Origin of the sequence: Cohnella luojiensis (assembly GCF_004564235.1) — a bacterium.
Classification (GTDB): Bacteria; Bacillota; Bacilli; order Paenibacillales; family Paenibacillaceae; genus Cohnella; species Cohnella luojiensis.
Genome location: NZ_SOMN01000006.1, coordinates 1 through 57,671, shown reverse-complemented (window position 1 = coordinate 57,671; position 57,671 = coordinate 1). Strand labels below are relative to the sequence as shown.

General features: G+C 51.1%; 49 protein-coding genes (1 of these 49 running past the window's edge). 35 read left to right on the top strand and 14 right to left on the bottom strand.

Going from position 1 to position 57,671, the window contains the following annotated elements; translation table 11 throughout:
• Window positions 1-432 carry the end of a sugar kinase gene (locus tag E2980_RS07065; RefSeq protein ID WP_135151445.1) on the top strand. The gene continues 555 nt to the left of window position 1, outside the view, so the window shows 432 of its 987 coding nt (coding positions 556-987); its start codon lies beyond the left edge, outside the window; it ends in the stop codon at window positions 430-432.
• Between the two features lie 451 nt (window positions 433-883).
• Here E2980_RS07065 and E2980_RS07060 read toward each other — a convergent pair whose 3' ends face one another.
• Both E2980_RS07060 and add read right to left on the bottom strand, forming a co-directional pair.
• The gene (locus tag E2980_RS07060) at window positions 884-2,116 is read right to left on the bottom strand and encodes an aminopeptidase (protein ID WP_135151566.1); all 1,233 of its coding nucleotides are present in this window, start codon (window positions 2,114-2,116) and stop codon (window positions 884-886) included.
• 114 nt (window positions 2,117-2,230) lie between these two features.
• Window positions 2,231-3,280, bottom strand: coding sequence for an adenosine deaminase (add, locus tag E2980_RS07055; protein ID WP_135151444.1), 1,050 nt, complete (start codon window positions 3,278-3,280; stop codon window positions 2,231-2,233).
• Window positions 3,281-3,479: 199 nt separating this feature from the next.
• On the opposite strand from add, the gene E2980_RS07050 reads away from it, so the two are divergent.
• Window positions 3,480-4,379, top strand: coding sequence for an AraC family transcriptional regulator (locus tag E2980_RS07050; protein WP_135151443.1), 900 nt, complete (start codon window positions 3,480-3,482; stop codon window positions 4,377-4,379).
• 118 nt (window positions 4,380-4,497) lie between these two features.
• Entirely contained in the window at window positions 4,498-6,006 is a 1,509-nt protein-coding gene (melA, locus tag E2980_RS07045; RefSeq protein ID WP_135151442.1) for an alpha-glucosidase/alpha-galactosidase, read from the top strand.
• Here the strand turns inward: melA and E2980_RS07040 are convergent.
• Entirely contained in the window at window positions 6,003-6,284 is a 282-nt protein-coding gene (locus E2980_RS07040; protein WP_167747019.1) for a hypothetical protein, read from the bottom strand. The genes melA and E2980_RS07040 overlap by 4 nt on opposite strands.
• Before the next feature lie 134 nt (window positions 6,285-6,418).
• On the opposite strand from E2980_RS07040, the gene fsa reads away from it, so the two are divergent.
• From fsa to E2980_RS07005, 7 genes are all read left to right on the top strand, one after another.
• Window positions 6,419-7,063, top strand: coding sequence for a fructose-6-phosphate aldolase (gene fsa, locus E2980_RS07035; RefSeq protein ID WP_135151440.1), 645 nt, complete (start codon window positions 6,419-6,421; stop codon window positions 7,061-7,063).
• Between the two features lie 31 nt (window positions 7,064-7,094).
• Window positions 7,095-7,742 carry a helix-turn-helix transcriptional regulator gene (locus tag E2980_RS07030; RefSeq protein ID WP_135151439.1) on the top strand — a complete coding sequence of 216 codons (648 nt, stop codon included), beginning with the start codon at window positions 7,095-7,097 and terminating at the stop codon, window positions 7,740-7,742.
• Window positions 7,743-7,753: 11 nt separating this feature from the next.
• Window positions 7,754-8,563 (top strand): pyruvate, water dikinase regulatory protein, encoded by an 810-nt coding sequence (locus E2980_RS07025; RefSeq protein ID WP_135151438.1) that lies wholly within the window; start codon window positions 7,754-7,756, stop codon window positions 8,561-8,563.
• 154 nt (window positions 8,564-8,717) lie between these two features.
• The gene (locus tag E2980_RS07020; protein ID WP_135151437.1) at window positions 8,718-9,725 is read left to right on the top strand and encodes a LacI family DNA-binding transcriptional regulator; all 1,008 of its coding nucleotides are present in this window, start codon (window positions 8,718-8,720) and stop codon (window positions 9,723-9,725) included.
• 210 nt (window positions 9,726-9,935) lie between these two features.
• Window positions 9,936-11,360, top strand: a complete 1,425-nt coding sequence (locus E2980_RS07015) for an ABC transporter substrate-binding protein (protein WP_135151565.1) — start codon at window positions 9,936-9,938, stop codon at window positions 11,358-11,360.
• Between the two features lie 95 nt (window positions 11,361-11,455).
• Window positions 11,456-12,562: a carbohydrate ABC transporter permease gene (locus E2980_RS07010; RefSeq protein WP_135151436.1), complete on the top strand. Its 1,107-nt coding sequence runs from the start codon at window positions 11,456-11,458 to the stop codon at window positions 12,560-12,562.
• Complete coding sequence (locus E2980_RS07005) at window positions 12,562-13,656, top strand: carbohydrate ABC transporter permease (RefSeq protein WP_135151435.1); 1,095 nt, start codon at window positions 12,562-12,564, stop codon at window positions 13,654-13,656. The genes E2980_RS07010 and E2980_RS07005 overlap by 1 nt, the downstream gene beginning before the upstream one ends.
• Window positions 13,657-13,758: 102 nt before the next feature.
• On the opposite strand, the gene E2980_RS07000 is transcribed toward E2980_RS07005, so the two are convergent.
• Together E2980_RS07000 and arfA are read right to left on the bottom strand one after the other, a co-directional pair.
• The gene (locus tag E2980_RS07000; RefSeq protein ID WP_135151434.1) at window positions 13,759-14,079 is read right to left on the bottom strand and encodes a hypothetical protein; all 321 of its coding nucleotides are present in this window, start codon (window positions 14,077-14,079) and stop codon (window positions 13,759-13,761) included.
• Between the two features lie 156 nt (window positions 14,080-14,235).
• A complete protein-coding gene (gene arfA / locus E2980_RS06995; protein ID WP_135151433.1) occupies window positions 14,236-15,744 on the bottom strand; it encodes an arabinosylfuranosidase ArfA in 1,509 nt (502 codons plus the stop codon).
• Window positions 15,745-15,928: 184 nt separating this feature from the next.
• On the opposite strand from arfA, the gene E2980_RS06990 reads away from it, so the two are divergent.
• From E2980_RS06990 to E2980_RS06975, 4 genes are all read left to right on the top strand, one after another.
• Window positions 15,929-16,846, top strand: coding sequence for a helix-turn-helix domain-containing protein (locus tag E2980_RS06990; protein WP_135151432.1), 918 nt, complete (start codon window positions 15,929-15,931; stop codon window positions 16,844-16,846).
• A 6-nt stretch (window positions 16,847-16,852) separates the two neighbouring features.
• On the top strand, window positions 16,853-17,809 hold the full coding sequence (locus E2980_RS06985) for an RluA family pseudouridine synthase (protein WP_135151431.1): 957 nt from the start codon (window positions 16,853-16,855) through the stop codon (window positions 17,807-17,809).
• Window positions 17,810-17,823: 14 nt separating this feature from the next.
• Complete coding sequence (locus E2980_RS06980; protein WP_240702917.1) at window positions 17,824-18,504, top strand: DNA alkylation repair protein; 681 nt, start codon at window positions 17,824-17,826, stop codon at window positions 18,502-18,504.
• 79 nt (window positions 18,505-18,583) lie between these two features.
• Window positions 18,584-18,865 (top strand): DUF3817 domain-containing protein, encoded by a 282-nt coding sequence (locus tag E2980_RS06975; protein ID WP_135151430.1) that lies wholly within the window; start codon window positions 18,584-18,586, stop codon window positions 18,863-18,865.
• Window positions 18,866-18,931: 66 nt separating this feature from the next.
• Here the strand turns inward: E2980_RS06975 and E2980_RS06970 are convergent, their stop codons facing one another.
• Both E2980_RS06970 and E2980_RS06965 read right to left on the bottom strand, forming a co-directional pair.
• A complete protein-coding gene (locus E2980_RS06970) occupies window positions 18,932-19,162 on the bottom strand; it encodes a hypothetical protein (protein WP_135151429.1) in 231 nt (76 codons plus the stop codon).
• A 116-nt stretch (window positions 19,163-19,278) separates the two neighbouring features.
• The gene (locus E2980_RS06965; RefSeq protein WP_135151428.1) at window positions 19,279-20,196 is read right to left on the bottom strand and encodes a helix-turn-helix transcriptional regulator; all 918 of its coding nucleotides are present in this window, start codon (window positions 20,194-20,196) and stop codon (window positions 19,279-19,281) included.
• Window positions 20,197-20,365: 169 nt separating this feature from the next.
• On the opposite strand from E2980_RS06965, the gene E2980_RS06960 reads away from it, so the two are divergent.
• Both E2980_RS06960 and E2980_RS06955 read left to right on the top strand, forming a co-directional pair.
• Window positions 20,366-21,007 (top strand): nitroreductase family protein, encoded by a 642-nt coding sequence (locus E2980_RS06960; protein WP_338080639.1) that lies wholly within the window; start codon window positions 20,366-20,368, stop codon window positions 21,005-21,007.
• A 122-nt stretch (window positions 21,008-21,129) separates the two neighbouring features.
• Window positions 21,130-22,608 (top strand): amidase family protein, encoded by a 1,479-nt coding sequence (locus E2980_RS06955; protein ID WP_135151427.1) that lies wholly within the window; start codon window positions 21,130-21,132, stop codon window positions 22,606-22,608.
• Window positions 22,609-23,338: 730 nt separating this feature from the next.
• Here the strand turns inward: E2980_RS06955 and E2980_RS06945 are convergent.
• Window positions 23,339-24,364: a LacI family DNA-binding transcriptional regulator gene (locus E2980_RS06945; protein ID WP_135151425.1), complete on the bottom strand. Its 1,026-nt coding sequence runs from the start codon at window positions 24,362-24,364 to the stop codon at window positions 23,339-23,341.
• Window positions 24,365-24,488: 124 nt separating this feature from the next.
• Here E2980_RS06945 and E2980_RS06940 point away from each other — a divergent pair, with 124 nt between their 5' ends.
• The 5 genes from E2980_RS06940 to E2980_RS06920 all read left to right on the top strand — a co-directional run bounded on the left by E2980_RS06940 (window position 24,489) and on the right by E2980_RS06920 (window position 29,551).
• The gene (locus E2980_RS06940; RefSeq protein ID WP_135151424.1) at window positions 24,489-26,279 is read left to right on the top strand and encodes an L-fucose isomerase; all 1,791 of its coding nucleotides are present in this window, start codon (window positions 24,489-24,491) and stop codon (window positions 26,277-26,279) included.
• A gap of 77 nt (window positions 26,280-26,356) precedes the next feature.
• Entirely contained in the window at window positions 26,357-27,013 is a 657-nt protein-coding gene (locus E2980_RS06935) for a class II aldolase/adducin family protein (RefSeq protein WP_135151423.1), read from the top strand.
• A gap of 38 nt (window positions 27,014-27,051) precedes the next feature.
• Window positions 27,052-28,545 (top strand): rhamnulokinase, encoded by a 1,494-nt coding sequence (locus E2980_RS06930; RefSeq protein WP_135151422.1) that lies wholly within the window; start codon window positions 27,052-27,054, stop codon window positions 28,543-28,545.
• Window positions 28,546-28,575: 30 nt separating this feature from the next.
• On the top strand, window positions 28,576-29,007 hold the full coding sequence (gene fucU / locus E2980_RS06925; RefSeq protein ID WP_135151421.1) for an L-fucose mutarotase: 432 nt from the start codon (window positions 28,576-28,578) through the stop codon (window positions 29,005-29,007).
• Window positions 29,008-29,143: 136 nt separating this feature from the next.
• Complete coding sequence (locus E2980_RS06920) at window positions 29,144-29,551, top strand: DUF6232 family protein (RefSeq protein WP_135151420.1); 408 nt, start codon at window positions 29,144-29,146, stop codon at window positions 29,549-29,551.
• Window positions 29,552-29,635: 84 nt separating this feature from the next.
• Here E2980_RS06920 and E2980_RS06915 read toward each other — a convergent pair whose 3' ends face one another.
• The 4 genes from E2980_RS06915 to E2980_RS06900 form a co-directional block, all read right to left on the bottom strand.
• Complete coding sequence (locus tag E2980_RS06915) at window positions 29,636-31,018, bottom strand: hypothetical protein (protein WP_135151419.1); 1,383 nt, start codon at window positions 31,016-31,018, stop codon at window positions 29,636-29,638.
• A 131-nt stretch (window positions 31,019-31,149) separates the two neighbouring features.
• Entirely contained in the window at window positions 31,150-32,169 is a 1,020-nt protein-coding gene (locus E2980_RS06910; protein ID WP_135151418.1) for an LLM class flavin-dependent oxidoreductase, read from the bottom strand.
• Window positions 32,170-32,282: 113 nt separating this feature from the next.
• Window positions 32,283-32,723 carry a MarR family winged helix-turn-helix transcriptional regulator gene (locus tag E2980_RS06905; protein ID WP_167747018.1) on the bottom strand — a complete coding sequence of 147 codons (441 nt, stop codon included), beginning with the start codon at window positions 32,721-32,723 and terminating at the stop codon, window positions 32,283-32,285.
• A gap of 66 nt (window positions 32,724-32,789) precedes the next feature.
• Window positions 32,790-33,608, bottom strand: a complete 819-nt coding sequence (locus E2980_RS06900; RefSeq protein WP_135151416.1) for an AraC family transcriptional regulator — start codon at window positions 33,606-33,608, stop codon at window positions 32,790-32,792.
• Window positions 33,609-33,726: 118 nt separating this feature from the next.
• On the opposite strand from E2980_RS06900, the gene lacZ reads away from it, so the two are divergent.
• The 4 genes from lacZ to araA all read left to right on the top strand — a co-directional run bounded on the left by lacZ (window position 33,727) and on the right by araA (window position 41,137).
• A complete protein-coding gene (gene lacZ, locus E2980_RS06895; protein ID WP_240702916.1) occupies window positions 33,727-36,849 on the top strand; it encodes a beta-galactosidase, LacZ type in 3,123 nt (1,040 codons plus the stop codon).
• A gap of 61 nt (window positions 36,850-36,910) precedes the next feature.
• Window positions 36,911-39,100 carry an alpha-galactosidase gene (locus tag E2980_RS06890; RefSeq protein ID WP_135151415.1) on the top strand — a complete coding sequence of 730 codons (2,190 nt, stop codon included), beginning with the start codon at window positions 36,911-36,913 and terminating at the stop codon, window positions 39,098-39,100.
• 102 nt (window positions 39,101-39,202) lie between these two features.
• Window positions 39,203-39,442, top strand: a complete 240-nt coding sequence (locus tag E2980_RS06885; RefSeq protein ID WP_135151414.1) for a DUF3892 domain-containing protein — start codon at window positions 39,203-39,205, stop codon at window positions 39,440-39,442.
• 210 nt (window positions 39,443-39,652) lie between these two features.
• Window positions 39,653-41,137 (top strand): L-arabinose isomerase, encoded by a 1,485-nt coding sequence (gene araA / locus E2980_RS06880; RefSeq protein WP_135151413.1) that lies wholly within the window; start codon window positions 39,653-39,655, stop codon window positions 41,135-41,137.
• Between the two features lie 124 nt (window positions 41,138-41,261).
• Here the strand turns inward: araA and E2980_RS06875 are convergent, their stop codons facing one another.
• Window positions 41,262-42,377, bottom strand: a complete 1,116-nt coding sequence (locus E2980_RS06875; protein ID WP_135151412.1) for an AI-2E family transporter — start codon at window positions 42,375-42,377, stop codon at window positions 41,262-41,264.
• A 325-nt stretch (window positions 42,378-42,702) separates the two neighbouring features.
• Here E2980_RS06875 and glgB point away from each other — a divergent pair, with 325 nt between their 5' ends.
• The 6 genes from glgB to E2980_RS06845 all read left to right on the top strand — a co-directional run bounded on the left by glgB (window position 42,703) and on the right by E2980_RS06845 (window position 51,306).
• The gene (gene glgB, locus E2980_RS06870; RefSeq protein WP_135151411.1) at window positions 42,703-44,607 is read left to right on the top strand and encodes a 1,4-alpha-glucan branching protein GlgB; all 1,905 of its coding nucleotides are present in this window, start codon (window positions 42,703-42,705) and stop codon (window positions 44,605-44,607) included.
• Window positions 44,608-44,676: 69 nt separating this feature from the next.
• Window positions 44,677-45,843 carry a glucose-1-phosphate adenylyltransferase gene (locus tag E2980_RS06865; protein ID WP_135151410.1) on the top strand — a complete coding sequence of 389 codons (1,167 nt, stop codon included), beginning with the start codon at window positions 44,677-44,679 and terminating at the stop codon, window positions 45,841-45,843.
• Window positions 45,840-46,952 (top strand): glucose-1-phosphate adenylyltransferase subunit GlgD, encoded by a 1,113-nt coding sequence (gene glgD / locus E2980_RS06860; protein WP_205699939.1) that lies wholly within the window; start codon window positions 45,840-45,842, stop codon window positions 46,950-46,952. Before E2980_RS06865 ends, glgD begins: the two co-directional genes overlap by 4 nt.
• Before the next feature lie 17 nt (window positions 46,953-46,969).
• Window positions 46,970-48,397, top strand: coding sequence for a glycogen synthase GlgA (gene glgA / locus E2980_RS06855; protein WP_135151409.1), 1,428 nt, complete (start codon window positions 46,970-46,972; stop codon window positions 48,395-48,397).
• Window positions 48,398-48,413: 16 nt separating this feature from the next.
• Window positions 48,414-50,417 (top strand): glycoside hydrolase family 15 protein, encoded by a 2,004-nt coding sequence (locus tag E2980_RS06850; protein WP_135151408.1) that lies wholly within the window; start codon window positions 48,414-48,416, stop codon window positions 50,415-50,417.
• A gap of 184 nt (window positions 50,418-50,601) precedes the next feature.
• On the top strand, window positions 50,602-51,306 hold the full coding sequence (locus E2980_RS06845) for a DUF1361 domain-containing protein (protein WP_135151407.1): 705 nt from the start codon (window positions 50,602-50,604) through the stop codon (window positions 51,304-51,306).
• Here the strand turns inward: E2980_RS06845 and E2980_RS06840 are convergent.
• Window positions 51,303-52,130 (bottom strand): AraC family transcriptional regulator, encoded by an 828-nt coding sequence (locus tag E2980_RS06840; protein ID WP_135151406.1) that lies wholly within the window; start codon window positions 52,128-52,130, stop codon window positions 51,303-51,305. The two genes, E2980_RS06845 and E2980_RS06840, sit on opposite strands and share 4 nt — an antisense overlap.
• Before the next feature lie 120 nt (window positions 52,131-52,250).
• On the opposite strand from E2980_RS06840, the gene E2980_RS06835 reads away from it, so the two are divergent.
• From E2980_RS06835 to E2980_RS06820, 4 genes are all read left to right on the top strand, one after another.
• The gene (locus tag E2980_RS06835; RefSeq protein WP_135151405.1) at window positions 52,251-54,296 is read left to right on the top strand and encodes a beta-galactosidase; all 2,046 of its coding nucleotides are present in this window, start codon (window positions 52,251-52,253) and stop codon (window positions 54,294-54,296) included.
• 585 nt (window positions 54,297-54,881) lie between these two features.
• A complete protein-coding gene (locus tag E2980_RS06830; RefSeq protein ID WP_167747017.1) occupies window positions 54,882-55,460 on the top strand; it encodes a zinc-ribbon domain-containing protein in 579 nt (192 codons plus the stop codon).
• Between the two features lie 319 nt (window positions 55,461-55,779).
• The gene (locus tag E2980_RS06825) at window positions 55,780-56,103 is read left to right on the top strand and encodes a transposase (RefSeq protein WP_135151403.1); all 324 of its coding nucleotides are present in this window, start codon (window positions 55,780-55,782) and stop codon (window positions 56,101-56,103) included.
• A gap of 32 nt (window positions 56,104-56,135) precedes the next feature.
• The gene (locus tag E2980_RS06820; protein ID WP_167747016.1) at window positions 56,136-57,032 is read left to right on the top strand and encodes an IS3 family transposase; all 897 of its coding nucleotides are present in this window, start codon (window positions 56,136-56,138) and stop codon (window positions 57,030-57,032) included.
• Window positions 57,033-57,671: the final 639 nt, after the last annotated feature.

Below are 57,671 nucleotides of genomic sequence, written 5' to 3'. Positions count from 1 at the left end.
CTGCTCTCCTTGATTCCGCTCTGCGATATATTCCTGCCCGGCATAGAAGAGGCCGAGTTCCTGATCGGGGAGAAAACCGAAGAAGAATACGGCGCTCGCTTCCTCGGGTTAGGGGCAAAAACCGTCGTTCTCAAGCTGGGCGAACGCGGTTCCATCGGGTTTGCCGAAGGCTCGTCGCCCGTAAAGGCCGATCCGTTCCCGGTGACGAGAATCGTGGATACTGTCGGTGCGGGAGATGCTTTCGCTGCCGGATTCCTGTCCGGTTTCTTGGAGGGTGGGAATCTAACGAACGAAGACAATCTTCGGACAGCGCTGAAGAGAGCCAACTTTATGGGCTCGCTGGCGACGCAATACAAAGGCGATTGGGAAGGCCTTCCCAAACGGGACGAGCTGTTGAGGCTTCTGTCCGGCGGGAAAGAGATTACTCGCTAATTGAGAGCTTAAAAAACCGAGCAAGGGTTATCCCTTCGCTCGGTTTTTTATAAACTCCGCCCGACGCCGCCGAATCGCACCGAGATAGTAACAAAACTTTACTATCTCCGCCCGACGCCGCCGAATCGCACCGAGATAGTAACAAAACTTTACTATCTCCGCCCGACGCGGCCGAATCGCACCGAGATAGTAACAAAACTTTACTACCTCCGCCCGACGCGGCCGAATCGCACCGAGATAGTAACAAAACTTTACTATCTCCGCTCTCCGCGGTCCAATCGCACGGAGATAACGAAGAAAGTTAGGTAACTCCGCCCTCCACGGCCAAATCGCTGGGAAATAACGAAGAAAGTTGGTTAACTCCACCCACCGCCGCCAAATCGCGCGGAGATAACGATGAAAATTAGTTAACTCTATCCGCCATTCCAGAATCGAACCATCTCGGCTTCACTCAGATCGCCCAGTTCCCGTTCCGGAAAATAGCTACAACATTCCCGTCATCCGTAACGCCGTCGATATCCAGGTCCGAGCGACCGATCATGAAGTCGACATGGGTTAGGCTATCGTTGAGACCCTTGTCTTTCAATTGCTCCTTGCTCATCGCCAACCCGCCCTCTAAGCAGAAAGGGAAGGCAAAGCCGATCGCCAAGTGGCATGCCGCATTTTCATCGAACAAAGTATTGTAAAAGATCAGATCGGTGTTCGAGATCGGGGAATGATGCGGAACGAGCGCGATTTCGCCTAAGTAGTGGGAACCGTCATCCGTCTCGACAAGCTCTCTCAGAGTTTCGTAAGCTTTCTCGGCTTGGAAGTCCACGATTCGGCCATCCTTGAACGTCAGCGAGAAGTTCTCTATTAAATTACCGTTGTAGTTCAGCGGCTTGCTGCTGGACACTGTACCGTTTACTTTCTCTCTGTGAGGTGAAGTGAACACTTCTTCCGTCGGCATGTTCGGGATAAACAGATTGCCTTCCGAATTATGTTTTCCGGCGCTTGCCCATAGATTTCCCTCAGGCAGACCGATCGTAAGATCCGTCCCCGGAGCCCGATAACGAAGTTCTTTGAACTTCCTTTCGGTCAACCATTGGGCCTTATCGCGAAGGGTGTTTGCATGCTCTTTCCACGTCTCGACCGGATTAGGGGCATCTACTCGCGTAGCCGCGAATATCGCTTCCCACAAGGCGTCGATGCGCTCCTGTTCTTCCAAATCCGGGAATACTTTGTTTGCCCATTCGGCTGATGGATAGGCGACAATGGACCAAGCGACTTTATTGTTCAAAGTGAAGTGCCGGAACGGTTGGAGAGCGGTTTGCTGGGCTTTGGACGTGAGCGCAATCCTGCTAGCGTCAATTCCTTTCAGTAGATCGGGATTCTCCGCTACTACCCATAGGAATGCCGCTCCTTCTTTGGCCATATCGACTCTCCCTTGCGCATGCCAGGCCGGATAGTAGGAAAGCCCTTCCTCAGATGCCAGCTCCGAACGCGTGCGGATGATATTCTCGTCGCTCCAATCGACGTGGACGTATTTGGCGCCGATTTTATAAGCTTGCTTTGCCACTTCGCGAACAAGCGGCGCGGCGCCGATCGTTGATATGATGCATAACGTTTGGCCGGGCTGCACATTCACGCCGACCTCTACAGCCAAAGCTGCATATTGCTCTAATCGTTGCTGGAAATTGACCATTTTATCCATCCTCTCCTTCAAGGTCAATTATAGTCATTTCCAATAGGCGGATGCAAAAGGGTACCGCCTCCTCGAGTTGAGGCGGTACCCTTGGGGTGGTTGATCCGACCGGTGTCAGTGCTTCTTCAAATCATAAACGCCCAATTTCTCCAATATCTCCTCGAAATCGCGTTTCAAGTCGGCTTTCTCGTTAGATTCCAGGAAGGAGGCTTCTACTCCGTTCAGGATTAGCGTCGTAATCTCGACTAACGTAAATCCGAATTTCTCGGCGATGACCCGGTATTCCTTCGTGATATCCGTTCCGGATACGCCGGGATTATCCGTATTAACGGTAAACAGGATTCCTTGATCGTAATATTCCCTGATGGGGTAAGCGTCCCATCCGTTCACCGCTTTGGTCTGAATATTGCTCGTCGGGCATAGCTCGAGCGGAATCCGCAGCTCCCTAATCATGCTCATCACGCTCGCGCTTTCCTTTAATCGCACGCCATGACCGATTCGGCTAGCTCCAAGATGAAGCACCGCTTCTTCGATGTTTTCCGGGCCTGCGGCTTCGCCTGCATGGATGGTAACCGGAATTCCCAGCGTTCGCGCCAGCGCGAACACCTCCCGGAATAACGAAGCGGGGTAAGTCGTTTCATCACCCGCAAGATCCACGGCGACTAGACCGTGTCCGAGATAATGGGAGGCGGCTTCTATGACCTCCATATTCGCGGCGACGCTATGGTTCCTCATACAGATGGCAATTACGCGCGCCTTTACTCCGAAGCGGGCTTCACCCCGTTTCAAGCCTTCGATGACATGGTGTATGCTGTCACCGGCGGACAACCCGTCTTTTCTGTGCAATTGCGGGGCGAAACGGACTTCGATATATCTGATCCGATGCTCGGCTGCTTGTTCCACCACTTCGAATGCAACCTGTTCCAGCGCTTCGCCTGTTTGAAGGAACGGGAGCACAAAATCGAATTTAGTCAAGTATTCCGTCAGGTTCGTGCAATCTTCGCCAACTTGAACGTAAGGAAGCAAGTCAGACTCGACGTTGGAAGGTAAGGCAATGCCTCGTTGATCGGCCAGCCTCATTAGAGTAGCGGGTTTGACGCAGCCATCGAGATGTATGTGCAGATCTACTTTCGGCATTTCCGATAATAGGCGTAACATATCCATCTTAAGAACACTCCTCCCGAAAATTAATGTTATATAATATAACACATAATTCGAGTATTTTGAATGGCGATGATTGATGTGTTAGATTCGCGTCATATAATTATCGGTATTTTCCCGAAATTGACTCTGAATTCATTATTGTCCATATTGAAGAGAGAAGATTACTCCTATCGCCGATGCGAATGGTAAGGAGGTTACGATGGGTAAAGGAAGCATATTCGACGCGGATTTATTGGAAGCCGATTTTTCCCCTCAAGTATTCGCGTATTACTTTAAGCAATGGGAAGGGTTTCATATGAACTTTCACCAGCATGACTCTACCGAGATCATGTATGTCATCCAAGGCGATTGTTTGGTGGAATGGAGCGGGGGAGCGGGTAAGCAACGGGCGGTTAAGCTCACTAAAGGAGAATTTATTCTTCTGGATGCGAATGTACCTCATCGGCTTATCGTAGAGAATACGTGCCGAATGCTCAATGTGGAGTTCGGATTTAAAATGCAATCGGATGGATTTCCATCTATTAAGCAAATAGCCGAAGAAGAAGAAACGCTCCGCGCGATGGTGTCCTCTCCCGCAACATACTTGATGCTGCAGGATCCCGACGAAGTCTATCATGCGCTTAAGAGCTTGGTTTTGGAGCTGGATAATCGATTGAACGACGGCGGCATGCTCGATCGCATGTTAATGTCGCAACTGTTGATTCGAATAAGCAGACTAAGACGCGACGCGGAGAAGAACGGCTGGCAGCAAGCGGATCAATACGTGAAGCAAAGCATTGAATTTCTTCATCAGAATTACGATCGAAATATTCTGGTAAAAGAGATAGCCGCTTTCGTCAATTTACACCCCGGTTACCTGCAGAGGATCTTCAGAGCGCAAACCGGTCAAACTTTGATGGAATATTTAACGGCGGTAAGAATGGAGAAGGCGAAAATGCTTCTCTTGCATACCGGCATTCCGGTTTCGGATATTTCCGATTACGTGGGTGCGGGCAGCCGGCAGTATTTTCACGCCTTATTTAAGAAGCATACCGGTATGACTCCGATTGAATTTCGCAACTCGATGGATACGCACCGATACTTAGAAATGAAGAAGTGAGGATTTTTGACACCTTGTTCTCGATAAGGTAATAATTCCGATAACGCTTCCTTTAACAGGCTTGTTACAATTGAACAAACGGGAACATTCAATTGATAACGACTTGGAGGGCGATTGTATGGCATTTAAGATTGCGTTTATCGGAGCAGGAAGTATCGGGTTCACCCGAGGGCTGCTTCGGGATATGCTAAGCGTACCGGAGTTTAAGGATATCGAGGTTGCTTTTACAGACATTAACGCACATAACTTGGAGATGGTTACTAAACTTTGCCAAAGGGATATATCGGAGAACGGGCTTTCGATAAATATCCAGGCTACTACGGATCGGCGCAAGGCTCTGGAGGGAGCTAAGTACGTTTTTTGCACCATTCGGGTCGGAGGTCTGGAGGCTTTCGCTACGGATGTCGACATTCCGCTGAAATACGGCGTAGATCAATGCGTCGGAGATACGTTGTCCGCAGGCGGCATCATGTACGGTCAACGCGGAATCGCGGAAATGATGAATATTTGCCAGGATATCCGCGAGGTTGCTTCCGAAGACGTGCTGTTGCTGAATTATGCGAATCCGATGGCAATGCTAACTTGGGCGTGCAATCAGTATGGCGGAGTCCGGACGATCGGGCTTTGCCACGGCGTACAGGGCGGACATTGGCAGATCGCGGAAGCATTCGGACTGAACAAGAAAGAAGTCGACATCATCTGCGCGGGCATAAACCACCAAACGTGGTACATTCAGATCCGTCATAACGGCGAGGATCTGACAGGCAAGCTGTTGGAAGCATTCGAGAAGCATCCGGATTTCAGCCGTACGGAGAAAGTTCGTATCGACATGCTCCGCAGATTCGGCTATTACAGCACGGAATCGAACGGCCATCTAAGCGAATACGTACCCTGGTACCGGAAACGTCCGGACGAGATCGAGCAGTGGATCGACCTGGGAAGCTGGATCAACGGCGAGACGGGCGGCTACTTGCGCGTTTGCACCGAAGGGCGCAACTGGTTCGAGACCGATTTTCCGAACTGGATGAAAGAGCCCGCGATGAAGTATGCGGCGGAAGAGCGCGGAGAAGAGCATGGCTCGTATATTATCGAAGGATTAGAAACCGGGCGGGTTTACCGCGGTCATTTCAACGTCAGGAATAACGACGTGATCGCGAATTTGCCTGAGGACGCGATTATCGAAGCGCCGGGGTACGTGGATCGCAACGGGATCTCGATGCCGCTCGTCGGCAAATTGCCGCTTGGACCCGCCGCGGTTTGCAACGCGAGTATTTCCGTGCAACGATTGGCGGTAGAAGCGGCTATCCATGGCGATGACAAGCTTCTGCGCCAAGCGTTCATGATGGATCCGCTAGTCGGAGCGGTGTGCAACCCAAAGGAAATCTGGCAGATGGTCGATGAAATGCTCGTCGCTCACGAGAAGTGGCTGCCGCAATACGGGGAGGCGATCTCCGATGCGAAGCAGCGACTAGCCTCCGGCAACCTTATTCCGACCAACGAAGGTTATCGCGGCGCTGCGCGATTGCATGTCAAATCCGTGGAAGAGATGCAGCTTGACCGCGAAGCCGCCAACAAGAATGCCGGCGAATCCGACAAAGGCAAAGAGCGTGCTGCCGCAGGGCATTAGCCCGCGAGAGGGCGATCGGCCCCAATAGCGGAACGAGGTTCCGCTATATCGCCCGCGAGAGCGCGAACGGCCCCAATAGCGGAACGAGGTTCCGCTATATCGCCCGCGAGAGCGCGATCGGCCCCAATAGCGGAACGAGGTTCCGCTATATCGCCCGCGAGAGCGCGAACGGCTCCAATAGCGGAACGAGGTTCCGCTATATCGCCCGCGAGAGCACGATCGGCCCCAACAGCCCCCACCGTATCAGAGTGGGGGCTGTTTATGTTGATCTTCATCATCGATTATTTAGCATAATTCGGGTCATTATGACAACATACAACGGATTTACTCTCAATGTTGTGTCATAAATAAGTTTGTGGTATACCATAAATAGGAACAATAACGGCTTGGACACAAGGAGGAGATAAAGAAAATGAAATTCTACTTGGATACGGGTAACGTGGAAGAGATCAAAAGGATCGTTAAATTGGGCTTGGTGGACGGGATTACGACGAATCCGAGCTTGATCGCCAAGGAGGGTCGTATTTTCAAGGACGTAATCAAAGAAATATGCGCTATCGTGGACGGTCCGGTCAGCGCTGAAGTCATAAGCCTCGATGTTGAAGGCATGCTTAAGGAAGCTCATGAAATCGCGCAATGGGCACCTAACGTCGTCATTAAGCTGCCGATGACGGAAGCCGGTCTTGAAGCGACGCACCAATTGGCCAAGGAAGGCATCAAGACTAACGTTACGTTGATTTTCAGCGTAGCGCAAGGATTGTTAGCCGCCAAAGCCGGAGCCACTTTCATAAGCCCGTTCGTTGGCCGGCTGGATGATATCGGCGTTGATGGCATGGCTCTCGTCAGAAATCTGCGCCAAGTGCTGGATCAATATGGACTGGCTTCCGAGATTATCGCGGCAAGCATCCGCCATATCGGGCATTTCGAGCAAGCGGCTCTTGCAGGCGCGCATATTGCAACGATTCCCGGATCGCTCCTGCCGGTACTTTGGAAGCACCCTCTAACGGATAACGGCATTGACCGATTCCTGAAAGACTGGGAGAAAGTTCCGAAGTAACAAGGTTAAACGAATAGAGGAGTGAGAGGCTATCGAACTCACGGTAAGGCAGTTAACCATCATTGAGCTCGTTAAAAAACACGCACCCATCACCGGCGAGCAAATCGCCGAGTGTTTGGGAATCAGCCGTCCGACCATCAGGTCGGACTTATCCGTGTTAGTGATGCTGGGATATATAGACGCTAAGCCCAAGGTAGGTTATTTTCTCGGTAAAGTCATGACCACGGAGGGCCGGCAGAGCGAGAAGTTCATGAACCTGAAAGTCAAGGATGTCATGAATCGGCCTGTGGTCATCGCGGAGAGCGCAACGGTGAACGATGCGGTAATCTCCTTGTTCGTGGAGAACACCGGATTCCTTACGGTAACGGACGAGAAGGGTGCCCTTACGGGGATGGTCTCCTTAAAGGATCTATTAAAGGTTACGTTAGGAAATCCGAACGCGGCAGCGATTCCTATCAGCATGGTGATGACAAGAGTTCCGCGCCTCGCTTTCGTCTCTCCCGAGGATTCCGTGCTTGAAGCCGCCAAAAAGATGCTGGACCATCAAGTCGGGGGAATGCCCGTCGTACAAGCGCATTCTCAAGGCGAACGGAATCGCCTGGAAGTCGTCGGCCGAATTACCAAAACTAATATGACGCAATCATTGGTGGATTTAACCTCGGGATTTATCGCTGAGTAGGGGGAGAAGGGATGTCGGAGCAACGGCAGAAGGTAATTTTCGTCTGTTCGGATGCCGTAGGGGAAACCGCGGAAGCCGTAGCGAGAGCGACGGCTCGGCAATTCGCGACCGAGCAGGTCAAGATAAGAAGGTACGGCAACATCAAGCACGAGGAAGAAATCAAGTCCATCATTCAAGAGGCGTTACAAGTCGGAGGGTTTATCGCCTATACCCTCGTTCAGCCAGAGCTTCGCGAGACGATGAGAGAAGAGACGATTCGGCTTGGCGTTCGCGCGGTGGATGTAATGGGTCCGATGATGCAAGCCTTTATCGATACGTTTAACGATTCTCCGAAATACAAACCCGGCCTCCTGCACGAGATGGACGAGAGTTACTACCGAAAGATCGAAGCGATCGAGTTCGCGGTCAAATACGACGATGGCAAAGACGCGCGCGGTCTCCTTCAGGCGCAAGTGGTGCTTGTCGGGGTTTCCCGGACATCGAAAACGCCGCTCAGCATCTATCTGGCCCATAAAGGGATCAAGACGGCTAACTATCCTTTGACCATAGAAGTCAAACCTCCTCAAGAGTTGTTTGCGGCATCTAACCGTCTTGTCGTAGGGCTGACGATGCAGACCGAACGATTGCTCAAAATTCGAACGGAGCGCTTGAAGGCACTGGGATTGCCTAGCCAAGCCAACTATGCGTCGATGGATCGCATCGAGAAAGAGCTGCGATTTGCCTCGGATATTATGGAGCGGTTGAAATGTCCGATCATCGACGTTTCCGAGAAGGCGATCGAAGAGACGGCAGGACTTATTATGGAATGGTTAGTTCCTTAAGTTGAGCAGTCCCCAAGCCAAGCGCGATCTACACCCGGGGGCTGCTTTTTCCATGCGCAGCAAAGAAAAAAATGCAGTTGACAGCTATTTATGTAAGCGTTAACATGAGGGTAGAACTTTTTGAAAAGCTTTTCAAGAGAAGGACTGAATAACGATGACTAAGCCAACGATCAAAGACGTAGCGAAGATAGCCAACGTTTCCATCAGCACCGTTTCTCGCGTGATGAATGCTCCGGAGTCAGTCATTGAGAGTAAAAGAAGCAAGGTCCTCGATGCAATCGAGAAGCTGAAATACAAACCGAATGCTTTAGCTAGAGGACTCATATATAAAAAAACAAACACCCTGGCGGTCGTCATCCCGGACATACGGAATCCTTACTACGCGGATATTATTCGCGGCATGGAGGACGCATCCAAGAAATTGGGTTATAACCTCATCATCTGCAACACCGATAGGGATAAGAAACGATTGTTTTCTTACTTGAACAATTTCTACGAACGGCAAGTAGACGGGATTCTGTACACGAGCGATCCGGTTTTTCCGGATTACTATAATGAGATCAAGCGGCTGCGCATCCCGGTCATGCTAGTATCCACTCATTCCATGGAGTATGAGCTTCCTTCCGTCAAAATCGACGATGAACAAGCCGCCTTTGACGCCGTGAAGTTTCTGATCGATTCCGGTCACCGGAAAATCGGTATGATCGGCTTCGATTTAAGCGACAGCATCGCCGGTCAGACGAGATACCATGGATTCATTCGTGCCCTTCGGGAAAATGATCTCGACGAGTGCAAGGAAAACATCGTTTACGTGAATGGATGGTCTTATGAAACGCCTGACGCCGCAGCCCAAATGTTAGCCAAATGCCCGGATGTGACCGCAATATTTACCGCTTCGGATGAGCTCGCCATCGGACTTCTTTGTTATCTTGACGAACGAGGGATATCGGTGCCCGACCAAATTTCCGTCATCGGCTTTGACAATATCCGCTTATCCAGGATAACGATCCCCAAGCTGACCACGGTTTCTCAGCCTACTTACGAAATCGGCTATCGGTCGGTAGAGAAGCTGGACGCGATTATCGAGGAAAAGGAGGATCCGGTATTGCGAGAGTATTTGCCTCATGAAATTGTGGTGAGAGCATCGACGAGAAGATTATAATCCTCTTTTTTGTCGAATTATGAAAAGCTTTTCAAAGTTGCGACGCATGACAATGGAACACCTAAAACTTATGACAACAACGTTGTGCACTCTTTTAGGGAGGTGAACTAAAAGTTAGAATGTACGATTAGATTTGAAAGCGAATTCATTATCAACGGTTACAAACATGGAATGACCAAATTTCCAAAGGGGCTGATTCGATTGAAAAAAATGAACAAAACGCGCACCGTGATCTCTGCACTGATTCTGGTTTTTGCTCTTCTACTCGCCGCGTGCGGCAAAAATAACGATAATAATCCTGCATCGGCATCGGTATCGCCATCAAACTCGACCGAACCTTCCGCTTCCGCCAGCACGCCGGCAGCAACGCAAAGCGCATCGCCGGAAGAAAGCGCGAGCGGCACAGCGCTGGATGATGCATTGGCGGGCAAATATAAAGGCACGAAAGTAACTATGTTCGGTCCTTTCACGGACGTGGACCAAGTCAAATTCGAAGAAGCCATCAAAGCCTTCGAGGACAAGTCCGGAATCGATATCCAATACGAGGGCTCCAAAGAGTTCGAAGCGACGATTTCCATTCGCGTCGACGGGGGAAGCGCTCCGGATATCGCGGACTTCCCGCAGCCGGGCTTGCTGAATACCTTCGTGAAGTCCGGCAAAGTCATCGACGTTGCTTCCTTCATGGATGACGAGAAGCTGAAAGCCAATTACAACAAAAGCTGGCTTGACATGGCTAAGATGCAAGGACCGAACGGAAACATAATGGCGGGAATTTGGGCCCGAAGCAGCGTTAAAAGCTTAGTGTGGTATCCGAAGAAAGCATTCGAAGAAGCAGGCTACAAGATACCGCAAACGTGGGATGAATTGCTTGCGCTATCCGAGCAAATCGCCAAGGACGGCGATCCGGCATGGGCGATCGGAATCGAGAGCGGAGCGGCGACCGGCTGGGCTGCGACCGACTGGATCGAGGACATCATGCTTCGCACGACGACCCCCGAAAATTACGATAAATGGGTCAAAGGCGAGCTTCCGTTCACGGACGACATCGTTAAAAACGCGGTTAATAAAATGTCCGAGATCTGGCTGAACAAAGATTACGTTTACGGCGGAACGAAATCGATCGTAACTACCTCATTCGGCGACGCTCCCAAAGTCATGTTCGAGGATCAGCCGAAAGCTTGGATGCATCGTCAAGCAAGCTTCATTACAAGCTTCTTCCCGCAAAATTTGAAGTCGGGCGAAGACTACGATTGGTTCTACTTGCCGCCGATCGATCCGCAATACGGCAGCCCTGTGTTAGTCGCCGGAGATATTTACGCGATGTTTAACGATCGTCCGGAAGTACGCGCCGTAATGGAGTTCTTCACGACGGGCGAATCGCTGAAAACCTGGATTCAATCGGGCGGCGTTATCGCGCCTATGAACGATGCCGATCCGGCATGGTATACAAGCGACGTTGAACGCCGGATGGCGGAATTGGCGCAGAAGGCGACAACTCTTCGGTTCGACGGCTCGGATTTGATGCCGGGCTCCGTAGGAGCGGGCACGTTCTGGAAAGGAATGACGGACTACGTTAGCGGAACGGTTGACTTGGATGGCGCGTTGAACGAAATTCAAGCAGGATGGAAGCAATAAAAAGTTAATTAAACAAAGATGATCGAATTAAGCGGAGGGCAGTATAGGGCAACGTATGCTGCCCTCCGGTTTTTATGGAAGGAGCTGGAACCTTAATGATAACTTCCACGGCGACAGCGACAGCGACAGCTAAAGCCAAATCGAATTTCTCCCGGAACTTATTCTGGTCCATTCTTGTTCCGGTTTTAAATGCGATTCTTCACTCCGCGATTTTCATCGTTCTTCGAGACAGCGAAATAAATCCGATTCTCCATGCGGCATTAGCGATCCTATGGGGAGTAGGCGGTATATATTTGATTTACTGGTCGCTTAATTGGGTCGTTGAAAAGTATTCTGACTTATGGAGACGGCGTATTCAACCCTATCTGTTCGTCGGCCCTGCATTTCTTCTTCTTAGCTGGCTGCTGCTTATTCCAACGATCCGTACTCTCTACATGAGCTTCCTTGACGCAAGTTCTACGAAATTCGTCGGGCTTGCCAATTACGCGGCTATTTTTACGAACCGTTTGTTGGTTACGGCGCTTCGGAACAACTTGTTATGGGTGCTCTTCGGGGCAACCGCTTGCATCGTCCTAGGACTGCTTATTGCCGTTTTGGCGGATCGAAGCAGCTTCGAACGCATTGCGAAAGCGATCATTTTTCTTCCGATGGCCATTTCTTTCGTCGCTGCGGGGGTTATTTGGAAGTTCATCTATTATTATCAGCCCGGCGATGAACAAGTCGGACTACTGAATGCCGTCGTGGTAGCGCTCGGCGGAGAGCCTCAAGCTTGGACGAGTATGATGCAGCCCTGGAATAACTTGTTCCTTATCGTCATTCTCATATGGATGCAGACCGGGTTTGCGATGGTGATATTCTCCGCTGCTTTGAAAGGCGTACCCGAGGATATGCTGGAAGCAGCCAGAATGGATGGAGCCGGAGAAATCAAGATTTTCTTCCGGATCATAATTCCGTTCATTATGACGACCATCTTGTCCGTAACGACGACCATTATCGTGTTCACGCTCAAAATATTCGACGTCGTCATGATCATGACGGGAGGCCAATACGATACGGAAGTGGTAGCGACTCAATTCTACCGGCAGTTCTTCATGTACCGAAACTTCGGTTATGGATCGACGTTAGCGATCGTTCTTCTGATCGCGGTTATTCCGGTTATCGTGTTTAACTTGCGGCAGATGCGCAAACAGGGGGGATTCTGATGCGGCGCAGGCCAAAGAGGAAAGGGTCCAAAACCATCGTCAATATCATTCTCGCTTTTATTTGCTTCATTTGGCTCGTTCCGACAATCGGATTATTCGTCTCCTCTTTCCGTCCGGCAACGGAGATTCTGAAAACCGGCTGGTGGTCCGTGTTTCCCCATAAGGAGAACGTGACCAAGGATCAGATTCAGCTTCCCAAGGACACCGATTTAAGGCAGCCCATCGAAGTGAACGGGACAACGTATACGGACGACGAGCTCAGAAGCGGGGTCAAAGCTCCGGATGGCTCCGTGCTGATCTGGGAGAATAGAAGAGGCAGAACGATTAACGTTCAACAGTCGGGCTGGAAAATGAATACGTCCTTCACGACGGAAAATTATAAAGGCGTTCTTACCGGCAAGCAGTACCAGATTACGGACACCGACGGAAGCGTGAAGACGAAGAAAGGCAGCGGATTATCGCGCGCGTTCCTGAATACGTTAACGGTATCGATTCCCGCTACGATTATTCCGATCCTTATCGCCACCTTCGCGGCATACGCATTCGCATGGCTAAGGTTCCCATTGCGGAAGACGATGTTCGTCATCGTCATTATGCTTCTTGTCGTTCCGCTTCAGGTGGCCATGATCCCGGTATTGAAGGACTATACCGCGCTTGGGCTCAACGGTACCTTTCTTGGCGTCTGGATCGCGCATGCGGGTTTCGGACTGCCTCTGGCGACTTATTTCATGTATTCGTATATCAGTCAGCTTCCCAAAGATCTATTCGAGTCAGCCTTCATGGATGGCGCATCGAACTTCACGATTTTTACGCGCTTGATCCTGCCTCTGGCGGTTCCTTCCATCGCTTCCATCAGCATCTTCCAGTTTTTATGGGTATGGAACGATTATCTGGTGTCGCTCGTCTTTATCGGCAATCAACCGGGCGTACAGGTGCTTTCGATGAAAATCGCCGACATGGTCGGCACGAGGGGCAACGATTGGCATTTGTTGACCGCGGCAGCATTCGTGTCTATGCTCATGCCGCTCGCCGTGTTCTTCGGCCTTCAGAAATACTTTGTCCGCGGGCTTCTTGGCGGCTCAGTGAAAGGGTAGGATGGGATAGAAACGAAAACAAAGCCTGGGTCAACCGAGGAAGTTTAATCCTTGGTTCACTCAGGCTTTGTTTCGAAGTTGCAATTTCACCCGATACAAGCTTTATTGATTCATCAACTGACGGATCATTTGTTGTTTCCGGTGGGAGCAGGATAACCTCTTGGAGGTATCTCCGAAGAAAATATGATCCTCGCCCAAGCCCGAAATGTTCCGCACGTTCACGTAACAATCCGAGGTGATCCGGAAAAACGTCGCGGAATCCGTAATTAGGCGATTTCTCTCATCGGCGGACAGTCTTTTTTTGATGTTATAATTCCGTCCGTGAAAGCTGATTAATCCATGTGCTCCGACTTTGAAGAACAACGTGTCTTGACGAGGTTCGAAATCCTCGTACACATTTTTCTCCTGCAGTGCTACATTCATCGTTCCAATCCCCCTTAGAATGATGTTGCTTTGGTAGCGCTTTCAGTATAACATAATTTTTTGCGTTTTGGGTAACTTTCCTAAAAAAATGATGAAAATTCACAAAAAAGCCTCCAGGGAAAACGGATTATCGTTCAGTCCCTGAAGGCGTTAATCCTATAGAACGTTTATGCGGATTACGTTCCAAGATGCTTTGCCGAGCACGGCATTGATCTTGGAGCCGTCCGCCTTTGCGTTGCCGTTCGAGTGCGGTTTGACGCGATTCGGTTGAACGGAGGAATTCGTTGCTTTCAGATCCTCGTTCTCGAGCACGGAATGCTCGATGATTCGGCATTCTCCGAAGCTGCGAAGATCAACCTCCAAGGGAAGGGAGTTGTTCAAATCCCGGTTTACCGCGAACACCGTCACTTCGCCAGCTTGTTCATTGTATACGGCTATCGTTTCCAAGTAGGGGATATCCGTAATAGCCTTGGTGTCGTACTTAGGCGATTGCACGAGCGGCACAAGCGCTTGGCCGCGCCCATATACGGATGCGTGCATGTAAGGATAATAGATCGTTTGCGCCCAAGCTTGACCGCCGTTCTCCGTCATGATCGGGGCGATAACGTTAACAAGCTGTGCCAGACAAGCCATCCGGACGCGATCCGAATTTTTTAGCAGCGCAATCAGCAAGCAACCGACTACAAGGGCATCCTCCATGGTGTAAATATCTTCGAGCTGAGGAGGCGCGATTTGCCAAGGCTCGATTTTTTTATCCGCTTCGTTGGAATGGAACCAGACGTTCCACTCGTCGAAAGAAAGATACATCGTTTTTTTGCTTCTTTTCTTGGCTTTAATATAATCGCAGGTTGCCGCAACGCTCTTGATGAAATCTTCCATTTCGAGGGAGCGGCCAAGAAAAGTCGCCGTATCGTTCTCATGATTCCCGTAATAGTTATGCATGGATAGGAATTCTACATGCTCGTAAGTATGGTCGAGGACGGTCGATTCCCATTCGGGATAGGTAAGCATTCCCCGGCTGGAACTTCCGCAAGCGACCAATTCGATCGTCGGGTCGACCCACTTCATGACCTTGGCGGACTCGCACGCTATTCTCCCGTATTCAACCGCGGTTTTATGGCCGATCTGCCAAGGGCCGTCCATTTCGTTGCCGAGACACCAAGTTTTGATCGCATGCGGTTGTTTGTAGCCGTGGCTAATCCGCAGGTCGCTCCAATAAGAGCCGGAGGTATGATTCGCGTATTCCAAGATGTTGCGGGCTTCGTCGATTCCGTGCGTGCCGAGATTGATTGCCCACATGATATCGGTTCCCGCAACGCGGGACCAGTCCACGAATTCATTCAAGCCGAATTGGTTCGGCTCTATCGTTCTCCATGCAAGTTCGAGTCGGCTAGGGCGCTTATCCTTAGGCCCGACGCCGTCTTTCCAATCGTAACCGGATACGAAGTTGCCTCCCGGATATCGGATGATCGGAACGCGCAAATCTTGAATCAAAGACAGGACGTCCTTGCGAAACCCGCGTTCGTCCGCGGAAGGATGTCCAGGCTCGTAAATTCCTCCGTATACCGCGCGGCCAAGATGTTCGATGAAGGAGCCGTAAATGCGATCGTCAATCGTGGAGATAACGAAATCTTTGTCTACGATCATTTTGGCGTGGTGGGACATGGGAATCTCTCCTTAAATTAATAAATTTATTAATTATTAAATATAAATAACACTTCAACATCCATTAAACAGGATGAATAGCGATTTTGCAACAAGAGAATTCTTAAATTTATTTGATCTTTTCAGGATTTATATATATATTAATTTAATGAAAAGGAACGAGCCGAAGCGAGGGGGGAACCCGATGATACATGCGAACACTGACCGTAAATGGCTGCCTCTATACGAGGCGTTGGCTAGCGAGGTGCGTCTAAGGATACTGGAGCTGCTCGCCGAGAAGCAGATGAACCTGAAGGAAATCGCCGAAAGGCTTTCGCTTAGCAGCGCGATACTGACGATGCATGTTCGCAAGCTTGAGCTTGCGGGATTAATCGATACGAAAATGGTCCGCAAGCAAGGCGGAACCCACAAAATATGTTCCTTGGCCGAGACCAACGTGGAAATCACTCTTCCTTACGCGGGGGCGGAGGAAAGATTGTTTTATGAACAGAATATTCCCGTGGGGCATTATACTTCCTTCGAGGTTTTCCCTACTTGCGGATTGGCGACCCGCGAGAAGATGATCGGCCAGTTCGACGATCCGCGTTACTTCCTCGATCCCGAACGGGTAAACGCTGCGATTCTCTGGTTCGGCAAAGGTTACGTGGAATACAAAATGCCGAATTATTTGCTGCAAAGCCAAGAGCCCGAAGAATTGGAGATTTCTTTGGAAATAGCGTCCGAAGCGCCGGGAGCGAATGACCATTGGCCATCGGATATCCGGTTCTATCTCAACGAAGTTCGGTTAGGGGAATGGACGAGTCCGGGTGATTTCGGAGGGAATGCCCGCGGAAGATATACCCCGGAGTGGTGGAAGACGCAAGTTAACCAATACGGCTTATGGAAAGTGCTTCGAGTGAACCGAAACGGTACCTACATGGACGGGCAGCAAATCTCGGATACGACGTTAAACGACTTGCGTTTGGACAAGCATTTCTGGACCCTCCGTTTCGCGGTCGAGGACGATGCCACGCATGTCGGCGGGCTGACTTTGTACGGATCGGGCTTCGGCAACTATAATCAAGATATCCAAATTCGCGTGTATTACAGCCAGAGGAGATAGAGATTCATGATCAATCGCAAAGTTACCCCCTCGGAGGGCGGCAAGAGACTGCACCGTTTCCTGAGAAACCTGATGCCGAATATCCCGTTGGGACAAATCTATAAAATGATCGATTCCGGAAAAGTGAAAGTAAACGGAAAAAGAAAAAATCAAAACTACGAGCTTGTAGCCGGGGACGAGTTAGTCTTGTACGTAGAGGATGCGGCGTATCAAGAAGCGAGCATTGGTCAGAAAAAGACGAAGTACGTCGGCGTTAACGCCAACGTTGACGTCCTATACGAGGATGCCGAGCTTATGGTCGTAAATAAGCCTGCGGGTATGCTGACCCATCCCGATAAAGCGGATCAGAAGGACACGCTCGTTAATCGCGTTCATGCGTACCTGTATCGGAAGGGAGAGCTTGACAGCCCTCTGTTCATGCCGGCTACGGCCAACCGGTTGGATCGCAACACGAGCGGCATCGTACTGGTGGGAAAGACGGCGGGGATGCTTCATCAATTGAATCAATGGATCCAGAAGCATGAGATGCAAAAATACTATGTAACGATCGTAGAGGGGCGGCTCGTTGGCGAAGGGACTTTATCGGGCGATCTCATCCGCGACGAGAAGAAAAACAGGACGCACGTGGTTGGGGATAAGACCGATGTCGCGCGGCATGGCGGCGCAGACCAAGTGAAGACCGCGGAGACCCGATATCGGGTGGTTCAAACAGGAAAAGACTATTCATTGGTTGAAATCGAGCTGATCAGCGGACGGACGCACCAGATTCGTACCCATTTTCAGGATATCGGACATTCGTTGCTCGGCGACATTAAATATGGGGGCAAGAGATTCGGAGAAGTGAATTATCAGCTGCTTCATGCTTGGCGCATCGTGCTGCCTGACGGCCGGGAATTTAAGGCGCCTCTTCCGGCGCTCATGCGTACGGTTGCGGATCGGGTAGGTCTCGATCCGAATTTCTAGAGGAGTTGATACTGGTGCCGGAAGTTACGGAATATATCGCCGCGTTGGCGGCCTGGTTTAGGCAGCATGCAGATCGCGAAAAGGCGAAATCGATGGAAGACTACATGCGCAACCAGTATCCCTTCCTAGGGATTAAGACTCCCGAGCGGACAAGCCTAACGAAAGAGTTCTGGTCGAAGCACGGAATTCCCGCCGGCGATGAATTGCTTTATGTCGTTCAGCAGTTGTGGCAGCTGCCCGAACGCGAATTTCAGAACGTGGCGATGGCATATCTCGAGAAATACGGCAAACAGGCTAAAAAAACGGATATCGTAGCGTTCGAGAGTTTGATCACGACGAAGTCATGGTGGGATACGGTCGATTATTTGGCTTCCCATACGATGGGCGACCACCTGACGAGATATCCGGATTTGATTCCAGCTTACGCGGAGCGTTGGATAGAGTCCGACGATTTCTGGTTGCGTCGAACTGCCCTGTTGTATCAACTGCGATACAAACAGAGGACTGACGTCGATCGATTGTTCGATTTTATTAACCGTTGCAAGGACGAAAAGGAATTCTTTATTCGCAAGGCGATCGGTTGGGCGCTCCGGGAATATTCAAAAACCGATGAAGACGCGGTTCGTCGGTTTGTGGCGGAAACTCGCCTGTCGCCGCTGAGCGAACGGGAAGCTCTAAAATACGTTTCGCGTTGAAAAGTCACAACTTGTTCATGGCATTGCCTGCCGGACGTTGATAAGATAAAGGAAATTTGGTCAAGCCGGAGGTTGCGCAATGTTAAAATCACCAATCGGGCGATTACGTTTTATTGGTACTTTTGAAGCCATTTCGTTCTTGGTTTTACTTTTAATAGCAATGCCGCTTAAATATGCCGCGGATATTCCGGAGGTCGTTACGATCGTCGGAATTATTCACGGATTCTTATTTTCCTTATATCTGTTAGCTATTCTTAATGCCGTAATCGTTCGCAAACTCACGATCGGCATGACTCTGCTTGCGATTGTCGCCGCTTTCCTGCCCTTCGGGCCATTCTATGTAGACCGCAAGCTTCAATAAAGGAACTGGGTTCCACTATTTCGCCGTAAGTACCGCCCATGGCCGCAATAACGGAACTGGGTTCCTCTATTTCGCGAAAGTGCCGCCAAGGGCCATAATAACGGAACTGGGTTCCGCTATTTCGCCGTAAGTGCCGCCAAGGGCCATAATAACGGAACTGGGTTCCTCTATTTCGCCGTAAGTGCCGCCAAGGGCCATAATAACGGAACTGGGTTCCTCTATTTCGCCGTAAGTGCCGCCCATGCTCTCAATAACTGAACTGGGTTCCGCTATTTCTCCGAAAGTGCCCCCGACCAACCAAATACCCGCGCCAGGAACGCTTATTTCGCCGGTACTAAATGGCCAAAAGTCGCTCCGCGGAAGGAAAGCGAGCGCTCTCGGAAAAATCCGGGTAACGATCGCTTTTTTTGATCCTAAGCAGAGTAATGCGAGAGCATCTGAGCCACCTGCAGCTTTACTTCCTCGAGTATTTCCTGCGGTTCGATTACTTTTACGTGAGTGCCGTAGCTAAGAATGTTCTGGATTGCTCGTTCTTTCGATGAGAAATTCGCTTTAACATCAAGGGACCCGTCCGGATTCGCATGGATCTGGTCATATCCGAATTCGTCTCTCACCCTCGTTCTGACGGCGGGATCAAAGCGCAGTAACGCGCCCACCCTAGAGAAATTCGCTTGGCTCAAGAACTGTCGCTCAACGTCCTGCAACGAATAGTTGCGACGGACGAACGTCTGCGGCAAGCTCTGCGGCTGCGTCATCCGGGAGAGCCTAAATACTCGAATATCGCTTCTATCCAGGCAGTAACTGTATATATACCAAACATATCCTTTTAGGAAAAGCCCCATCGGCTCGATCGTTCGCAGACTTTCTTTTCCCTTGCTGTCCCAATATTCGAACCGAACCAAATGAAGATCTTTTATGGCTTGGTGAAGAGGCTTGATTTTCTCCTTATCGTTAGGCGAGGGGGTAAAATCAAGATCCACGGATGTGTCGACGGAACCCGATTTATTGGGCATCAGAGCTCCGATTCTCTCCAACAGCCCGTCTATATCCGAGTTGTTCGTAGCGGACTTCACTCCGCGCAACGCGCCGCAAATCGATGAGAAGTCATCAAGGGACAGGATTTGCTTATCGACGCGGTAACCTGACAGGATTTCATACCCTCCGTCGGAACCGGGGAAAGAGACGATCGGAATTCCGGCTAAGTTGATCGATTCCATATCCCTATATATCGTTCTCAAAGAAACCTCGAACCGCTCGGCTAGCTCTGTCGCGCTAACGCGGGTTTGATTTAATAAAGCCATCGTAATCGCAAGCAGTCGATCCAGCTTCATTCTCTCGTTCCTCCTTAGCCGTTGTATGATTCCTTTTCATATTATGATACCGAGTAGACCCTGACAACATTATGTCAGGGTTAGGTTCATTCTTCACCCAATTGTTTTCCATTCCTATTCAGTTCATAATCAAAGTAGATTATCATTTATATCGAGAAAGGCACGCACTATGAGTTTCTGGCTCGGGGCGGCTGAACGGGACGGTGCGGACAATCAGATGAAGGGGAAGATGATCATGGCTAGCTTAGAGGAGATTATTCAAGGACGACGCAGCATCGGTAAAGTAAAGGATGAGCCTGTTCCTAAGGATTTGATTGAAAAGCTGATTGAAGCGGCCGTTTGGGCACCGAACCACCACGGCACGGAGCCCTGGAAATTTATCGTGATGACTGGAGAGGGCAGGCGGGTATTAGGTCAGGCATACGCGGATATTGCGGCGGAAACGCTTCAGGAATTGAGCGGGGAAGAACGTGTGGCACGGTTGGAAAAGGAAGTCGCCAAAGCGTTCCGTGCCCCCGTTGTCATTGCTGCGGTATGCGTGCCATCGGATTTGCCGCGAGTTAACGTTTCGGAGGAGCTCGCCGCAGCTCATGCTGCAGTGCAAAACTTGCTGCTTACGGCGCATGCGAACGGCCTTGGCGCGGTATGGCGGACAGGTGATCCGGCTTATCACCCGAAAATGAAGCTAGCGCTGGGGTTAGGGGATCGCGAGCAGATCGTTGGTTTCATCTATGTGGGTTACCCCGACATGCAGCTACCGATCGGCAAGCGAAAACCGGGAACCGTGAAGACCGTCTGGTTTGAAGGTTGACCATAAACGGAAGCGGAACAGAGGAAGGTCTCTGTTCCGCTTTTTTTCGAATGCCCATTTCAGGAATGTTATGGTAAGATTTCTAGGAATCAACTCTTAAAAAGTGATGGGGAGTCTCGCTCATGAATCGTAAATTGGAAGAATGGATCGTCGAAGCGGATATTACGGGCATGCAGAAGGCTATGGAATCCGGGGAAATCACATCGGAAGATTTGGTCCAAGCTTACTTGAATCGCATTCATCAATATGATTCCACTATTAATTCGATCCTGGAAGTGAACCCGGACGCGATCGCGATTGCCCGGTCGCTCGATCGGGAGCGTGAAGATAAGGGAAGCCGAGGGATGCTGCACGGAATCCCCATACTTCTGAAGGACAATATCGATACTCATGATAACATGCACACGAGCGCGGGTTCGATCGCTCTGGCGGATTCGATAGCAGCCGAGGATTCGTTCGTTGCCGCAAGGCTTCGAGCCGAGGGTGCTGTGCTGCTAGGCAAAACGAATATGACGGAATGGGCGAATTTCATGTCGTCCGAAATGTGGTCCGGGTACAGTTCAAGTGGCGGGCAAGTACTTAATCCTTACGGCCCCGGGGAATTATTCGTCGGAGGCTCGAGTTCGGGGTCCGGCGCGGCCATCGCCGCGAATTTAGGGGCGGCGGCGATCGGCACGGAAACGTCGGGGTCCATCATAAGTCCCGCGAACCAGCATTGTCTTGTCGGCATGAAGCCGACGATCGGTTTAGTAAGCCGTACCGGAATCATTCCCATCACGAGCAGCCAAGACTCTGCGGGTCCGATGACAAGAACGGTCACGGACGCGGCAATCCTCCTGGGGGCGCTAACGGGGAGCGATGAACGCGATCCCGCAACCTTATCATCCGGCGCTTCCTATCGGGATTACACGGCGTTTTTGGATGCGGAATTCCTAAGCAAGGCAAGGATCGGAGTCCCTAGGTTTTACTATCGGGATTTGGATGAAGCCAGGCTGGAGATCATCGAAGAAGCGATCGAGACGATGAAGGGCAAAGGGGCGACGATTATCGATCCCGTCCATCTTCCTTGCGAAGAGACGGAATGGGATTGGAACGTGCTTCGTTACGAATTCAAGAAAACGCTTAACGATTATCTGGTCAAATTACCGGAGAATATCCCCGTTCATTCGCTGAAAGAGGTCATAGCGTATAACGAGAAACACGCGGAAATCGCTTTGAAATACGGACAAGGCACGCTCATCTGGTCGGAACAAACGAGCGGGACGCTGACGGAGACGGAGTACTTGGATAGTATTAAGAAAAACGAAGAGTTGGCTCGAATGCAGGGGATTGATTTTGTGCTGCGGGAACACCGGCTAGATGCGATTTTATTCCTCGGGGCGGATGGAGGGGGATACGATCTTGCGGCCAGGGCGGGTTACCCCATAATCACGGTTCCGTTCGGGTTCGCTTCGACTGGAATTACAGTCCCGGGCGGCGCAACGACCAAAGGTCCGCACGGCGTCACTTTCGTAGGCGGGGCTTTCAGCGAACCGACATTGTTGAGAATCGCCTATAGCTTCGAACAAGCGACAAAGCGCAGGTTCCCGCCTAAACTCTAAACTATCTGCAGGATTAATTACGGCTGATCTCAAAGGATTAGCAAGGGAACTCGTAAAAATAGTTATTATATTTATTATATTTATTGTTAAGATGGAAGTTCTGTATCATTAGTTGAGGAGAGAGAGTATTGCTTTGGATAATACGCGGAATATTGGTCATCATTTTCGTTATTGGAGCATTCAAATCTGATCAGCCAGGTTGTGGGTGCCTAATTCTCATCGCCGTGTTAATCTTCATCTTGTGGAGAACCAACACTTTGCAATTTGCTTGGTATTCTTTGAGATATGGTACACAACAATTATTTTCCTGGGCAGGGGATAAAGTATTCGGATAGAGCACCTTCGGGTGCTTTTTCTTTTGCTTACTAACAAGAGGAGGAATCCCATTTGATCACCTATTGTTACAGATCGGCTCAATCCGAATAACTGTTTGAGTGTAAGAAGCGTGTGCTGTCCTCAGTCTGAATTGCGGATTGGCTTTTATGTGCATGCCGATAATTGTAACTAAAGTAGGCAATTTGGATGCTGTAACTATAAAAAGTATGGTTAGAGCTACTCAAGTAGGCAACCTGAAAGCTGTAACCATAAAAAGTATGGCTAGAGCGGCTAAAGTAGGCAACTTGAAAGCTGTAACCATAAAAAGTATGGCTAGATCGGCTAAAGTAGGCGTTTTGCTCTAACTAAATCTATACCGGCATTGTTGAGAGTGCCGCAGTTCTATTTAGTCTAACTACTTCCGCAATGGGAGCGCCGCAACAGACCGCCGGACGATCATATCCGCCGGAAGGACGATTTTCTTCCAGGGCAGTCCGGATTCGCCGCGCTCTTGAATGCGTTCGACGAGCATCTGCATGCCGAGATAACCGAATTGGTAAGCTTGCTGGGCGATGACCGTTAGGAACGGATCGATCTCGGAATAAGGACCGAGATCGTCGAAGCATACGAGCGACATTTGCTCGGGCACACGGATGCCGCGTCCATGAAGAGTTCGTATGACTTCGACGGCGAGCACGTTGTTCCCGGCGACTATCGCCGTCGGCAGAGGATCCATTCGATCAAGCCAGCTTTCGATCTCCGACAAGTCGCTGCGGGGCTCGAAGGCTGTTTCCAGTACATAGCTCTCGTCGTAGGCGAGATCGTTAAGCTTCAATGCTTCCTTATAGCCTTCCAGTCTTAACCGGGCGCTGGAGATGTAGGGAGATCCATTAATCAAGGCGATTCTTCTATGTCCTTGCGAGGTAAGGTGATCGACAAGCTTGCGCGCGCCTTCCTTACTATCGCCGAGCACGATGTCGCTGTCCATCCCCGGTACCTCCCGATCTAGAAGTACGAAGGGCACTTGATGCTTGCGAAGCGTCTCCAGATGGGGCAATGAAGGGTCGCCGGCTGGCGCAACCAATACGCCATCGGCTCTCGTTGCCAATATCGTATCGACGTAATCCTTTTCCTTCTCTACGTTCTCGTCCGAGTTTCCGAACAGGAGGCGGTAGCCGTGTTTCTTGGCCGCATCCTCGGCGCCTCTCGCCAACGTGGTATAGAAGGGGTTGGTAATATCCGTAATCAGCAGGAACAGTAAATTACTCTGCTGAAGCACTAGGCTGCGCGCCATATGGTTAGGAACGTAGTTTAATTCCTCCATGACCCGACGAACTTTCGCTCTCGTCGTATCGCTGATTTTACCCGTGTTATTGATAACCCTGGAAACCGTCATCGCGGAGACACCGGCTTTGGCCGCAATATCGTATATCGTAACCATAAGTGCGCTCCTTCTCGTCAATATCTACACTTATTTTACAAAATTAAAGAATTGACAGCAAGCGTTTACCCTGATAATTTAAGGTTATCGGTAACATTATATTTACCTATGGAGGCTAAAAACTATGGCAGAGCAAAACTTCAGATGGAACGGCGGATTTCCGAAAATCGGGATTCGTCCAACGATTGACGGAAGACGCAAGGGCGTTCGCGAATCTTTGGAAGATCAAACGATGAACATGGCGATCGGCGTTGCCAAGCTATTTTCCGATAACCTTCGTTACCCTGACGGATCGCCAGTGGAGTGCGTCATCGCCGATTCTTGTATCGGCGGAGTTGCTGAATCTGCAGCCGCTGCCAGCAAATTCGCAAGAGAAAACGTTGGAGTATCAATTACGGTTACCCCTTGCTGGTGTTACGGCACGGAGACGATGGACATGGATCCTGCGATTCCGAAAGCGGTATGGGGCTTTAACGGCACGGAGCGCCCGGGCGCGGTTTATCTTGCGGCGGTATTGTCGGCATACGCTCAGAAAGGGCTTCCGGCATTCGGCATTTACGGCAAAGACGTACAGGATGCGGGAACGACGGACGTGCCGGAGGATGTGAAGGGCAAATTACTCGGTTTTGCCAGAGCGGGACTCGCGGTCGCCCTCATGAAAGGCAAATCGTACTTATCCATGGGATCCGTATCGATGGGAATCGCCGGTTCGATCGTGAACGATAGCTTCTTCCAAGAATACTTGGGGCTGCGCACGGAATATGTGGACATGAGCGAATTCGTACGCCGTATGGACGAGAAAATCTATGATCCGGCGGAATACGAGAAAGCGCTTGCATGGGTGAAGGAAAACTGCATCGAAGGTCCGGACAACAATCCGGCCGAGATCCAAACGTCCCGCCAACGCAAAGACAAGGACTGGGAAACCGTCGTTAAGATGACGATCATCGCCCGCGACCTGATGGTCGGCAACCCTCGTTTGGCCGAGCTCGACTACGGCGAAGAAGCGCAAGGGCATAACGCGATCGTCTCCGGTTTCCAAGGCCAACGCCAATGGACGGACCACTTCCCTAACGGGGACTTCATGGAAGCGATTCTGAACTCCTCGTTCGACTGGAACGGAATCCGCGCGCCTTACATGGTCGCCACGGAGAACGACAGCCTGAACGGAGCGGTCATGTTATTCGGTAATCTGCTGACGAACACCGCGCAGATTTTCGCGGACGTACGTACTTACTGGAGCCCGGATTCCGTTGAGCGCGTTACGGGTCATAAGCTAACCGGCGCAGCGGCGAACGGATTGCTTCACTTAATCAACTCCGGACCGGCGACGCTCGACGGAACGGGAGAGCAGACGAAAAACTGCAAACCGGCCATGAAGCCGTTCTGGGAAATCTCCGCGGAGGAAGCGCAGAAGTGTCTGAATGCTACCTCATGGCGTCCGGCGTCCGTCGAATATTTCCGCGGGGGCGGATATTCCTCGGACTTCCTGACTCGCGGCGGCATGCCGATGACGATGTCACGTTTGAACTTGGTGAAGGGAATCGGACCGGTCCTGCAAATCGCAGAAGGATACTCCGTAGACCTGCCTGCCGATGTTCACGATACGCTCGACAAACGTACGGACTCGACGTGGCCGACGACTTGGTTCGCTCCGATCTTAACGGGCAAAGGCTCGTTCGGCAGCGTATACGACGTCATGGATAATTGGGGCGCTAACCACGGCTCGATCAGCTTCGGGCACATCGGCGCAGACCTGATTACGCTTGCTTCGATGCTGCGCATCCCGGTCAGCATGCACAACGTGCCGGAAGATCAAATCTTCCGTCCGCGCGTATGGGGCCTCTTCGGAACGGATAACGCGGAAAGCGCCGACTATCGCGCATGCAACAACTTCGGACCGTTATACAAATAATAATAAGTCGACGACGCTGTCGCCTGTTTCCTCCCGAAGCAGGCGGCGGTTGTCTGTCCATAGAACGGAGAAAACCCATGAGCAGCCAAGCCATTCGCGAGGAATTATGCAAATACGCGCAGAAAACCGTAACCAACAAGCTTGTCGTAGGGCCCGGAGGCAACATTAGCGCCCGTTTCGAGGGTAAAATGTATCTTTCCCCGAGCGGTTTCGCGCTAGATGAAATCAAGCCTGAGCAGTGGGTGGAAGTAGACATCGAGACAGGCCATATCACCGATATCGGGTTGCGTCCGTCTTCCGAGGTTCTGATGCATCTGTACGCCTACCGTCAAAATCCGAACATCGGCGCCATGGTTCATACGCACCCGCCCTATTGCATCGCTTTTACGCTAGTGGAGAAAGACTTGCCGATCATGTTCCCGGACCAAGCCGCATTAGTCGGCAAAACCGTGTATGTGGATTACGTTTTACCGACAACGGATAAGCTTGCCGACGCGGTAGTCGCCAAAATCGAGCATGCCTCGATCTTGCTGGGCAACCATGGTCTGGTAACGACCGGCCGTAACCTTCGCGAAGCTTACTATCGTACGGAAGTGGTGGAGGAAAGCGCGAAAATCTTCCTCATCGCAACGGCGATCAAGGAGCCAAAGGTGCTGACCAAAGAAGAGTTCGAGGAAATCGCGTCATTGGAGAGCGAAGCTTACCGGATTGAATTGTTGCAGAAAATGAAATAGAAACTCTCGTTTCGAATAGGGGAGGGGGAGGAGAAACGATGACAACGGGAACTACGGTTTTGGCATTCGATATGGGGGCGAGCAGCGGACGGGCTTTGATCGGACGTCTGTTATCCGATTCCGATGGGCAGCGAAAGCTTGAGGTAACGGAAATCCACCGCTTTCCCAATCTTGCGATTCAAGTAGGCAATCACCTGCACTGGGATATTTTGCGGCTGCTGCATGAGATGAAAAAAGGGATTCGCCTTGCTTTCCAAAGCGGTTACGAGCCTTCCACCTTCGGGATCGACACTTGGGGCGTCGATTTCGGTCTGCTGGACGCCAACGGCGAGCTGCTCGGCAATCCTTATCATTATCGCGACTCCCATACGGAGGGCCTCATTGAGGAAGTTAGCGGTTTAATCGGGCAAGAAACTTTGTTCTTGCAAAGCGGCTTGCAATTCATGCCCTTCAATACGCTCTACCAACTGTATGCGATGAAGAAGGCCGCTTCGCCGAAGCTGGATATCGCCCAAACCTTTCTCTTAACTCCTGACTTATTAACGTATTTGCTAACCGGCGTGAAGTCATGCGAGTTCACGATGGCGACCACAACACAGCTCTACCATCCGGGAACGCAAGCATGGAATACGGAATTGATGGATAAGCTAGGGATTCCTTCCCGCCTGTTCCTAGAACCTATCCAACCGGGAACGATCGTTGGACCATTGTCGCCGGGCGTTACCGCCGAGTTGGGTATCCCTTCCATGCAGGCCGTAGCCGTCGGAACTCACGATACGGAATCGGCGATTGCGGCGGTACCTGCGGGTGATGGTCCTTTTGCTTTTCTCGTATGCGGGACGTGGTCGTTGCTTGGAACGGAAATGTCGCAACCTCTGCTCAGCGAAGAGGCGATGAAGCTTGAATTTTCCAACGAAGGCGGAGTAGGCGGCACCTACCAATTGCTTAAAAACATCATGGGCCTATGGTTGCTTCAGGAGTGCAAACGGGAATGGGATGAGCAAGGGAAAGAGATAAGCTTTCCCGAGCTCGTTCGTCTTGCCGAGCAAGCGGCACCGTTCCGAAGTCTCGTTCATCCGGACGACCCGAGATTTTTCTCGCCTGGCGGTATGGCGGACAAAATCCGCGGCTTCTGCGAAGAGACGAATCAACCGATTCCCCAATCCGAGGGAGAGATCGTTCGCTGCATTCTGGAAAGCTTGGCATTGCGTTATCGTCAGGCGCTAGAGCAGGCGGAGCAACTTACCGCTCGTCATTACGGAGGCCTGCATATGGTCGGAGGCGGCATTCAAAATCAGCTGCTGTGTAGATTTACGGCAAACGCATTAGGAAAGCCGGTATGGGCAGGGCCTATCGAAGCAAGCGCAATCGGTAATATGCTGATGCAGCTTGTGGCGTTAGGAGATTGCAAGGATTTGAGGGAAGCTCGCAACCTCGTTGCTGCCTCGTTCCCAATCGACGTGTACGAACCGAGTGCGGATGCTGGCTGGTCGACTGCCTACGGGACTTTTCTTCACTTTGGCAGAGTTTAATAGTAGCGTTCAATCTAGGGGGTAACGGATATGCTGATCGGTATTTCCAGCTTGATTTCGCCTGAGCTTCTTAAAGTAATCATGGAGATGGGGCATAGCGACGAGATCGTGCTCGCGGACGGCAACTTTCCAGCAGCTAGCCACGCGCAGAGATTGATCCGCGCCGACGGGCATGGCATTCCCGAGCTGCTCGATGCGATCCTTCGTTTGTTCCCATTGGACTCTTACGTGGATAAACCGGTGGCGCTTATGCAAGTGGTACCGGGAGATACGGCGGAAACTCCAATCTGGAACGTCTATGGCGAGATCATCGAAGCGCGTTCGGGTTTCACGGCGCCGTTCGAAGAAGTGGAACGCTTCGCGTTCTATGAACGTGCCAAGAACGCCTATGCAATAGTTGCAACCGGCGAGGGAGCGCTTTATGCGAACGTGATTTTGAAGAAGGGCGTTATTAAGGGGTAATTTCATAAAATGATTCCGAATCCTGTTCCTATCACTCTGGGTGCAGGATTTTTCGCTTATGGAGAGTGAGATAAGTAGGTATTTCCATCCGGGCGTCGAACTAACAGGTAGAACACATCCTTGAGGAGGAAATAAGATGGAAAACCAACCAATCTATAAGGATAACAATTTTACGATAACGAAGGAATTGTTCATTAGCGGCAACACCCGATTCGCGATGCAGCATCTGTGTTCGGTTAAACTCGTCAAATCCAAAAGACAGATCCCTTATACGCTGCTGGTTCTTGAAATCCTCCTAATTGTAACCGGATTCACGTGGGACTTCCGATTTCATTCCATCTTATCCCTCATTGGAATTCTAGGCCTCATAGCATCGATAGCATTATATATATTCATTAAACCCGTCCACAAGCTTTGGTTGGTGTTCACTTCAGGCGAAAGAGAGATGATCGGGGTTACCGATTACGCTTATCTGGAGGGACTGGCCAATGCGTTCAGCCGCTGCATCGTGGAGACGAAGCAGCGGAGCCTGATGATTAGTTAGCATATAAAGTCCTGGTCTAAGGCCAAAAGACCTCTGAGCTCGCCGCAAGGGCGAAACCGGAGGTCTTTTATCGTCGCTATTGCATTATTTGGACTCGCCATTCAAATAGTTATAGAACGGACCATCTACCCAGAAATCATAGTTGATGACCTTCAACGAAGGATCGAGTTTCCGGAAGCCGGACGTTACGGCGGCGGATTGTTCCTTCAAAGAGAAGGATTGTGCGTAGTAGCGGCCCTTTTCGATTTTGTTGTTGGAGATTTTCTTGTAATTGTTAAGTTCGGTTAAGGAGTAGTACAGCGGCTGCCACCAAGACCCGTAGATGAGGCCCGGTTGGTTGTCTTCGTTCTTCTTGGCATACTGGAGCACGATTTGATCGAAACGGGATTTGTCGGCGACCGTGGCGAATTCAAACGCGAGATCGTATTCTTTGGCGTATTCGATGTAGTTGCCGTTCTCGATTTGAACGACCTCGTATAAGTCGGATACCCCCGGATCGCCCCATTCCTTTAAGTAGATGAAGGCAGAGGTTTTAGGCTCGAATTGAACCTTGGCAATGATTTTCTCGCTGCGCAGGAGTCCGATCAGTTGGAGCGCGTGCTGGAAATCCGAATGTCCATAGACTAACGACAGCGAATCTATGAAGTTTGCATCGTAACGGCTATCCTTCAAGTTGTAGCCCGTCACGAGATTTTGCTTGAGCGCTTCGTCGACGATTTTCTGAAGCTCAGGCGCTCTAATGATATCGGATGTGTCATAGGCATCGTTCAATTTGGCGTAAATATCCGAATCCGACGAGTAACCGACATAGTGCTTATATTGGCCTTTGACTTCCAAGACTTTACCGATCAAGAAGGTAGCGAGAGCTTGGGATGCCTTCCCGCCGTTCTTGATTTCGCCATAGAATTCGGAGGGGAGCAATCCGGCGTCTACGGCCGCAGCCAGCTCTTGCGCGCCTCTGGAACTGTACGCGCCCGAGCTCCAGTTCAGCTTCAGCTTGGAGAGGGCGGTTTTAACTTTGGCTGTCGGATACGTATAAGCTAGTTCTTCAAGGTCGGCGGCCTTTAATGACAACTGTACGGCTTCAAGCGCGGACAAGCGAGTCGATGCCTTAACGGTCGTTGAAGTTAAGATTCCTTTCTCGTATAACGCCGCGGCCTCTTTATAATAGGGGGAGCCATCGGCAAGATCTGAGAAAGTTACGGCTTTCGCGGGCGCTTCGTAATCTAGCGCGCCCGCGATAGCGGATACGAATTGGCCTTTGGTTACCTTCTCGTGGAGAACAACCCCATGCTTTTCCTGCAAAAACAGCGCATATTCTTTTACGATCGACGGTGATGCGGAAGCGGCTTGATCCGTATGTACGTTAGCTGCCGATGCCCATGAGCTTGCACCGGTAATCGAACTCGAGAGAAGAATAACGCTGGCTAGCACAAGCTTGGAACCCGCTCGCAATGTTTTTTGCATGATAAAACCTCCATATCTTATGAGAATACTAAGAAATAATGGAAATCATATCATCCTCTCATTCCACAGTCAATAAAAAACCGACAAGTCGCTAACCGTCTAGGGAAGCAATTGTCGGGATATCGGGTAAATTATTTGCGGATTAATCGTTCGCGGACATCCGCAATGATCTCGAAAGATCTTAACCGGGCGCCATGGTCGAAGATTTGCGAAGCGATGATCAACTCGTCCGCATCGGTCTCATCGATAACTGCTTGTAGCCTTGTGTTTACTTGCTCCGGATTTCCGACCACGGCATAGCCGAATTGCTTACGAAGAGCCGCTTCTTCATGCGGAGACCATAGATCGTCCATGCTATCCACAGGAGGAGGCAATTGACTGAACCGGCCTCGGATCATATTAAGGAAGGCTTGCTGCTGCGAGGTGGCTAGCCGCTTTGCTTCCTGTTCCGTGTCCGCGGCGGTGACGCTCACGCCGACCATCGCGTAAGGCTTATCCAATGCTTCCGAGGGACGGAAGTTGCTGCGGTACAATTCCAATGCCGGAAGCAAATAATCCGGAGCGAAATGGCTTGCGAATGCGAACGGAAGTCCGAGCCGTCCGGCCAATTGCGCGCTGAAGCCGCTTGAGCCGAGCAACCAAATCGGAATGTTCAGCCCTTCACCCGGAATGGCGCGAACCGCGTTATGAATAGCGGCGCCGGAGGGGTTAAAGTAGGACCGAAGCTCGTTCAACAATTCCGGAAAATCCTCTCCGCCCGCTTCCAGTCCCCGGCGCAGTACTCGCGATGCGGCTTGATCGGAGCCCGGCGCTCTTCCGAGACCTAAATCTATCCGATTCGGGAACAGGGACTCGAGCGTACCGAATTGTTCGGCGATGACCAAAGGGGCATGATTCGGCAGCATGATGCCGCCGGAGCCTACCCGAATCGTCGTCGTTCCGGCCGCGACGTGACCGATTACGACGGATGTCGCCGAGCTCGCGATACCGGGCATGTTGTGGTGCTCCGCGAGCCAGAAACGGTGGTAGCCCCACTTCTCGGCATGTTGCGCAAGATCGAGCGAATTCCGAAGAGAAACGGCTGGCGTGCTGCCCATAGTGATGCTGGCTAGGTCAAGAACGGAGAAAGTGACGGGACGGGATGTTGTCATGCTAATGGTCCTCCTCTTATTTGAAACTGAGATATCGGAAATGATGACATTATGGTCAATATATTGACTAAATAACCGTATAGAATCGCCTAAATATGCCTAGCGGCGGGGAGCTAATGATCGTCGTTCATATTGTCGATCAATTGCTGCAGGCATTTATTGAAAGAGGAGAGTTCCTCGAGCTTAATGTGCTCGAAAGAGGCCTCATTATTCGTAATTCCGAATCGATCCAGGTGTTGAAGCGCCTGTTTTCCCTTTTCCGTAAGGCTAACCAAGGTGATTCTGCGGTCATCCTGGCATTCGTACGTCTTGACGAATTGTCCCTGCTTCAGGCGTTCGATCATGCCCGTCATGTTCTGTTTGGTGACGAGCGTATTCTTCCCCAACTGTCTCAAGGATAAATCCCCGTCGGACAAGGCGGAAAGAATGAACCACTGATGCACGCTCGTGAGCCCGACCTCGGCTGCCAATTTCCGGCCGATTCGTTCAAGCAGGTTAGAGCATCGAAAGATGTTCACGACGATGCTTCCGTGCAAATGATCTTGATTGTCCAAAGCGGTTGCTCCATAAGTCAATTTGTTGATTATATCCTACCCAAACGGGAATGCAATGTCAACCGGCTACATGCCATGAGACTTCTTGAACTGCTCCGGGCTCATCCCTTCTAATTTCTTGAAAACGGAGCTGAAATAACTGGGGTTCTCGAAGCCGACGCGAGCAGCGATTTCTTGCATTTTCAGGCTCGGTTCGCGGAACATCCATTCTTTGCTTTTATGAATACGCTCGCGATTGACGTATTCCATTGGCCGCATGTTTAGGGTGACCTTGAACAAATGGCAGAGATATTGGGCGCTTACCCCGATACATCCGGCTAGCTCGTCGATCGTGACCGTGCGGTGGCAGTTGCTTTCGATAAACAGGGTAACCGGATGAAGTTTTATTTGATTGTGAGCTACGGATGGATTGCTCATCCATACGTTTTTCATGAGATCCATCAAGAAGGCGTAAAGCAGTTTGGAGCATTCCATGCCTAGGAAGGGATGGCCTGAAGTGGACAAAGCGTAAATGCTTTTCATTTGCGCGATAAGGCCGTCGGGAGAATGGACCGGGTAAACGCCGGATTTAGTTATGCCTGCTTGCCTGATGAGGGACGACATGAAACTGCCGTTAAAAGAAATAAATTGAACCTCCCATGGTTCGGAAACGGGAAGGTACAGGTGGGGCTCGTGGGGGAAAAGGAAAAATCCTTGTCCCGGCTTAACCAGGTATCGCTTGTCCCCTACGCGCAATTCCCCCGTACCTGAAAGGACTTGAAGCCATTGGTAGTCGGGGAATCCTTCCGGTCTCTTCGTTCGTTCCTGGGAGTCCCAATGGCCGGCGCTGGTTAAATAAATCGGGAGCTGCGAATCTTTCTCCGTCACGATGGGGAATGAGAACAAAGTTCATCGACCTCGCTCTTTCAAATTTTGATAGATATATGAATATGTTTGAATATGAATAGGGGGTTAAGGATTTTATAATATGAATATAGTTACATTATGATGGGGAGTGTGCAACTTGTCCAAAACAAAATGGATTTACTCCACGCCCGCGAACGGATATCCGGAATGGAACAACAATCCCGATATTTTCCAACTTAACCGAATGTATGCGCATGCAACCTTAATCACGCATGACTCCTTGGAAGAAGCGTTAAAGGGCGATCGCAAATCTTCCAAACATTACTTATCGCTAAACGGAACTTGGAAATTCTCCTTCGCCGAAAATCCGGACAAGCGGATTAAATCCTTCTACGGGAGCGAGTTCGATTATAGCGGCTGGGACGAGATCGCGGTACCGGCTCACTGGCAGCTTCAAGGCTACGATTACCCGCAATATACGAACATCAGGTATCCGTGGATCGATTCGGAAGCTCTGAAGCCTCCGTTCGCGCCAACGAAGTATAATCCCGTAGGTTCTTATATTCGTACGTTTACAATTCCGCAGGACTGGAACGGTAAACCGGTGTTTATCAGCTTTCAAGGCGTGGAATCCGCATTCTACGTGTGGCTGAACGGGGAGTTGGTCGGGTACAGCGAAGATACTTTTACGCCGGCCGAGTTTGATCTAACGCCTTATCTTATCGAGGGTGAAAACAGGCTTGCGGTAGAAGTATACCGTTGGTGCGACGCAAGCTGGCTAGAGGATCAAGACTTCTGGCGGATGAGCGGAATCTTCCGCGACGTGTATTTGTTTACCGCGCCGGACACGCATATCTATGACTTCTTCATTCATACTGATTTAGACGAGCAATTCAAGGACTCGGACTTGAGGATAGACGCGACTGTCGTCAATTATTACGGCGCGGACGCGGGAAGCATGGCTGTGGTTGCGGAGCTATATGATGCGCAAGGGAGTCAAGTTTTGCGGCAGCCTCTTCGAATTGCCGTCGCAGCGGGATCTAACGAGAGAATCGAAGTGCAAGGCGCGATAGCCGTAGCCAATCCGTTGAAATGGAGCGCCGAGCTGCCGAATCTATATACCTTGGTGCTTCGGCTGGATAATGCGGATGGACAAGCCGTTCAATTCATTAGCTGCAAAGTCGGTTTCCGAAAGTTCGAGATCAAGGACGGACTCATGCGGATTAACGGCGAGCGTATCGAATTCAAAGGCGTAAATCGCCATGAATTCTCATGCGATACCGGACGCGCGCTCGGAGAAGAAGATATGATCCGCGACGTCGTTCTTATGAAATCGCATAATATCAATGCCGTTCGTACATCGCATTATCCGAATAACCCGAGATGGTACGAGCTGTGCGACGAATACGGTCTGTACGTGATCGACGAGACCAACCTAGAAACCCATGGATCCTGGGAATACGCCCAACAGGAAGAAGGGGATACCGTTCCCGGAAGCAAGCCGGAATGGCGGGAGAACGTCATTGACCGTTGCAACTCGATGCTTCAGCGCGACAAGAATCATCCATCCGTCATCATCTGGTCGCTGGGTAACGAGTCGTTCGGCGGGGATAACTTCATGCGCATGCACGATTACCTTCGGGAGAAGGATCCATCGCGCGTGGTGCATTATGAAGGGGTATTCCATTGGCGCAAGTCGGAGGCTGCCTCCGATATGGAGAGCCAGATGTACACGAAGCCGCACGAAATCGAGGCTTATGCATTAAGGAGACCGACTCCGAGCAAGCCATTCATCTTATGCGAGTACAGCCATGCGATGGGCAATTCCAGCGGCGGTCTATCCAAGTACACCGATTTGTTCGAGAAGTACCCCATTCTGCAAGGGGGTTTTATCTGGGATTGGGTGGACCAGGCGATCCGAGTACGGAACCCGGATGGTACGTCCCACATGGCTTACGGAGGAGATTTCGGAGAATCCCCGCACGACGGCAACTTCTGCGGCAACGGGATTATTTTCGCGGACAGGACGGTTTCGCCTAAATTATTCGAAGTGAAGAAGTGCTACCAGAACGTCAAGTTTACGGCCGAAAGCATGGAAGATGGCAAGTTCGTCGTGACGAACCGCCATCTGTTCACGGATTTGAACGTTTACGATTTCGTCTGGCAAGTTACGAACAATGGAGTTCTCGTCAACGAAGGGAAACTTGACGTCCAAGCGGCACCCGGGCAATCGGCAACCGTGGATTTAACTCGCGCCTATCCGAACAAAGCGTCTATCGAGGATGAATTCGTGCTCACGCTAAGCATCGTCTTAAAGCAAGGCACTTCTTGGGCGGAAGCGGGACACGAGATCGCATACGAACAATTCGTGCTTCCCATTTCCGTAAGGGCCGCAGTCGTTGCGAATTCGGGATTTCCCGCGGTACGGGTTAAAACCGATGCGCGGTCCTGGAGCGCGGAAGGCGAGAATTTCTCGGTTAGGTTCGATACCGGAACGGGAGATTTGGTGTCGTATAGGGTCAAGGGAATCGAACTTCTTAAGAAGGCTCCAGCGCCGAATTTCTGGCGTGCGTATACCGACAATGACAGAGGCAACCAGCATCAAGTACGCTGCGCGACCTGGCGGGAAGCGGGATTAAACCGTAAGCTTGCGAAGTTTACTACGGATGCGGTCTCGACGGGCATTGAAGTTACGGTAGATTATTCGCTGCCTACGAAACCGGCTTCATCGTGTCAACTTGTATATTCGATTCGCGGCGACGGCGAGATCGGAATAAATCTTAAGCTGAATCCAGGCGAGGGTCTTCCGGAAATTCCGGAAATCGGGATTCTGTTCGAGATGGACCATTCGTTTGATACGGTCGCCTGGTATGGCAAAGGCCCTCACGAGAATTATTGGGACCGCAGCAGCGGAGCCCGATTAGGCTTGTTCTCGGGCAAGGTAAACGAGCAAATCGCTCCGTACTTGCGTCCGCAAGAGACGGGCAATAAGACGGAAGTACGTTTTGCTGCCGTAACGAACGCAGACGGGCTGGGAATGAGAATCGGCGGAGCGCCCGTATTCGAGCTGAACGCCTTACCGTATACTCCTCATGAATTGGAGCAGTACGACCACCAACACTTGCTTCCATCGTCGGACAAGACGGTTGTCCGCGTTAATTACAAGCAAATGGGCGTCGGCGGAGATGACAGTTGGGGCGCCAGAACGCATCCGGAATATACTTTGTTCGCTAATCGGACTTACGGTTATTCTTTTGTGCTGAAAGGAATCATCGGTTAAATTGAACGTTGGGACGATTTGAGTTACTATTCTTCAATATGAGTGTTAATGGAGGATTACAATGAGTATCAAGTATAGCGCGGAACATCGATTGTTTCATTTGCAAAGCCCGAACGCGAGTTACATTCTCCAATTGAATGAGAAAGGCGTTCCCATGCACGTCTACTGGGGACGTAAAGTTTCGGATGCTCCATGGGAGGGGATGCTTGTTTTTCAGGAAAGGTCGTCCTTCTCGCCGAATCCGTATCCCGAGGATCGTTCGATCTCCTTCGATACGCTGCCGCAAGAATATCCTGCTTATGGGGCGAGCGATTTTCGTCACCCCGCATATCAAGTTCAGTTGGAGGATGGGTCGACGATTACGGAGCTTGCCTATGTCGGGCACCGGATCGTGGATGGTAAACCGAAGCTGGAAGGGCTTCCTTCTACCTACGCGGAGAAAGACGAGGAAGCTCAGACTTTGATGCTGGAGCTTAAGGACGCGAAAACCGGTCTGCACGTACTGCTGTCCTACTCCGTATTCGCCGGACATGATGCGATCGCGAGATCCGTTAAGTTAGTCAATCAAGGCGGAACAACTTTACGATTGCTCAGGGCGTTAAGCGGCAGCATAGATTTCCGCCACGATCGGTTCCATTTCTTGCAATTGTCAGGAGCGTGGGCCCGGGAAAGGGATCTTTATAGGCGTCAAGTAGTTCCGGGCATTCAGTCCGTGGAGAGCCGAAGAGGTTCGAGCAGCCATCAGCACAATCCGTTTATCGCTTTGGTTTCCCCGAACGCGGATGAAGATCATGGCGATGCATACGGCTTTAGTTTGGTCTATAGCGGAAGCTTCGTCGCCCAAGCGGAGGTCGATCAATTCCGGACGACGCGGGTTTCGATGGGAATTAATCCTTTTGATTTCGAATGGCGGCTCGAAGCGGGAGAAGAGTTCCAAACTCCCGAGCTAGTCATGGCTTACTCCGGAGACGGGCTAGGAGGAATGTCGCGAATCTATCATCGTCTTTATCGGAGCCGCTTGTGCCGGGGCGCTTATAGGGATCAGACGAGGCCGGTACTCGTGAACAACTGGGAAGCGACCTATTTCCAATTCAACGCGGATAAAATCGAGAACATAGCCAAGGTCGGCCAGGAGCTGGGCATCGAGTTGTTCGTGCTGGATGACGGTTGGTTCGGCAAGCGGGATAACGACGATTCCTCTCTAGGAGACTGGAAGGTCGATTACCGCAAGCTGCCGGGCGGTTTAGCGGATTTAGCGTCTCGCGTCAACAAGCTGGACATGCAATTCGGATTATGGTTCGAACCGGAGATGGTATCGCCGGACAGCGATCTGTACCGCGCTCATCCGGATTGGTGCTTGCATGTACCCGAACGACGGAGAACGGAAGCGCGCAAGCAGCTTATCCTCGATCTGTCCCGCGACGATGTGTGCGACTACTTGATCGAATCGGTTAGCTCGGTCCTGCGATCGGCTCCGATCACATACGTAAAATGGGACATGAACCGCAATATGACGGAGATCGGTTCGGCTCTATTGAAGCCGGAACGTCAACGCGAAACCGCTCATCGCTATATGCTCGGACTCTATCGCGTATTGGAAACCATTACTTCCGAGTTTCCGCAAATTTTGTTCGAAAGCTGCTCCGGCGGCGGAGGCCGTTTCGATCCGGGCATGCTTTATTACATGCCTCAGACTTGGACAAGCGATAATACGGATGCGGTCAGCAGATTGAGGATTCAATACGGGACGAGCTTGGTTTATCCGATCAGCACGATGGGCGCCCACGTGTCTGCCGTGCCGAATCATCAGGTTCATCGCATGACGTCGTTAAAGACGCGCGGCGATGTCGCGATGTCGGGTAATTTCGGCTATGAGCTGGATTTGACCCAAATGACCGACGAAGAGAAAGAGCAAGTGAAAATCCAAGTACGGCAGTATAAAGAGGTTCGCCACTTGGTGCAATTCGGCGAGTTTCACCGTCTGCGCAGCCCCTTCGAAGGGAACGATGCCGCTTGGATGATGGTCGCCGCAGACGGATCGGAAGCTTTCGCGGCCTATATTCGCGTGCTTGCGGAACCGAACGCTCCGCTCGATTGGATTAAGTTCAAAGGTCTGGACGCGAACGCCAAGTACCGGGCAGCGGATAACGGCGCGGTATACGGAGGAGACCAGCTCATGTACGCAGGGCTGCCGATTCCTAGCCTGCATGGCGATTACCAGAGCTATGTCTGGCGCTTCAATCGCATATAGATCGTTGTATCGCCCTCGACCTCGTTTTGGTCGGGGGTTTTTTTGCGCGCGGCGAATGGTTTCTTTCTAATCTACAGAGACTATAAAGTGGAGGTGATTAGAGTGGAGCAACAAAGCGGTAAACAGCAGGTCGTGGCGGTTCGTAAAAACGGCGATGGCGATATTGTAGAGCTGCAGCTGTCATCGGGCCAAGTCGTAGGCTATAAGGAAGCTCAACAAATGGCCAAGAACGATCAAATCGATAACGTGAACGTATTCAAGGGACGCGACGGGGATGAACATCTTCGCTCGAATGCGGATGGAAAACCGGAAAATAACCTTGATCAATTGCCTGCGTTTTAATGGTTAGCCGGAAACCGTCTCATTGGCGGTTTCTTTTTTTTGCGACAATAACTCGTATGTACAACATGAACATTTAGGAACGTATTCAGGAACAACTTTATGGGATTATCATTTAATTATGTTGTAATAAGCTTAATGTAGCTGTAAAATAAGTCTGTAATCATGTACGTACAAGTTATATTCATAACTCATACTTAGGAGGATTATCTTATGTTGCAATTAAAGCCCTGCGTATTCTGGTTTATTACGGGCAGCCAGCATCTTTACGGTCCGGAGACGTTGGAGGAGGTCGCTTCCCACTCCCGGGAAATGGCCGAAGGGTTGGCAAGCGATACTAGCATTCCATTCCCGATTATATTTAAGCCGGTCGTTAAGACTCCGGAAGAAATCCGTAAAATCTGCATCGAGGCGAACTCCGATGAGTCCTGTGCGGGCATTATCACGTGGATGCATACGTTCTCCCCGGCAAAGATGTGGATCGCCGGTTTGACCGAGCTGCGCAAGCCGCTTCTTCACCTGCATACGCAATATAACCGCGATATCCCTTGGGAATCGATCGATATGGATTTCATGAATACGAATCAAGCCGCGCACGGGGATCGGGAGTACGGCTTTATCGGCGCCCGCATGGGAATCGCGCGTAAGGTGGTTGTCGGCCATTGGCAGGATCCGCAAGTTCGCGGCCGCATCGGCGGATGGGTTCGAACGGCGGCGGCCTATGCGGAAAGCCGTCAATTGAAAGTAGCCAGATTCGGAGACAACATGAGGCAAGTGGCTGTAACCGAAGGCGATAAAGTCGAAGCGCAAATCAAATTCGGCTGGGCGGTTAACGGCTACGGCGTTGGGGATCTCGTTGCGCGCGTCAACGCGGTGTCGGATGAAGCGGTAAATGAACTACTGGCGGAGTACGCGGATAAATACGATATCGTCGAAGAAGGACGCACGGATGGTCCCGTTCGAAGCGCTATCGCCTATCAAGCGCGTATCGAGCTTGCGCTAAAGTCGTTCCTTGAGGAAGGCGGGTTTACCGCGTTCACGACGACGTTCGAGGATTTGCACGGGTTGGAGCAATTGCCCGGCCTTGCCGTTCAACGTTTGATGGAGCAAGGCTACGGATTCGCAGGGGAAGGCGATTGGAAAACGGCGGCGCTTACGCGCCTGGTGAAAATCATTGCCGGCGGAGTAGATACTTCTTTCATGGAAGATTACACGTATCACTTCGAGCCGGGCAATGAGCTGGTCCTGGGCGCGCACATGCTCGAGATTTGCCCGACATTGGCAGCCTCTAAGCCTCGCATCGAAGTGCATCCGCTCGGAATCGGCGGAAAAGCCGACCCGGCCCGCATCGTGTTCGACGGCAAGGGCGGAGCGGCGATTAACGTATCCGTGGTCGATATGGGTAACCGTTTCCGCATGATCGTTAACGAAGTGGACGGCGTAAAAGTCGATAAAGCGATGCCGAAGCTTCCGGTCGCGCGCGTTCTGTGGAAGCCGCAGCCATCGCTGCAACAAGGAGCGGAAGCGTGGATATTGGCAGGAGGAGCGCATCATACTGTATATTCCTTTGCCGTTACGACCGAGCAAATGCTCGATTTCGCGGAGATCGTCGGCATCGAGTGCGTCGTGATCGACAAGAACACGAATCCGGTTCAATTCCGCAACGAGCTTCGTTGGAGTCAGATGGCTTGGAAATAGAGGTTATTTAATCGTAACACCCCGATTTTTTATGAAATTGGGGTGTTTTTACATGGAGGGAGTAACGAAAGCGACTTAACTCGGCCTTCCGTGGGCAAATGGAGCTGGGATGGTAACAAAATAGTCACATCCTCGGAGGAGGTGACAGCAAGTTAGGTTCCTTATCTATCCGATTGTTCTTGTTGAAATTATAGATCCTGATCGCGATGATCTTAAGGATGGCGTACGCGGGCACGACGAAGACCATCCCAATCGGCCCGATGATGGCGCTGGCGCCGATTACGAGCAACATAATGGTCAGCGGATGAACGTTGAGCTGCTTGCCCATGATCTTGGGTCCGATAATATTGGATTCGATCTGGTTGGAGATAATGATGATCGCGCATACCTGCAGCACCGCGACCGGCGAGACCGTGAGCGCAACGATAACGGTAGGGATGGCCGCAAGCAACGGTCCGAGATAGGGAATGACGTTCGTAATCGCCGCGACGAGCCCCAGCAACAACGGATAGGGAAGATCGATAACGAGATATCCGCAGAAGGTTAGCGTGCCTATGACGAGCGAGGTGATTACTTTGCCTAAGATAAACGATCCGATAGACGCGTCGATTTCCTTCAGGGTGGTAAGCGCCTCGTTATGCAAGCGATTGGGAAGCATCCTAAGAACGAGCGCCGGAAATTTGTTCCCGTCCTTCAGCATGTAGTAAATAATAAACGGAACGAGCCCGAGCAACAAGAAGAAGTTCATGATCATATTGAATAGGCTTCGGACGCTTCCGACAATCGAATTCAATACATCTTTAAGCGTCGTCGACAACTGGGAAGATAAATTTTCCGTCGAGAAGGTGTCGTCCTTGCTGATATCTTGCACCCATTGATGCTTCTGCATCGAGGTAAGCCAATCTCCGACGGATTTAACGATGTCCGGGAAATTCTGTACGAGAGTGAAGGACTGCTCGCGGATCGGAGGCCAAATCAACATGGAGAATAAGAAAATAAGCCCGAGCACGGCCAGATAAACGATCACGATCGCCAGCGAAAGCGGTAACCGCCTCGCCAAAAAGCGAACGGGGGGGCGAAACATGTAGTAAAACATCCCCGAAAGAACGATGGGAACGAACAATGCCGCGAGCGCCGCGCCAATCGGATCGAATAGATAATCAACCATCGAAGCCAGGTAGGCGATGAGCAGAATGACGATAAAGCCGTAACCGATGCGAAACCATTTTCCTTGCGGCATAGTGAACCTCTTCCTCGATATGATTTTCCGATCCCGTTAATTCAAATTTAACTCAACCTGATCTGAATTTAAACGTTAACAAGAAAATAACATAGGGAATACGAATGACCCATCCGTCATAAACATAGAAAATCGTGGAGTCGAAACCGCGAACTTTCTTACGACTTTTTTGAAAATGGGGTGAATCTTTTCATAATATTCGCTATAATAAATGTAAGTTTCGTGTAAATTGTTAGGAATGTTAACAAATAGTTAACGCGGTTAATGATTAGAGATTAAATTTTGCGCTCTACAGTAGGCCCTATCCGTCGGGAGGTGACTTTGCATGCAGGCTTCGCCGGCTTTGGTTTCATCCGACGACCTGTACCTGTTCAATACCGGGCAGCTGTTTCGTGCCTATCGTACATTCGGGGCTCATCCCATGGAAATCGAAGGCAGCACGGGCGTCCGTTTTGTTGTATGGGCGCCGCATGCCAGAGAGGTTGCGGTCATCGGCGACTTCAACGGGTGGAACGGCAACAATCGCATCGTGAACATGGCGCAGGTTGGGACGACCGGCATATGGGCCGGGTTTGGTCCCGGCATAGGCGAAGGCGCCCGTTACAAGTACGAGATCATAGGCGAGAAAGGGGAACGGCAGCTGAAATCCGATCCTTTCGGGTTTCAAAGCGAGCTGCGTCCGAATACCGCCTCCATTGTTACCTCGATTCATCATCACGTCTGGCAGGATCGGGAGTGGATGGCTGATAGAAAGGTCAATCCGCCCTATGAGAAGCCGATGCTGATCTACGAGGTTCATCTTGCCTCCTGGCGAATGGACGCTCCGGAGCAATTCCGCGACTACGAGCAGCTTGCGCATGAGCTTGTCGACTATGTATGTTCTATGGGTTTCACCCATATCGAAGTGTTGCCGCTAACCGAGCATCCGCTTGACCGGTCGTGGGGTTATCAGGCAACGGGATATTATGCGGCAACAAGCCGCTACGGTCCGGCGGAAGGGCTGAAGATCCTAATCGAGCGCTGTCATCAGCGGGGAATCGGCGTGTTGCTGGATTGGGTGTGCGGCCACTTCTGCAAGGATGACCATGGCTTGAGGCTCTTCGACGGATCGCCGCTGTTCGAGAATGAAGACTACCGCCGAGCGGAGAAGCCGCAATGGGGAACTCTGGCCTTCGACTTCGGCAAACCGCAAGTGCAAAGCTTTCTCCTCTCCAACGCCCTATTCTGGTTGGATGTCTACCATATCGACGGTTTAAGGGTGGATGCCGTCGCCAGCATGATCGAATTGAATTTCGACAAACCCGAATCGATGCGAACGGTTAACCGTTACGGCGGAACCGAGGACGTCGAAGCCCTTCATTTTCTGCGCAAGCTTAATGAAACCGTCTTTCTCTATTATCCCGAGAGCCTCATGATGGCCGAAGATTCATCCTCTTATCCGGGGGTGACTTCGCCTACCTATCTCGGCGGCCTTGGATTCAACTACAAATGGAATATGGGTTGGATGAACGACATGCTCCGCTATATGGAGACCGACCCTGCCCATAGATCTTCCCGCCATTCTCTTATCACGTTCTCTCTTCACTATGCATTCTCCGAAAATTACGTTTTACCTCTATCGCACGACGAAGTCGTTCACGGCAAGCGCTCCATGCTCAATAAGATGCCCGGCACTTATCAGGAGAAATTCGCCAACCTGCGTTTATTCTACGGTTACTGGATGACCCATCCCGGCAAGAAGTTGCTGTTCATGGGCGGTGAATTCGGCCAGTTCGAAGAATGGAAGGATTATGCCGGACTCGATTGGATCCTCCTTCAATACCCCCTGCATGACAGCATGCGGCGGTATGTAAGGGATCTTAATCTCCTTTACCTGAATCATAGGGCTTTATGGGAGGGCGATCACAAGCAGGAAGGCTTCGAGTGGATTGACGTCAACAACGCCTCGCAATGCATGCTTTCGTTCCAGCGCAACGATAAGTCATCCGATTGTCCCATCGTAACGGTTTGCAACTTTTCAAGGGAGAATCATCCCGTTTATCGAATCGGAGTGTCGCAATCCGGAAGTTATCGTCTTTTATTGAATAGCGACGAGGCTGATTACGGAGGAAGCGGCATGGAAATGCCAATTCGAGTTACCGCCCAGACGATTCCGCTCCATGGCAAATCTCACAGTATTGAAGTTCCCGTTCCCGCATTATCCACCCAGCTATGGCTATCAGAGAGATGAATGCTTGATACGAACGCGTGACATCGTTTAGGGCGGTGAAGCCGTTTTACTAGGGGAGGAGTGATGTTCATGCGCAAGAATGAGTGCATTGCCATGTTACTAGCTGGCGGGGAGGGTCGCCGTTTAGGCGTTCTGACTAAAGATTTGGCCAAACCGGCCGTACATTTCGGAGGCAAATACCGCATTATCGACTTTACGCTAAGCAATTGCGTGCATTCCGGAATCGAAACCGTTGGAGTGCTCACCCAATATCAGCCGTTAGTATTAACCCAGCACCTGGGAATCGGAACCCCTTGGGGACTGGATCGCCGGGAAGGCGGAATGCATGTCCTGCCTCCGTATGTTCGCCAGAAGGGCGGTACTTGGTATAAAGGGACGGCTAACGCGATCTATCAAAATTTAGGTTTCATAGAAAGATACGATCCCGAATACGTCCTCATCATCTCCGGAGATCACATTTACAAAATGAATTACGACCTTCTCCTTGACGCTCACAAGCAAAATCGCGCGGACGCGACGATAGCCGTCATTAGCGTTCCGTGGGCTGAAGCTAGCAGATTCGGCATCCTAAGCGTGGACGAGGACGGAAGGGTCGTCGAATTCGCCGAAAAGCCGAAGAAACCGGCTAGCAATCTAGCGTCTATGGGCGTATATATGTTTAATTGGCAGGTTCTGAAAGAGGCGCTCATTCGCGATGAGGCGGAACGATTATCGTCCAACGATTTCGGCAAGGACGTGATCCCGACGTTGCTTGGAGACGGGGCCCGCTTGTTCTCCTACCAATTCAACGACTATTGGAAGGATGTCGGCACGATCGATAGCTTATGGGAAGCGAATATGGATCTGCTTGAAGATAAGCCTTCTTTGCGCTTGAACGACCGATCTTGGCGGATATTCTCCGCGAGCCCGAATCAGCCGGCCCAATACATTGCTCCCACCGCTAAAGTGCAAGGTTCTTTAATTAATGAAGGCTGCGTGGTAGAAGGCCAAGTGAACCGCTCGGTGCTCTTTCATGGGGCAAGGGTTGGGGAAGGCAGTCTCGTCGAGGATTCCATCCTCATGCCGGGCGCGATAATCGGCAAGGATGCCCGAATCATCCGGGCGATAGTTGGAGAAGGCGCCGTCGTTGGGGATGGGTGTCTGGTGGGAAGCGTTGAAGCCGAAGATATCGCGGTAGTGGGCAGCGGGGAAACGATCCGCCCGGAGGCGGAACTTAAGGAGGCGGAGCCGGTATGAAACTGCCAATGATGGGGGTCGTTAATCTTATCCACGAAGCGGACGAGATGGAAGCACTGACAGCTAACCGTTGCTTGGCGACGGTGCCGTTCGGAGGCCGTTATCGGCTTATAGACTTCACGCTTTCCTCCATGGTTAATTCCGGCATTCCGAAAGTAGCGGTGTTCGCGCACCGTAAATTCCGTTCGCTCATGGATCATCTGGGCTCGGGCAGCAATTGGGATTTGCATCGCAAGCAGAGCGGATTATTCGTGTTGCCGCCATCGATGGAGGATCAAACGGATTTCGGCAAAGGCGATTTATATCATTTTTATCGGAACCGCGATTATTTTGCCCGCAGCCCTCTGGAATACGTCGTCATTTCCCGCAGCCATATGGTTTGCAACGTGGATTTTGCCAAAGTGCTCGATCAGCATCGGGAAACGGGAGCGGACATTACCGTCGTTTGCAAGAGAAGTCCGGAAGGATTGCCCGGTCTAGCCCGGAAGGCAATGGTGGACGGCGCAGGCCGGATAGTCGAGATGCAGGACCATTTCGGCAGGCTGGACAGCAACGTTGTATCCATGGAAATGTACGTTCTGAGCAAGGATCTATTGCTTGACCTGGTTGAGACGTCGCTCGCGCAAGGCCGCGATCATTTCGTCCGTCATTCGATCTTGTCGCGTTTGAATCAGCTTCAGGTGAACGCCTACATGCACGAGGGCGTGCTTGGAGTCGTCAATAACATTGCCGCCTATTACCAGCACAGCATGGAGCTGCTGCAGCCTGAGATATGGAAAGAGCTATTTTTCAAGCCGGGCTCCATCTACACGAAGGTCAAGGACGAGCCTCCGACGCATTACCGCAACGGCGCAGACGTCTCGCATTCCCTGATCGCCAATGGCTGCGATATCGAAGGGACCGTATACAACAGCATCTTGTTCCGCGGAGTTAAAATTGCCAGAGGAGCCGTCGTGCGCAATAGCATCGTGATGCAGAATGGCGTAGTCGGCGAAGACGGTTCCCTTGAAAACTGCATCCTCGATAAGGAAGTCGAGATTCGCGCCTTGCAGCAATTGAAAGGCTCTGCCGAAATGCCGTTCATCGCTCTGAAGCGGAAAGTCATATAATCGGAAAGGGTGGACTCATGCGGGTAATGTTCGCGGCATCCGAAGCGATGCCGCTCGTGAAGACCGGAGGGCTTGCCGACGTTGTCGGCGCTCTTCCCAAAGCGCTTGCGAAGCGCGGCGTGGACGTAACCGTAGTGTTGCCTAAATACGGGGAGATCCCGAAGGCGATCGCCGATGCGGTTAGCACGATTGCGGTCATGGAAGTACAGCTTGGCTGGCGCAGGCAGTACTGCGGCATTCAGGAGGTAACCGTAGATGGCGTGCGATTCCTTCTTATCGACAATGAGTTTTATTTCAAGCGGGGTTACTTATATGGCTACGGGGACGAGGCGGAACGGTTTGCCTTCTTCAGCTTCGCCGTGCTTGAGATGCTGGACAAGCTGGACGTGCTTCCGGATATCATCCATTGCCATGACTGGCAGACGGGTCTCGTTCCGTTCCTGCTCAAGACCAGATATGCCAATCGGCCGGGTTACCGGGATATCCGAACGGTATTCACGATCCATAACCTGCAATATCAGGGCGTGTTCTCGCGCGACCTGCTGCAGGATCTGTTAGCTACCGGTGACGATTCCTTTACGGAAGACAGCCTTGAATTTTACGGCTCGGCGAGTTGCATGAAAGCAGGGCTTCGCTTTGCGGACAAGCTGTCTACCGTCAGCAATACCTATGCCTACGAAATTCAAACGGAGGCTTACGGCGAGAAGCTGGACGGAGTAATCCGGCAGAGGTCTCACGACCTATGGGGGATCCTGAACGGAATCGATACGGAAGTCTACGATCCGATGAACGATCCGCATTTGGCTTTTCCGTACCGGAATTCCATAGCTAAGAAGCATCAGAATAAAACCGCGCTGCAAAAGGAGCTCGGCTTGCCGGTCGATGAGGCCGTTCCGATGATCGGGATCGTATCGAGACTGACCGGACAGAAGGGCTTTGATCTGATCGGAGTCATCATGCCCGCTTTGATGAAGGAGAATCTACAGCTCGTTATCCTCGGCTCGGGAGAGCCGAATATCGAAGCCATGCTGCGAGAAGCGCATCTTGCCCATCGCGATAAGATCGCGCTATGGTTCGGCTTTAACGAAGGTTTGGCTCGTCGCGTATACGCGGCTTCCGATATGTATCTCATGCCTTCCCGGTTCGAGCCCTGCGGCTTAAGCCAGCTTATCGCGCTGCGTTACCGTAGCGTTCCGATCGTTCGGGAGACAGGGGGGTTGCGCGACACGGTGGAGCCGTATAACGAATATACCGGAACAGGGACCGGATTTACCTTCGGTCCGGCTACCGCGCACGATTTACTCTATACGGTTCGGCGGGCGCTGTCCTTCTACGGCAAGGAAGAGCACTGGATTAAGATCGTAGACAATGGCGCTAAGAAAGATTACGGCTGGGATGCCTCGGCAAGATTGTATTACCGACTATACCGCGAACTCGTCATCTAAGAAGGAGAGGATTGGCATGGCTCGACATCTGGTCATTGGAAATGGGAAAATGCTCGTCAACTTGGACAGCAATTGTTATATTCGCGATGTCTACTTCCCATTCGTAGGTCAGTTAAACCACGTAGGCGGACATGCCTGCAGATTCGGCGTCTGGTGCGACGGCGCTTTCGCATGGTTGGACGATCCGGAGTGGAACATTGATCTAGGCTACATCGACGATTCGCTCGTCACGAATGTAACCGCCCGTCACGAACGATTAGGGTTGGAGCTGCAGCTTAACGATGGCATTCACCAACGGGAGTGCATCTACCTGAAGCGAGTCGTTGTACGTAATCTGGGCGATACGGAGAAGGATGTCCGGGTATTCTTCCACCATGACCTGATGATCGACGGTAATGAGGTCGGGGATACGGCGGCGTTCTACCCGGCTAACCGTACTCTCTTTCACTACAAGCGTTCCTCCTATTTTATGTTCAACGGAAGATCGGAGAGGGGCGGCATTTATCAATTCTCCACGGGAATCAAGAGATTCCAGTCCGCGGAAGGGACATGGAGGGACGCGGAGGACGGCGAGCTGATGGGCAATTCCATCTCCCAAGGCTCGGTAGACAGCACGATCAGTTTCCGCACGATGGTGCCTCCCGGCAACGAGAGGACGATCTACTATTGGATGTCCGTCGGCTCGGATATGGAAGAAGTGAAGCGGCTCGATCAATACGTGCAGGAGAGCCATCCCGAGAAACTGCTTAGCCGCATCGTTATTTACTGGAATCATTGGCTGTCGAGGGTGGGGAATAGCTTCGGCGATTTGCCTGCGCACGTTATTCGTCAGTTCAAGCACAGCCTGCTCATCGTCAGGACGCAGATCGATGAACGGGGAGCCATCATGGCCGCGAACGATACCGATATTCTGCAATACAACCGGGATCATTACAGCTACATGTGGCCGCGGGACGGAGCGCTTATCGCGGATGCGATGTCGCTCGCCGGCTATCACGGAACGATCGCGCCGTTCTTCCACTTCTGCGGGCGCAATCTCTCTCCGGAAGGCTACCTGCACCATAAATACAATCCGGACGGCACGGTGGGCTCCAGTTGGCATCCCTACGTCGTGCAAGGCGTTCCGCGCCTGCCGATCCAAGAAGACGAGACGGCGCTCGTGCTGTACGCCCTGTGGAAAGACTATGCGCGCCATGGAGAAATCGAGCTTCCGCAAGCCTTATACAGCACGTTGATCCGGAAAGCATCGGCATTCCTGTGCGAATACATGGAGCTGGATCTTGGTTTGCCTAAGCCAAGTTATGACCTTTGGGAAGAGCGGTACGGAATATGGACTTATACGGTCGCTTCCGTGTACGGGGGTTTGATGGCCGCGGCGTATTTCTCCGACCTCTTCGGGGATTACGACCGCAGCGATCAATATCGGGTCGTGGCGGAGCAGATCAAACAAGGAATCGTAACGCATCTATGGGATGAGGAAGCCGGACGTTACGCGCGAGGTCTTATGTTTCAAGACGGACGATGGGTGAAGGACATGACGATCGAGAGCAGCTTGTTCGGATTGTTCGAATTCGGCGTCTTCCCCGCGGAAGACGAACGGGTCACCCGCACGATGCAGACGATTTCGGAGAAACTCCGCATCCATACCGAGGTCGGGGGCATCGCGAGGTACACGAACGACTATTACTTCCGACAATCCGACGATATCGATAAGGTGCCCGGAAATCCTTGGATCATTTGTACTTTGTGGGTAGCAAACTTCCAGATCGAGACGGCCAAGACGCCGGAAGACCTTGCCGAGCCGAAGAGGACGCTGGAGAAGGCGACGACGTTCGCGCTGCCCGGAGGCAACCTTCCCGAGCAAGTCCACCCGGAGAGTGGCGAGCCGCTTTCGGTTGCTCCGTTGACTTGGTCGCACGCGACATACGTTTCGACGGTATGCAAATACGTGCGCAAGCTCGAGCAGTTGACGTCGCCATCTCAGCTGGGCAGCAAGGGTTTCGGTGTACCATTGTCATAATACGTGAGGAGCTGACGAGTTCAGCTCCTTTTTTACGCGGCTATTATTTGATAAAAACGGGTTAAGAAGTGGTTCTTCCGGCGAATTGACGGGGAGCGCTTCTTTTTTTATAGTATAAAATAGGAATGAGTGATACTATATGTATCAAAATATACAGGTTTAAAACCGCGTTAGGAGAATTGAGATGATGAAACCCGAGGTACCCGCATTCGCCAAGCCGATCGTCGATCCTTTATTTTACGTCTTGACCGCAACTTCGGTTTTATGTGCCGTTCTCATCGCCGTGAGAGCTTATCAGATGGATTATATGCAGTATCAGTTTCTGTTGTGGAATTTATTTCTCGCATGGTTGCCATTGCTCGTTTCCATGTCCGCTCTCGTGTTGACGCGAGTCGCTTGGGGTAAGAATTTAACGTTCGGGCTTGTCCTATTAGGGATTGTTTGGTTGCTTCTTTATCCGAACGCGCCGTATTTAACCACGGACTTCATCCATTTGATTTATAGCGATAGTTACAGCTGGAAGAATTACGATAGAAATTTATTATTATGGTTCGATCTCGTGTTGTTCTTTTTGTTTTCCTGGTGCGGACTGATGCTGGGATATTTGTCCATGCGACATTTTCATTCCATCGTCAGCCACTATCTCAATCAAGGGGCGGGCGTATCGTTCGTTGTCATCGTGTCGTTCTTGGGCGGGTTCGGCGTTTATCTAGGAAGAGTCGTCAGGTTAAACAGCTGGGATGTTCTGTTCAGCCCGTTCCGCTTAATCGAAGGAATTATCGAGGGCATTAACAGGGATGCAGCCATTTTTACGATCTTGTTCGGCACATTGATCTTGATTATTTACGTTTCCCTCTTCATACTGGGCCGCAATCGCGCGGAGCATTAAGATCCGTGGAGACGCCGGTATTTTTCCGGAGTCATCCCTTCCTTCATTCGGAAGGTGGCAACGAAATGGCTTGCATCTCGGAAACCGACCGCTTCCCCGATCTGGCGCACCGTCCAATCCGTCCGGGCGGGTAACCATTCCTTGGCTTTGCGAAGCCGAAGCTGGATCAAATAAGCGTAGGCCGTCTGGCCGAACAGTTCCTTAAACCTCTCGTTCAGCTGTCTTTCGCCGATCTTTAATTGCTCAGCCATCATTGCCAATCCCATATCGGGGTTGGCAAATTCTTTTTCCAGCCAATCGAGAAGTTGTTGGATTCGCTCCAAACGGCGGGACAGGGAGGGGAGGTGGTTCTTCCTTCCGTTTGTTTTGAGCAGCGTTAAGAACCGATACAATTCAGCCGAGCTCTTCCAGCCTGACGCATCCGCTCCGGACTCGGCCAGTTGAAGGATGCGCTCTAGCTGTTGCGTGATCTCGTCGTCGTTCCGGTCCCATTGGATTTTGTCCGAGAACGCCCCGTGCAGATCGATCGCAAGGTTTGCAGCCATCGTTCCGGTAAATGTGACGTACGCGGTTTTCCAGATGGGGCTCTTGGCATAATAGAAATGGGGGACGCCGGGATGGAGAAGTACGCCGGAGCGTTCTGGCAGCTTAAAAATCTTGTTTTGTACGTTAAGCTCGCCGTCGCCCTCGATCGTCTGCAGCCAATGAAAACAGGGATAACCCTCGGGGCGCTGGATATGCTCCTGTTCCGGGTTAAAGCCGATCGTCTCCATCTGCAGCGGCAAGGATTCGGACGGCGTGGGAAATACGGCTCTTCGCATCATGGTGAAACCTCCATATTGTTATATGCAATTTCTATATTATTATATAGGATGGCGTATTGATTGCATCTATAATATAAGCAGATATGACATTTTACCACATTGTAACCATGAGGTGTTCGCATGATTAACTCAAATAAACCGAAAATTTGGTACGGCGGAGATTATAATCCCGATCAATGGGAAAAGCCCGTATGGGACGAAGATTTGCGGATGTTCAAGCTGGCGGGAATCGATGTGGCGACGTTAAACGTATTCGCATGGGCGAACAATCAGCCGAATGAGGAAACCTATGAATTCGGCTGGCTCGACGAAGTGATGGACAAGCTGCACGGGGACGGGGTCGGCGTATGCTTGGCGACGAGCACGGCGGCGCATCCGGCATGGATGGCGAAGAAATATCCGGACGTGCTGCGAGTGGATTTCGACGGACGAAAGCGCAAATTCGGCGGTCGCCATAACTCTTGCTCGAATAGTCCAACCTATCGCAAATATTCCGCGCTTATGGCTGAAAAATTAGCGGAGCGTTACAAGAATCACCCGGCGCTGCTCATCTGGCATGTATCCAACGAGTATAGCGGCTATTGCTATTGCGATAATTGCGCGGATGGTTTCCGGGTTTGGCTGCAAGAGCGTTATGGGTCGATCGAAACCGTCAATCGCGTATGGAACGCAAGCTTCTGGGGCCATACCTTTTACGATTGGGACGAGATCGTTCCTCCGAATTCCCTTAGCGAGGAATGGAGAGGTTGGAACGGACGCACGGCGACGAATTTCCAAGGCATCTCGCTGGACTATTGCCGCTTCCAATCAGATAGCTTGCTGGAATGCTATAAACTAGAGTACGCCGCGCTCAAGAAGCATACTCCGGACATCCCCGTGACGACGAACCTGATGGGAGCGTTCAAGGAGCTGGATTACCACAAGTGGGCCAAGCACCTGGATGTCGTATCTTGGGATAACTATCCTTCTTTGGATACGCCGCATAGCTATACGGCCATGATGCATGATCTGATGCGCGGACTCAAGGAAGGTCAACCATTCATGCTGATGGAGCAAACTCCGAGCCAGCAGAATTGGCAGCCGTACAATTCCTTGAAGCGTCCCGGCGTTATGCGGTTGTGGAGTTACCAAGCGGTTGCCCGCGGTGCCGATACGGTCATGTTCTTCCAATTGAGACGTTCGATCGGCGCTTGCGAGAAATATCACGGTGCGGTCATCGAGCATGTCGGGCACGAGAATACAAGGGTTTTCCGGGAGTGTGCCGAGCTTGGCTCGGAGCTGTATAAGTTAAGCGACTCTTTGCTGGATTCCCGGGTTAAGGCGAAGGTCGCGATATTGTTCGATTGGGATAATTGGTGGGCGGTAGAGCTGTCCAGCGGACCGACAATCGCACTGAAATACGTCGAAGAGCTCCATAAGTATTACGATTCTCTCTATCGGGCGAATATAGCCGTTGACGTTATCGGAGTGGATGCGGACCTGAGCGGTTACGACCTTGTTCTGGCTCCGGTAATGTACATGGTCAAGCCGGGTGTTGCCGAGCGCTTGGAGCGCTACGTGGAAAATGGCGGTTCGTTCATTACCACTTACTTCAGCGGAATCGTCAACGAGAACGACATCGTCACGCTTGGCGGGTATCCAGGCGAGCTGCGGAAGTTGCTGGGAATTTGGTCGGAGGAAATCGACGCTCTCCTTCCGACGCAGAGCAATCAGATCGTCATGAATTCATCGGCGGGATGGCTTAAGGAATCATACGGCTGCGGAATGCTCTGCGATCTGATTCATTCCGAGGGAGCGGAAGTGGTTGCGGCGTATGGAGAGGATTTCTATAAAGGGATGCCTGCCCTGACGGTGAATCGTTTCGGAGCGGGGAATGCTTGGTACGTGGCGACAAGCCCGGAAGCGGGTTTCCTGCAAGAGTGGCTTCCGAAATTATGCGCTTCCCGCGGTATTAAGCCCTTGGTGGCTTCAGCGTCGGTCGGAATCGAGACTTCCGTACGCGAGAAAGACGGCGTAAGCTACTTATTCGTGCTGAACCACAACGCGGAAGTATCCGAGGTGTCCTTAGGCGAGCAGAGCGGAGTAGATCTCTTGACGGATAAGTCCTTAAGCGGAAATATAGAACTTCCCGGCCGGGACTTACGAATCATTAAATTAGACGCATAAAGCGATTGGTGTAGAAACTCCTTGCGCGCGCCTATTCGGGCGTCAAGGAGTTTTCTTAACGATTCAGAATGTATAAAATTACGTTATTCATTTCTGAATCGTCTACGACATAAACCTATGCCGCCATCCCAAGGACGGCGACAGCCGTTTATGCTTGACCTATCAGAAAGTATAAATCCCTGCCCTACTTCATTCCAAGGAAGCAACGGCAGGGATTGCCGTTACGATTGGAGTTAGGCAAGCCGGCGGAACGGTTAACGGCAGGGATTGCCGTTACGATTGGAGTTGGGCGACCGGTAAGCCGGTCACCTCTAGAACGTTGGTAATACGGCATACGATGACCTAAGTTGGAACTCTCGCCAAAGGCAAACGTCTAATTTTGTATCGGGTCGTTCACGAGGCCTTCGTCTTGTTCGCTAAAGTTTCGAATATCCTCCACCCCAAAAGACCGTCAGGCCCTGACGGTTTTTCTTATTTTTTCTGGATTAACCTTCCAAAATTCCCCTTGCGGCGATTAAGGATTATGGAACTATGTTTAATGAAGTTCCGTATGAGATAATAAGCAGTAGAGAGGAGTGTAGTTATATGAGTATTTTCAAAAAAATATCGGATACGGTAAGCAAAGGGGTAACGACGGCCACCGAGAAGGCGCAACAGACCGTGGAAGTAACGAGACTGAACGCGCAAATTTCCGGCAAACGCAAAGAAATCGACAAATTGTTCGCGATAATAGGCGAATCCGTATATGAAGGCTACCTGTCGAATGACCTATCGTTGGCGGAGTCCAAGGTGCTTCCTCGCTGCAACGAGATCACCGCTATCCGCGAAGAGATTGCCGTGCTGGACGATCGGATCAAGGCGATCCGCAACGAGAAGGATTGCGTTTGCGGCAAGCGTTTGCCGGAAGATACGAGGTTCTGCCCTTCTTGCGGACACCCGTTCCCCGAGCCCGAACCCGAACCGGTAGTATTCGATAAGCCGCCAGTTCAGATGGATCCTTACGTGCCTGGCGATACGGTTGCGGAAGACCGGGCCGCGGGAAGCGAGGAAGAAGAGGCGAGGCCAACCGCCCACGTCGACAATCGTCAGATTTGCAATAGCTGCAGCACGCCGCTCTATGCGGATAGCCACTATTGCCCGGCATGCGGACAGCCGACGAGGTAAACGATAAGAATAGGAAGACGGTTTCCTTAGTCTTTAGACTGAGGGCCGTCTTTTTTTACATATAAGAAAGTATAAAATTAACCAACCACCAACCACCAACCACCAACCACCAACCACCAACCACCAACGTCGGCTAATAGCACCCCCGCAACCCGTAGCCCCGCAATCATCGGAAAAAACTAAGTGTAAAATAGTCAGTTAGTTTGAAGGAAAAGGCAACCTATCCGAATCTAATTGCAGAAAACTCCACGGCCCCCTAATTAAACTGGAGTCTTGCCCCCCAATTTAATAGACTGTTTGTATAGGGGAGGCGGACAATGTGCAGTCAGGAAAAGTGTTTGAGGAAAAAAGAATGCAGATTGTTAGGGAAGCATTATCCGGAGTCAAGATTGCTGTATTGGCCAGAAAGTATGAATTGCATCCAGAGACGATCCGTAACTGGGTCAGAGAATATGGTGATCAAGTCGGACATGACCAGATCCCTTCTACCGATGAACAGATTCAGGAATTGAAACGTCTTCAAGAGGTCAAGGAGAAGTACAACAAGGCAGTCCGGATCCTTGGCGAAAAAGAACTCGAGATTGAAATTCTGCGTGAACTGCTAAAAAAGAAGAACCCCGCTCAGACGATAAGTACGAAATAGCCAGCCAGTTCATTGAGCGGGGTGAAACAGCAGTGCTGGTCTTACGCATCATAGGTTTGGCTGAATCAACCTACTATGCTCGAAAGAAAAAAGACATGCTGCCCAATAGCCAAACTCCAAGCGGCCAAAGAGGCCGCCCTTGCCCAGGCTACTCATTCACAACAGCTGGACAACAGGTGTGTGACGAGCAAATCCAGGAGTGGTTACTCGAGCTCCTAGAAGGCGAAGAACACGTCTATGGATACAAATTGCTGGCCCAATGTCTACGAGACAAGTATGGTTTGATTTTAGATAAGAAGAAGTCCTACAGGCTCTGTCAGGAGCTCGGCATCTTGCAAAAGCAACGTATTACGAAACCCAAGCATCCGCGCAGGCTGGCAAGAAATCATCTTATCACGGGTCCGAATCAGTTGTGGCAAGCAGATATAAAGTACGGTTATGTTGCTGGGCGGGAAAGGTTCTTTTTCGTGTTTAGCATCATTGATGTGTTTGATCGTATAGTCGTCGGCCAGTACAGGGGGCATGTGTGTGAGGCTAAGCATGTTGTCCAGACGTTGATAGGGACGATGCGACAACGTGTGGAGCCAGGAGAACCTCTTCCAATCATACGAACCGACAATGGCCCACAGTTCGTTAGCACACTATTCGGAGATACGTGTGAAAGCTTCGACATTATACATGAAAGAATCCCACCACGCACACCGAATATGAACGCCTATATTGAGTCATTTCACAGTATCCTTGAGAGTAATCTCTTCTCAAAGATGTCATTCGAGACATTTGAAGAAGCTTATTTCGAGTTGGACAAGTACATGGATTTTTACAATAACCGCAGAATGCATGGAAGTCTGAGAAAAATGCCTCCGGTAAAGTTCCATGGATGGGTTATGCAGCTTGAAGATCGCTCGAAATTTTACAAAGCGGTGTAAACCCTAGAAAAAAGCATCTACGCTAACCAACCAACGTGTTTTACGGGGCAGACTCCAGATTTAAGGGGCCTAGCCGAAAATACAATTAGTTGAATGAATGGAGCCCGAATATCAGAATATTGAAGGATGTAAGTGTATTTTCTGCAACTAGTTTCTTCAAACGAGTGAGTATTGAGTTCCTTAGTGTATATTTTACAACTAGAAATGAAGATGTGGACTCGGTCGGCCTCGCTCGATATAAACGTATACTGCCGTCAGAAGGACGACGAAGCCGGTTTTTTCATTCCAAGGCAGCAACGGCTGGGATTTCCGTTACGATTGTTAGGCAACCGGTAAGCCGGTCACCTCTAGAACGTTAGTAATACGGCATACGATGACCTAAGTTGGAACTCTCGCCAAAGGCAAACGTCTAATTTTGTATCAGTTCGTTCACGATGCCTTCGTCTTATTCGCTAAAGTTTCGAATATCCTTCACCCAAAAGACCGTCAGGCCCTGACGGTTTTTCTTATTTGCGCGCCTAGTCAAGCTAGGCACAACTAGCCGGTGAAAGTCCGGTCGAGGTAAGAGCCAAGTCGCCTCGTAGCTGACGGGCAACTGGTGGAGAGATCCTAAGGTTGAAGCCCCGTGACAAAGTAACT

What these genes read in the sequence shown, in the direction of transcription:
- E2980_RS07005 (WP_135151435.1), top strand. Translation starts at nt 12,562, where the DNA reads ATGCGGCGCAGGCCAAAGAGGAAAGGGTCCAAAACCATCGTCAATATC.
- E2980_RS07020 (WP_135151437.1), top strand. Translation starts at nt 8,718, where the DNA reads ATGACTAAGCCAACGATCAAAGACGTAGCGAAGATAGCCAACGTTTCC.
- E2980_RS06990 (WP_135151432.1), top strand. Translation starts at nt 15,929, where the DNA reads ATGATACATGCGAACACTGACCGTAAATGGCTGCCTCTATACGAGGCG.
- E2980_RS06930 (WP_135151422.1), top strand. Translation starts at nt 27,052, where the DNA reads ATGACAACGGGAACTACGGTTTTGGCATTCGATATGGGGGCGAGCAGC.
- E2980_RS06875 (WP_135151412.1), bottom strand. Translation starts at nt 42,377, where the DNA reads ATGCCGCAAGGAAAATGGTTTCGCATCGGTTACGGCTTTATCGTCATT.
- E2980_RS06910 (WP_135151418.1), bottom strand. Translation starts at nt 32,169, where the DNA reads ATGACAACATCCCGTCCCGTCACTTTCTCCGTTCTTGACCTAGCCAGC.
- E2980_RS06850 (WP_135151408.1), top strand. Translation starts at nt 48,414, where the DNA reads ATGGCTCGACATCTGGTCATTGGAAATGGGAAAATGCTCGTCAACTTG.
- E2980_RS07025 (WP_135151438.1), top strand. Translation starts at nt 7,754, where the DNA reads ATGTCGGAGCAACGGCAGAAGGTAATTTTCGTCTGTTCGGATGCCGTA.
- E2980_RS06935 (WP_135151423.1), top strand. Translation starts at nt 26,357, where the DNA reads ATGAGCAGCCAAGCCATTCGCGAGGAATTATGCAAATACGCGCAGAAA.
- E2980_RS06945 (WP_135151425.1), bottom strand. Translation starts at nt 24,364, where the DNA reads ATGGTTACGATATACGATATTGCGGCCAAAGCCGGTGTCTCCGCGATG.
- E2980_RS06940 (WP_135151424.1), top strand. Translation starts at nt 24,489, where the DNA reads ATGGCAGAGCAAAACTTCAGATGGAACGGCGGATTTCCGAAAATCGGG.
- arfA (WP_135151433.1), bottom strand. Translation starts at nt 15,744, where the DNA reads ATGTCCCACCACGCCAAAATGATCGTAGACAAAGATTTCGTTATCTCC.
- E2980_RS06985 (WP_135151431.1), top strand. Translation starts at nt 16,853, where the DNA reads ATGATCAATCGCAAAGTTACCCCCTCGGAGGGCGGCAAGAGACTGCAC.
- glgD (WP_205699939.1), top strand. Translation starts at nt 45,840, where the DNA reads ATGAAACTGCCAATGATGGGGGTCGTTAATCTTATCCACGAAGCGGAC.
- E2980_RS07015 (WP_135151565.1), top strand. Translation starts at nt 9,936, where the DNA reads ATGAACAAAACGCGCACCGTGATCTCTGCACTGATTCTGGTTTTTGCT.
- E2980_RS06835 (WP_135151405.1), top strand. Translation starts at nt 52,251, where the DNA reads ATGATTAACTCAAATAAACCGAAAATTTGGTACGGCGGAGATTATAAT.
- E2980_RS07050 (WP_135151443.1), top strand. Translation starts at nt 3,480, where the DNA reads ATGGGTAAAGGAAGCATATTCGACGCGGATTTATTGGAAGCCGATTTT.
- E2980_RS06845 (WP_135151407.1), top strand. Translation starts at nt 50,602, where the DNA reads ATGATGAAACCCGAGGTACCCGCATTCGCCAAGCCGATCGTCGATCCT.
- melA (WP_135151442.1), top strand. Translation starts at nt 4,498, where the DNA reads ATGGCATTTAAGATTGCGTTTATCGGAGCAGGAAGTATCGGGTTCACC.
- add (WP_135151444.1), bottom strand. Translation starts at nt 3,280, where the DNA reads ATGGATATGTTACGCCTATTATCGGAAATGCCGAAAGTAGATCTGCAC.
- E2980_RS06955 (WP_135151427.1), top strand. Translation starts at nt 21,130, where the DNA reads ATGAATCGTAAATTGGAAGAATGGATCGTCGAAGCGGATATTACGGGC.
- glgA (WP_135151409.1), top strand. Translation starts at nt 46,970, where the DNA reads ATGCGGGTAATGTTCGCGGCATCCGAAGCGATGCCGCTCGTGAAGACC.
- E2980_RS06890 (WP_135151415.1), top strand. Translation starts at nt 36,911, where the DNA reads ATGAGTATCAAGTATAGCGCGGAACATCGATTGTTTCATTTGCAAAGC.
- E2980_RS06965 (WP_135151428.1), bottom strand. Translation starts at nt 20,196, where the DNA reads ATGAAGCTGGATCGACTGCTTGCGATTACGATGGCTTTATTAAATCAA.
- E2980_RS07040 (WP_167747019.1), bottom strand. Translation starts at nt 6,284, where the DNA reads ATGATGAAGATCAACATAAACAGCCCCCACTCTGATACGGTGGGGGCT.
- E2980_RS06960 (WP_338080639.1), top strand. Translation starts at nt 20,366, where the DNA reads ATGAGTTTCTGGCTCGGGGCGGCTGAACGGGACGGTGCGGACAATCAG.
- E2980_RS07010 (WP_135151436.1), top strand. Translation starts at nt 11,456, where the DNA reads ATGATAACTTCCACGGCGACAGCGACAGCGACAGCTAAAGCCAAATCG.
- E2980_RS06920 (WP_135151420.1), top strand. Translation starts at nt 29,144, where the DNA reads ATGGAAAACCAACCAATCTATAAGGATAACAATTTTACGATAACGAAG.
- E2980_RS06840 (WP_135151406.1), bottom strand. Translation starts at nt 52,130, where the DNA reads ATGATGCGAAGAGCCGTATTTCCCACGCCGTCCGAATCCTTGCCGCTG.
- E2980_RS06830 (WP_167747017.1), top strand. Translation starts at nt 54,882, where the DNA reads ATGAGTATTTTCAAAAAAATATCGGATACGGTAAGCAAAGGGGTAACG.
- E2980_RS06975 (WP_135151430.1), top strand. Translation starts at nt 18,584, where the DNA reads ATGTTAAAATCACCAATCGGGCGATTACGTTTTATTGGTACTTTTGAA.
- fsa (WP_135151440.1), top strand. Translation starts at nt 6,419, where the DNA reads ATGAAATTCTACTTGGATACGGGTAACGTGGAAGAGATCAAAAGGATC.
- E2980_RS07060 (WP_135151566.1), bottom strand. Translation starts at nt 2,116, where the DNA reads ATGGTCAATTTCCAGCAACGATTAGAGCAATATGCAGCTTTGGCTGTA.
- E2980_RS06915 (WP_135151419.1), bottom strand. Translation starts at nt 31,018, where the DNA reads ATGCAAAAAACATTGCGAGCGGGTTCCAAGCTTGTGCTAGCCAGCGTT.
- glgB (WP_135151411.1), top strand. Translation starts at nt 42,703, where the DNA reads ATGCAGGCTTCGCCGGCTTTGGTTTCATCCGACGACCTGTACCTGTTC.
- araA (WP_135151413.1), top strand. Translation starts at nt 39,653, where the DNA reads ATGTTGCAATTAAAGCCCTGCGTATTCTGGTTTATTACGGGCAGCCAG.
- E2980_RS06865 (WP_135151410.1), top strand. Translation starts at nt 44,677, where the DNA reads ATGCGCAAGAATGAGTGCATTGCCATGTTACTAGCTGGCGGGGAGGGT.
- E2980_RS07000 (WP_135151434.1), bottom strand. Translation starts at nt 14,079, where the DNA reads ATGAATGTAGCACTGCAGGAGAAAAATGTGTACGAGGATTTCGAACCT.
- fucU (WP_135151421.1), top strand. Translation starts at nt 28,576, where the DNA reads ATGCTGATCGGTATTTCCAGCTTGATTTCGCCTGAGCTTCTTAAAGTA.